The organism is Candidatus Centipeda massiliensis, assembly GCF_900290285.1.
GTDB lineage: Bacteria > Bacillota > Negativicutes > Selenomonadales > Selenomonadaceae > Centipeda > Centipeda massiliensis.
Genome location: NZ_LT985759.1, coordinates 1 through 42,404, shown reverse-complemented (window position 1 = coordinate 42,404; position 42,404 = coordinate 1). Strand labels below are relative to the sequence as shown.

The window sequence follows — 42,404 nt, the reverse complement described above, 5'->3', positions numbered from 1 at the left end:
AATTAACAAAACTTGGTTGGCTTCCTCATGCCGCAGAGGATGTTGCTATTGCATAATTTTTTTCATTCAAGATAGCTATGGGGGACTTTTGCGCTTTTTTATTCTTGTATAAACTTTTCATAACAAATATGAGAGAGGTAAAATATCATTCGAGCAACAATATCGTCTATTCATGCAAGTATCATGTCGTTTTTTGCCCCAAATATCGTAGAAAAGTACTGGTCAACGGCGTTGACACCAGACTGAAGGAGCTGGTCATGTCAATCTGTGAAGAAATCCATGTCGATGTCATCGAAATGGAAATCATGCCGGATCATGTACATCTTCTGCTTGAAGTACACCCACAGTTTGGGATCCATAAAGCCATAAAGACCATCAAAGGGAAAACGTCGCGTATTCTAAGGCAGGAATTTCCTTGGCTAAAGACAAAGCTCCCCACCCTTTGGACAAACAGCTATTTTTGCGCTGCGGTTGGCGGTGCGACGCTGAGCATTGTAAAGCAATACATCGAGAATCAGAAAACATCGCAAAGGAAGTGAGAATATGAAGACCTTCTGCTTTAAGTTGTACAAGGCAAAGAGAAACCGAAAGCTCCACCGACAAATCAATGCGGCAGGTCTCATTTATAATCACTGTATTGCCCTGCACAAACGGTATTATCGTCTATATCACAAATCGCTGAACGTCTATGCCCTGCAAAAACATCTCACGAAGCTCAAAAAGATCCCCCGGTTTTCCTACCTGAAAGAAATCGGTGCACAGGCGGTGCAGGACATCACGCAGCGGATTGACCGTGCCTACAAACTCTTTTTCCGAAACCTGAAACAAAAGGTGCGCACGGCGCCGCCCTCGTTCAAGAAGGTGAGAAAGTATAAATCCTATACCTTGAAGCAGGCAGGGTGGAAGCTCCTAGAAGGAAATGCCGTCCAAATCGGTACGCAAAAGTACCGCTATTTCAAAAGCCGTGCCATCGAGGGAACGGTCAAAATCGTCACCATCAAACGGGATGCACTTGGGGATCTCTATCTTTATTTCGTCTGTGAGACGGCAGAAAACGAAGTTTTGGCAAGAACGGGTAAAAGCGTCGGCTATGACTTCGGGCTCAGGCAGTTTCTCATAGCGTCGGATGGGAACGACAGGGAAGCCCCGCTCTTTTTCAAGGCGAATGCAGCAGCGATACGCAGGGCAGGGAAAGCACTTTCGCAGAAACAGAATGGGTCGAACCATCGAAAGAGGGCACGGCTCGCACTGGCACGGCTGCACAAGAAGACAGCGAATGAGCGCAAAGACTTTCATTTCAAGCTGGCACATGCGATCTGCGAGGAATACGCTCTTGTGTGCATTGAGGACTTGAATCTGAGGGGAATGCAGAAACGATGGGGACGAAAAATCTCGGATTATGGATTTGCAGCGTTTGTGGAAATCCTAAAGCATCAGGCGAGCAAAACAGGAACGACGATTCAAACGATTGATCGATATTATGCAAGCTCGCAGACCTGCCATATCTGCGGCGCGCAGAATCCGGAAACGAAAGATTTGCGCGTCCGAGAATGGACATGTCCGCATTGCGGAGCCATTCATGATCGGGACAGAAACGCCGCAAAGAACATCTTGAAGGTTGGGGCATCAACCTTCTTTGGAGAGGCATCGTAAGACCTGCATTTAAGCAGGCAAATGCCGTCTGTATCCAAGAATCCCCCGGCTTTAGCCGTGGGGAGTATGTCAAACTTTGTTTAACATTCCCCCGTATGATGTAACCATAGCAGTGATACACCAATATTGATGCCGCAAGGCAGAGGAGGAAATCATCATGGAAATGCAGAATGTCATAGACGACGATCTTTTTTGAAAGTGTATATGGCAGTGCACCGAAGGTATTTTCCCGAAATTCACCTTTTGTGAAAATTTCATTACGTGATTGACATGGATTATCTCAATGGGGTATAATGTGTTTGCATCATTTATCGGTGCGAAACTACTCCGCGCGTGGAGGGAGGGGAAATGCATGGCAAATGAAATCAAGGTCGGCAAAAATGAGTCGATCGACAGTGCTCTCCGCCGCTTTAAGCGTATGTCACAGAAGGCCGGCACACTTGCCGAGGTTCGTAAGCGTGAACATTACGAGAAACCGAGCGTTCGCCGTAAAAAGAAGTCTGAGGCAGCGCGTAAACGCAAATACAGGGGCTGATTGCAAAGAGGCATCCGTGGACGCAGTGCCACGGATGCTTTTCTATTATTTATGGAAGGATGAAGAGAAATGTCGTTGATGGAAAAATTGACAGCGGATATGAAGGAAGCCATGAAACAGGGCGAAAAGGAGCGTCTCTCCGTGATCCGACTCGTGCGCGGCGCCGTTCGTCAGGCTGAGATCGACGGAAAAAAGACGCTGAGTGACGATGAGATCATCAGCGTCATCACAAAGGAAGTGAAGATGCGCCGTGACTCCATTGAGGAGTTTGAACGCGGGGGACGCGCGGATCTGGTGGAAAAGACCGAGGGTGAGATTGCAATTCTCATGCCTTATCTGCCGGAACAGCTCAGTACCGATGAGGTAAAGAAGATCGTCGAGGCGGCTGTTGCCGAGGTTGGCGCGACCACGGCAAAGGATATGGGCAAGGTCATGGGCGTCCTCATGCCGCGCGTCAAGGGGCGTGCGGACGGAAAACTCGTGAATGAACTCGTCCGCTCGCTTCTCAAATAATTGTCCAAAGCGCAACACATCCCCGCACATTCTTTTTGACAAAGGCGCGGGGATTTTCGTATAATTGGAAAGAAAATTGAAGTTTGAAGGAGCGCATGATATGGCGGAAAAAGATAAAAAGGACAGCAAAAAAGATAAACCCATGACGCGTGAGGAGGCGCTCGAAAATGCCCTCAAGCAAATTGAGAAAGCGCATGGAAAGGGCGCAATCATGCGTCTTGGTGAAGCCAAGGCAAACATGAATATCGAGGTCATATCGACGGGTATTTTGCCGCTGGATATTGCACTCGGCGTTGGCGGCATCCCGCGCGGGCGCATCATTGAGGTCTATGGTCCCGAGTCCTCCGGCAAGACGACCGTGACCCTCCACATGATCGCCGAGGCTCAGAAGGCAGGGGGGCTTGCCGCATTCATCGATGCCGAGCACGCCCTTGACCCCGAATACGCGCGTAAGCTTGGCGTCAACACAGAGGATCTTCTGATCTCGCAGCCAGACACTGGTGAACAGGCGCTTGAGATCGTGGACGCGCTCGTACGCAGCAGCGCGATTGATATCATCGTGGTCGACTCTGTCGCGGCACTCGTGCCGAAATCCGAAATCGACGGCGACATGGGTGCCTCTGTCGTCGGACTTCAGGCACGCCTCATGAGTCAGGCGATGCGAAAGCTCACGGGCATCATCAGTAAGACACGTACAGTTGCCGTCTTCATCAATCAGCTGCGCGAAAAGATCGGCGTGACATACGGCAACCCTGAGACGACAACGGGAGGGCGTGCGCTGAAGTTCTACGCCTCCGTTCGTATTGATGTACGGCGTGCGGACTCCATCAAGCAGGGGACAGAGTCACTTGGCAACCGCACGCGTGCCAAGATCGTCAAGAACAAGGTCGCACCGCCCTTTAAGACGGCTGAGTTCGACATCATGTACGGCGAGGGAGTCTCGCGCCTCGGCAGCATCATCGACATGGCAGTAGATCTCGACATCGTGGACAAGAGCGGCGCATGGTATGCCTACGAGGGGACACGGCTCGGACAGGGCAAGGAAAATGCAAAGGCGACCCTTGAGGAAAAACCGGAGATGATCGCCGAGATCGAGGAAAAAATCCGCACGAAAATTCTTGTCGAAGGAGAAAAGCCGAAAAAGAAATCATCGAAAAAAGTCGCGGCGGCTGCGGAACAGGACGCCGCGGATGCTCCAGAGCAAGAAGTCCCCGAGCAGGATGTTTCGGAGCAGGATGCTATGCCGGAGACGGATGAATGAGCGCTTCTCCAGAGACCTCACCAAAACCACCGCGCAGATCCCATGAAAAGACCGCGCTCATGATGGCAGTTGACTATCTCGCACGGCAGGCGCACAGCGAAAAAAAACTGCATGAGAAACTGGCACGCAAGGGCTTTTCGGAGGAGGAGATCGACGACGCCATTGCGCGCCTCATTGAGCGGCATTATCTCGATGACACAAAGCTCTGTACGGAGCAGTTCATGTATCTCTATGACGAGGGGCGCAGCTCAGTCCGACAGATCTGTGCAAAACTCATGCAGCGCGGATTTGATCACGACCTGGTATGGAGTGTTGTGCCGGAGGATACCTATGACCGTGAGGTTGCCGCAGCCGAACGTGTCCTATCAATGAAGTTCAAACCGACGGACAAGCATCAAAAGATGATGACAAATCTCTATCAAAAGGGATTTTCCGTGGATGTGGCACATGCCGCTGTGCAGAATTTTACGGAAGACGCAGAAGAATAATTCCCTAGAGCGAGGAAGGAACGCCCATGATGAACAAAAACGATGTCGCGGAAATGATTTTGGTGCTTGACTTTGGCGGACAGTACAATCAGTTGATTGCACGCCGCGTACGGGAAAATCATGTCTATTGTGAAGTACATTCGCATACATTGTCCTTAGGTCGTATTCGTGAGCTGGCACCGCGCGGCATTATTCTGACGGGCGGACCGAACAGTGTTTATGGTGCGGAGGCGATCACGGCGCCAAAGGACCTCTTTTCGCTTGGTATCCCTGTGCTTGGTATCTGCTACGGCGCGCAGCTGATGGCACATCTTTGCGGCGGCACGGTTGAGACTGCGCCAACGAGCGAATATGGGAAGACGGAGGTGGACATCACAGATCGTTCGTCTCTGCTGTTCGACGGAATCCCTGAAAAAAATATCTGCTGGATGAGTCACACGGATTATATCAGCGAACTGCCTGCAAACTTCCATACAACAGCAAGCACACCGGTTTGCCCAATCGCTGCAATGGAGAATCCTGAGGCGCAGCTCTATGCCGTGCAGTTCCATCCAGAGGTTCTGCACACAGATCACGGGACGAAAATCCTGCGCAACTTTGTCTATCACGTCTGTAAATGTACGGGAACGTGGCGGATGGATTCCTTCGTGCAGAAGACCGTGGAGGAACTGCGCACAAAGATCGGCACGGGGCGTGCACTTTGCGCACTCTCAGGAGGCGTGGACTCCTCTGTCGCAGCAGTCCTGCTCTCCAAGGCGATTGGCAGCCAGCTCACCTGCGTCTTTGTCGATCATGGACTGTTGCGCAAGAATGAAGGTGATGAAGTCGAGGCAGTCTTTGGCGGCTCTGGCACATACGATGTCAATTTTATCCGCATCAATGCGCGTGACCGCTTCTATGCAAAACTCAAAGGAATCACCGACCCCGAGGCAAAGCGCAAGATCATCGGGGAGGAATTCATTCGCGTGTTCGAGGAGGCGGCACATGAGATCGGTGCGGTGGATTTCCTCGTGCAGGGGACGATCTATCCCGATGTCATCGAGAGCGGGCTTGGAAAATCTGCGGTCATCAAGTCACATCACAACGTCGGCGGACTTCCTGACCACGTAGACTTCAAGGAAATCGTCGAGCCGCTTCGGCTGCTCTTCAAAGATGAGGTGCGTGCCGCAGGACGTGAGCTTGGCATTCCGGACTACCTCGTTGATCGCCAGCCGTTCCCGGGACCTGGACTCGGTATCCGCATTATTGGAGAAGTCACAGCGGAGAAAGTTCACATCGTACAGGAGGCTGACGCCATCTACCGTGAGGAGATTGCAAAGGCAGGAATTCAGGGGAATATAGGTCAATATTTTGCCGCGCTGACCAATATGCGATCTGTCGGCGTCATGGGGGATGGACGAACATACGACTATGCCGTTGTGCTGCGTGCCGTTGAGACCAGCGACTTCATGACGGCGGAGGCGGCGCAGCTCCCGTGGGAAGTCCTGTCAAAGGTCACAACACGCATCGTCAATGAAGTCCGCGGCGTCAATCGCGTGCTCTATGACTGCACGGGCAAGCCACCGGCAACCATCGAACTGGAATAAATAAAAATAGCGCAGAGATCCTTATGTATCAAGGTTCTCTGCGCTTATTTATTTTCTGTGACCACCGTTTGACATCTTTCTTGCTGCAGGATCATCCACACATGGAGAGGAGAATTGACACACTTTTTGATGGTGTCAAAAGCCGTTTTTCCCGCCAATAATATGGTATAATGGCGTAAGATGATTAACCTGAGAGGTGTGTGTATGGACAAATACAGCGAGATTCTTTTCGCATGGCAAAATTTGAACATCCAAAACGCAGCTGAACTCGAAGCGGCACTCAATGGATATGTGATTCAATTTGCATATCATTCCGGGAAAATTGAAAACCCCAATATTACGTACAATGATACCCGTGAGATCTTTGATCGTGACGGTGTTACGAATTTTACGGGCGATGTCCGAACAATCTTCGAGATACGTAACGCCAAAGATGCCAGCAATATGCTTCTGGATGCCTTTGAACGCCATGAACCGCTGTCGCAGGACTTTATCCTACAGCTTCATTATGAGCTGACGAAAAACACCTATGATACGCGCAGATGGCAAGTTGGTGAGCGACCGGGGGTGTTCAAGAAACATGATTATGTCACCGGTCGATACGAGGTCGGAAGCGCACCGGAGGATGTAGAGAGGGAACTTGCTGCCTTACTTGAGGAAATCCATCAAGCTGCAATCCGCACGAACGATCATATCTTTACGGCTGCTGCATATTTCCATGCAAAGTTCGAGAACATACACCCCTTCTCTGATGGGAATGGGCGCACTGGGCGACTTGCCATGAACTACTTCCTGCTGCAGCACAATCATCCGCCGCTCGTCATTCATGCGGAGGATAAGAACCTCTATTATCAGTCGTTGGAAGCCTTTGATACGCAAGAAGAACTTGTGCCGCTCAAACTCTTTTTGAAGGCTGCACTGGTCAAAACATGGGATCATCCGCGCTTCCTGCGGCATGTTCATCGACGTTAACGTATTTTATATCCGACACATCAAGCACATTATCGGGGAGGGGATAAAGGATGCCGACAAGAGCCTACTCAGATCTCTATATCGTCGACGCTCAGGAGAATCTCGGGAATATGTTTGACTATGCCGTTAATACCTGCCATATCTCCATTGGGGAAACAGCGGCATACTTTATGGATTCCGGCGTTGCGGATCAATTCGGGAAGGGAAACCCGCGCTACGTTGCCGGGCGAACCGGCTGCGAGCTCCTGTGGGACTGCCTTTGGGCACTGAACATCGAGCAGCCTCCTCAACCGCCTGCCCTCTATGCAGAAAAATCCCCGGAGTATTGGGCAGGATGGGCACTTGCCTACTACCAATGGCTGAAGAATATCCCATTTGAGACCATACTCGAAGCCGTACCCATGGAAAAAATTGTGCGCAGCTATTATCCGCTGCATGAAGCCGACATTCGGAAATTCGTTGAAGTCATGGATGTTTGGATGGCTGAAAAGAATATCCATGCGCAGGAAACACAATAGTTTGAGGCTGCTGTACGTTTGTTTCGTGCAACAGCCCCTTATTTATTTTCTGTGACCTCCGTTTGACATCTTTCTTGTTACAGGATCGCTCTCGATGCTGTCAATGATCCTATCGCGGTCCTGCGGAAGCCGTCAAGGCAAGTGGCTGTGAACGCCGCAAGCCGCTCGGATTCGTACCATTTGAATAGGACGCTGTTGCCCCTCTTTCCCATTCGCTGTATAATTGGAACAGGAGGCGATGATGATGCAGCAGTATAAATATAATCCGGCGGACTATGAAGAGATGCTTTGCGAATATATGACAGCGTTCTATCGGGCGTATGAGGAGAAGAATCGCCCCTTCATGATTTCTGAGATGAGCCATCTCTTTTCCGAGACGAAATATGCCATGAAGGAAGGGGATATTTCAGCAACTGACCGAGAGGAAATGCTGGCGTATTTTGGAGGGTTGCTTTATGGTTGATCTGAGTGATGTAAAATGGATGCCGAACCGCTTCGGCGGTTCTGAGAGCAAATGGACAATGAAATACGAGGGGAAACTCTACATGGTGAAGTTCCCCGATCCCATTCGTGCACCCAAAAAAACGACACTAGGCTATATCAATAATCATTTTTCAGAGCACATCGGCTGCCATATCTTTCAGATGCTTGGAATCCCTGCGCAGAATACATTTTTGTGGCTTGCAACGCCCCCGAACAGCAAGAGAGAAAAAATTGCCGTTGCCTGTGAGGTGTTTTGTCAGGACACGCCCGGCTGCCTCATCGAATTCAGCAAGTTCTTTCTGCATGAAACAGACAGCCAGAAACGAAACAAGACTACGATTGAAGATGTTATGCACGTGATTGATGAGGATGTGATGATAAAAAACAGGGAACAGATGAAAAAGTTTTTTTGGGATATGTTTGTGGTAGATGCGTTCATCGGAAATGGTGACCGGCATTTGGATAATTGGGGCGTTATTGAAGCCTCTGACAGATCGCTTGCCCCTGCTCCCGTATATGATTGCGGGTCTGCTCTTACCCCATTATCTTCTGATGAAGAAAAGGCAACACTTTTAGAGAGTGAGGGGAGCTTCAAAGGTACAGAATATAATCTGTGCTCTGTCTATCGCTATCAAGGAAAACGCGTCTTTTATCACGAAATCTTCAAGAACCCGCCCGAGGACCTACGCCGTGCGATTCAGCGCATTGTGCCACGCATCAAGGAGGCGTCTGCCCGCATTGATGCGTTCATCGACTGCACGGAAGGGCTTTCGGACATCTCCAAAGAGTACATGAAAAAATCCCTTGCCCTGCGTAGTGATCAGATTCTCCTTCCGTCGCTTAAGAAGTGCAACGAAAAAGATCAGACGACTGCGCACGGCACGGGCAGATAACTCCATATACTTTTGACATTCGCCAACTTTATTTATACAACATCATATTCTGAAAGGCGTTTTGTATATGTAACTGTTTATTGCCGAAAAGCCAAGTTTAGGGAACCACTGATAAAACAGTCCCGCAGATTGGCGTAGATTTTTCGTCCGAACAAGGTGGAAAACCGGACGCAGAGTAGTGCTCTGTGGAGGATTTTCCGCCGAAGTGCGGGCAAAAAAGATGCGTCAAGAGGCACAAGCTGAATTTATCCGTGGTTCCCTTACGTTTTTTGGCACTCATTCATCGCCCGCACCTTGGCGCATTGCTCCGGTGTGAGGGCGAGCTTGCCGCGGTCGAGGGAGAGAAGTCCCTCTGCGCGGAGGCGGTCAACGCTGCGGTTGACCGTCTTTAAGCTCGTGCCGATGGCATCAGCAATGTCCTGTCGGCGCATGGGGAACCGCACGGCGACATCGCATGCGGGCAGTTTTTTTTGCAGGTAGGCGAGGAGGCGCGATTGAACCGTCATGTATTTGATCTGACCGTATTCGTCCGAAACAGGCCAAGATTTTCGTGCGATCATACAGGCAACGGCAAACGCTGCTCCCGCGTCGCGTTGGAGCCACGCGGCGAACGCATCGATGCTGACAGCAAGCAGATCGCACACCGTCTCCGCCTCACACGTTGCGGCATAGTACGGCGTACCTGCAAGTGCCTCGTACTCGCCGAGGAATGTGGGCGGGTCGGCGATGGCAAACACGTACCGATCACCGCTTGAGAACTCGTTGATGATGCGCACGCGCCCCGCGAGGAGGATGTAGACCGTGTCGGCATGCGTCCCCTTGCAGCGGATGATCTCGTCGGGCTGGAATGTGAGCGGCCGCACAACGCGCAGCAGATGTGGCGGTATCTCTGGGAACGACGGCAAACGCATGGTGACTCTCCTCTCAGTACAGTTTTTTCTATTTTAGCGAAAAAAACGCGCGCTGAAAAGTCACATGTCCTTTTTTTTCGTCTGGCGCGTTTGTTATAATCAAAAAAGAAAGGGGAATGCGGTATGAGTTCAGAGAACGTGCAGAGCAAACGCGTGGAAGTGATGGCAGGGCTGACATCGTTCTTTGCCATCTCGTACATCATCATCGTCAACCCGCTGATTCTCGCGGATGGCGGGATCCCGGCGGAGCTGAGCGTGTTCGCAACGATATTCGCCTCGGCGGTCGGCTGTCTGCTGATGGCACTCTGGGCGGATGCGCCGATCATCTTGACGCCCGGCATGGGGATCAATGCGTTCTTCACATATACCGTCGTGACGAACATGGGGTTCCGTTGGCAGGAGGCGCTTGCCATCTCGCTCGTCTCGGCGCTCATCTTCTTCGCGCTGGCGGTGACACGCGCGGGCAGGGTTCTGGCGGATGCTGTGCCGAAATCGCTGAAATACGCAGTGACGGCGGGCATCGGGTTGTTTCTCGTGGAGATTGGACTGGAAAAGGCGGAGCTGATCCGTGCCGGCGAGAACTCGATCCTCGCGCTCGGTGATCTACAAAATCCGTCTGCGCAGCTCGCACTCCTCGGTCTTGTGTTGAGCCTGCTGTTCTACCAGCAGCGGGTGAAGGGCGGTTTTTTCATCGCCATCCTCATTGTGACGGTCATCGCCAATGCGCTCGACCTCGTCCACGCGAATACGATTGAGATTGATATGACGCGGCTCGGCGAGTACGGTGCGCTGCTCTTTGCGGAGGATTTCTCCTCCGTGCTGACGATTTCGTTCTGGCTTGCGGTATTCTCGATGACGATGATCCTCGTCTTTGAGTCCATCGGGTTGCTCGAAGGATTGCTGCCTGATACGGAGAAGTTCCGCAACGCGTTCCGCGCCTCGTCGCTGACAGCGGTGCTGTCCTCGGTGCTCGGGACGAGTCCGACGGTTGCTGCCGCAGAGAGTGCGGCGGGCATCGTAGAGGGGGGACGGAGCGGACTGACGGCACTCGTCGGCGGCGCACTGTTCCTGCTCACGCTCGTATTCATCCCGCTGCTCGCCTACGTTCCGCAGGCGGCCGTTGCGCCGGTCATCATCATCACAGGTGCCCTGATGATGCAGCAGCTTGAAAATATCCACTTTCAGGATTTCTCAGAGTGGTTCCCTGCGTTTCTCATCATCGTGCTCATCCCGCTGACAAACAGCATCTCGACGGGCTTGGCGTTCGGCTTCGCCGCGCACCCGATGATGAAGGTGTTTACGGGGCGCCGGCGCGAGCTCGGCACGCTCTCCTACGTCCTCGGCGTACTGTTCCTCCTGCAGCTCATCTTTGAGGCGGTGCAGTGAGTGCACTTCACTAGGGTATAGGCCGCTATGTCGGTTTTCGATAAATGTTCTTCACTGTTATGAAAGAGAGGTACACATCATGCCAACCCCACACATTGCAGCTGCAAAGGGCGAAGTCGCCGAGCGCATTCTCCTGCCGGGGGATCCGCTTCGCGCCAAGTACATCGCCGAGAACTTCCTCGAAGGTGCGAAAGAGTACACGAACATCCGCAACATTCTCGGCTACACCGGCACGTACAAGGGGCATCCCATCTCCGTGCAGGGAACGGGCATGGGGATGCCGTCGATCTCCATCTATGTCAACGAGCTCATCCGCGAGTATGGCTGCAAGACGCTGATCCGCATCGGCAGCTGCGGCGCATGCCACAAGGACATCCACATCCGCGACGTCCTCATCGCGCAGGCGACGACGACCGACTCCTCCATGCCGCGCAACATCTTCGGCTCTGCGGTCAACTTTGCGCCAGTCGCGGACTTTGATCTGCTGCGCTCCGCATATCAGGCCGCCGTCGACAAAGGCATCGCCGTGCGCGTCGGAAACGTGATGTCGCAGGATCGCTTCTACGATGACGAACTCGACATTCAAAAGCTCGCGGGCTACGGTGTCCTCGGTCTGGAGATGGAGGCAGCGGCACTCTACCTCATCGCGGCGAAGTTCGGCGTGCGCGCGCTCGCACTCTTTACCGTCAGCGACCACCTCGTCAGCGACGAGCCCCCCTCCACGGCAGAGGAGCGTCAGACATCGTTCAGCGAGATGATCGAGATTGCACTGGAGGCGTCGATCGCCTAATTGTAGGAGGAGATAGCAATGGCTGGTATCAAACGCGTATTCCTCATCGTCCTCGACAGCTTCGGTATCGGGTGTGCACCGGACGCAGCCGACTTCGGCGACGGGCGCTGCAACACGCTTGCATCGCTGACGACATCGCCCGAGCTGCACGCGCCGAACCTCACGAAGCTCGGCCTCTTTAACATCGACGGCGTCGGCTGCGGCACGCCCGCAGACAGCCCCATCGGTACTTTTGCACGGCTGCGGGAGCTCTCGCGCGGCAAGGACACGACGATCGGACACTGGGAAATCGCAGGCATCGTCTCCGAGCAGCCCATGCCGACGTATCCGAACGGATTCCCGAAGGAGATCCTCGCGCGGCTCTCGGCGGCGTGCGACGGAAAGAAAATCCTCTGTAACAAGCCCTACTCCGGCACGCAGGTCATTCATGACTACGGACGCGAGCAGGAGGAGACGGGCGGGCTCATCGTCTACACGTCGGCGGACAGCGTGCTGCAGATCGCGGCGAACGAGGCCGATGTCCCCGTCGAGCGGCTCTATGACTACTGCCGTGCGGCACGCGAGATCATGCAGGGCGAGCACGGCGTCGGGCGCATCATTGCACGGCCGTACGTCGGCAGCTATCCGAACTACGAGCGCACAGCGCACCGTCACGACTTCTCCCTCGATCCCACGGGCGAGACGATGATGGACGCGCTCATGCGGCGGGGGCATGAGGTCATCGCCGTCGGCAAGATCAGCGACATCTTCGCGGGGCGCGGCGTCACGCGCAGCACGGGTGTCAACGAGAGCAACGCCGACGGCATGGAAAAGACACTGCGCATTCAGCAGGAGGACTTCACGGGGCTGTGCTTCGTCAACCTCGTCGATTTCGACATGACGTATGGGCACAGGCGCGACATCGCAGGCTATGCACGCGCGACAACGGAGTTCGACGTGCAGCTCGGCACATTCATGGAGCGTATGCGCGAGGACGATGTGCTGATGATTACGGCCGACCACGGCTGCGATCCCGGTGCCCCCGGCACGGATCACACGCGTGAGTACGTGCCGCTCCTCGTCTACGGCGCACCGATCCGTCAGGGGCTCAACCTCGGGACGTACCCAACCTTCGCCATGATCGGCGCAACGGTGGCGGATATGTTCGGTGCGGGGCTGACGACAAAGGGCGAGAGCCTGCTGCCGCGCATTCTTGCGCACTGAGGAGGACGTACCCATGCGCATGTATGACCTGATTACGAAGAAGAAGCATGGCGTCACTCTCACTGCCGAGGAGCTGCGCAGCATGGTCGAAGGCTATGTCGCGGGCGAGATTCCCGACTACCAGATGTCCGCCATGCTGATGGCAATCTGGTTCAGCGGCATGACGGCACAGGAGACGACGGATCTGACGATTGCAATGGCAGACTCGGGCGACCGCGTCGATCTCTCGGCGATTGCCGGCAAAAAGGTGGACAAGCACTCCACCGGCGGTGTCGGCGACAAGACGACACTCATCTGCGCCCCGATTGTCGCCGCCTGCGGCGGGCGCGTCGCGAAGATGAGCGGCCGCGGTCTCGGCCACACGGGCGGTACCGTGGACAAACTGGAGGCCATCCCCGGCTATGAGACGGCAATTTCGCAGGAAAAATTCTTCTCCATTGTGAACGAATGCGGCGTGTCCGTCATCGGGCAGTCGGGCAACCTCGCGCCGGCGGACAAGAAACTCTACGCGCTGCGTGACGTGACAGCGACGGTTGACTCGATCCCGCTGATCGCGTCCTCGATCATGAGCAAGAAGCTCGCCGCCGGCTCGGACTGCATCCTGCTCGATGTCAAGACAGGCTCGGGCGCGTTCATGAAGACGCTCGACGACGCCATCGCGCTCGCGCAGACGATGGTCGCCATCGGCGAGGGCGCAGGACGGCGCACCGTCGCGCTGATTACCGACATGGACACGCCGCTGGGGCTCGGCATTGGCAACAGCATCGAGGTTGCGGAGTCGATGGACGTGCTGCGCGGCAAGGGGCCGCATGACCTGACGGAGGTGTCGCTCCAACTCGCGGAGAACATGCTCTACCTCGTCGGCAAGGGCACGATCGAGGAGTGCCGCCGCATGGCGGAGCAGTCGATTGTCGACGGATCGGCATTTGAGACCTTCTGCACGATGGTGCGGCGGCAGGGTGGTGACGATGCCGTCCTCCGCGATGCCTCGAAGTTCCCACAGGCGTCCGTACAGGTGCAGATCCGCGCGAACGCGGACGGCTACATCACGGCTATGGACGCGGAGAAAATCGGCGAGGCAAGCGTCGTGCTCGGTGCGGGGCGTGAGACGAAGGACAGTCCGATCAATTTTGCCGCAGGGCTCGTCCTGCACAAGAAATACGGTGACGCAGTGAAGGCAGACGACGTCATCGCGACGCTCTACACGGACAGTGCACAGCGCGGCGACAGCGCGGCGCAGCTCTATCGCGAGGCGATTACCATCGGCGCAGAGATGCCGCCCGTCCGTCCGCTCGTCTATGCCCGCGTGGAGAAAGACAAGGTCGTTCGGTACTAACAAATGCGATGGGGGGATTTCGTATGTTTTTCTTCGTCAACTTGCTCGGCCTTGTTGTGTTCCTCGGAATCGGCGTGCTCGCCTCGCGGAACCGCAAGGAGATCCAGTGGCGTTCGGTCGCCTCTCTGCTCACGCTGAACCTCATGCTCGCGTGGTTCCTGACCTCGTTCGAGATCGGGCGCGAGATGATTACAGCCGCTGCGGCCGGATTCACGGAGCTGATAAACATCTCGTACGTCGGCATCGCGTTCGTGTTCCCCGACTGGGTCAACGTGCCGCAGATGAACTTCTTCGCTGCGGCACTGCTGCCGATCCTCTTCGTTGTGCCGCTTTTTGACATCCTTACGTATTTCGGCATTTTGCCGTTCGTCATTCGTTGGATTGGCAAGCTGCTCACATTCCTCACACGCGCGCCGAAGTTCGAGTCGTTCTTCGCCATCGAGATGATGTTTCTCGGCAACACGGAGGCACTCGCCGTGTCGAAACTCCAGCTCATGAAGATGAGCAAGGAACGCGTGCTGACCATCGGCCTCATGTCGATGAGCTGCGTGACGGCGGCACTCATCGCCGTCTACGTCAAGATGATGCCGGCGGAGTATGTCGTCACGGCAATCCCTCTGAATGTCATCAACGCGCTGCTCGTCTCCTCGCTCCTCCATCCCGTGAAGGTTGCGCCGGAGGAGGACACGATCGCAACAATCCACGAAGGAGGTGGGCGCGAACCGTTCTTCTCCTACCTTGCGGAGTCGATCATCGGCGCAGGACGCCTCGTGCTCATCATCTGCGCGAACGTCATTGCCATCGTTGCGCTGCTCAAGTGCGTTGACCTCCTTCTCGGCGTGCTGCACCCATCGCTTTCGCTTGAACTCATCCTCGGCGTTGTACTGTTCCCATTCGCGTGGCTGCTTGGTCTCGCGCCGGCAGAGGCTTTCCAGATTGCCCAGTACATGGGAACGAAGTTCATCACGAACGAGTTTGTTGTCATGCTGCAGATCCAGGATGTCGTCCGGACGTGGCCCGCACACATGCAGGCTGTGATGACCGTGTTCATTACGTCATTCGCCAACCTCGGGACAATCGGCATCATCCTCGGCTGCTTTAAGGGGCTCGTTGACAGCGAGCGCAACACGATTGTCGCACGCAACGTGTCCTACATGATTCTGTCCGGACTGCTGGTCTCCCTGCTGTCTGCCGCCATCTGCGGATTGTTTGTCTGGTAAGCGGGGCTTACGCTGCTGCACACAAAGATATTGACTTGGGGCTGTTGCACGAAGCTAGAAAACTTCGTGCAACAGCCCTTGTCTATGTCAGCGATATCGCTACAAGCGCCCCTTCCACCGCTTACGCGGTCCCCCTCCCCCGTGTCGCACGGGGGAGGCTAGGATTATGGCATCTTAGCTTCCCCCGTCGCAACGGGGGAAGTGGCGAGTGCAGCGAGCCGATAGGGGCGTTCGTGCAACACCCCCTTTTATGTCATTCTGTGTCTTCTGTTATGAGCGGATTCACCACAGAAAAAAAGCCCTAAATAAACAGTTTATGGAAAATAAGTTCTGTGATAAACCCCCTTGACGTAATGATATGGAGTAAGGTATCACACACGGTGCAGAGATAATTTCATTATCATTTGTATTGATAAAAGACAGTTTTTAGGAGGTGTCATGTATTGACATTGAGGGACGGGAAGACAGGAATGACGCTGAAGATTCTGCAAATCAGCGAATCGCCGCTCAAGCAGCGTCTTATGTCGATGGGGATGATTCCGGGGACGAAGGTGACTGTTCTGCGCTCGGCACCTATGGGGGATCCGATCGCGGTTGGCATTCGCTCGTATAATCTCGCCATGCGCCGCGAGGACGCAGCACTCATATCTGTCGAGCAGATCGGTTAAGGGGAGGGCGGAGATATGTCAGCATTGGCAGTTGCACTGACCGGAAACCCGAATACCGGCAAATCGACCATATTCAACGCACTGACGGGTGCGCGTCAGAAAATCGGAAACTGGCCGGGGGTCACGGTTGACAAGAAAATCGGTCACACGCATTACAAGGGGCGGGCGATTTCCATTGTCGACCTTCCGGGGACGTACAGCATCAATGCCCGCTCGCCGGAGGAACAAATCGTCATCGACTACTTGACGAGTACGAAGCTGGATCTCGTCCTGAATGTCGTGGACAGCTCGAACATCGAGCGCAATCTTTTCCTCACGGTGCAGCTTCTTGAGAAGGGGATTCCGCTCCTCATCGACCTCAATATGCAGGACGATGCACAGCGGCGCGGCATCAAGATCAACACGGCGAAGCTCGAAGAGGCGCTCGGCATGCCCACCGTCGAGACGACGGGGCGCAGCAGCAAGAGTACCAAGACGCTGCTCGATGTCTTTACGAGTACGGTCATGGCACGGTACCAGCCGAGCGACCTCGTCAAGGCACATATTGCGAAGGTTCATGAGATCGAGAGCAGTTCGCGTACAGAGGCAGAGAAGGAAGAGGCGATCATCGAGGCGCGCTATGCACTCATCGATCAAGTCGTGCAGTATGCCGTAACCGTGCAAAATGTCGGTGCGACGCGATCGGAGAAAATTGATCGTTTTCTCGCGAACGGTGCGCTTGCGCTGCCGATTTTCCTTTTGATTCTCTATGGCGTGTTTCAGATCACGTTTACATGGATTGGACAGCCCATTGCCGACGAACTCGAGGTGCTCATCAACGATCAGTTCCTGAACTTTGTCAAGGATTCGCTTGTAGCGGCGGGGGTCGCGGACTGGATGGTCTCGCTTGTCACGGACGGCATCATCGCGGGTGTCGGCTCGGTGCTGACATTCGTTCCGCTCATCTTCGTCCTGTTCTTTTGCCTCTCGTTCCTCGACGGCACGGGCTACATGGCGCGTATCGCGTTTATCACGGATCCGATCATGCGCCGCTGCGGGCTGACGGGTAAGGGGATCATGCCGCTGATGATGGGCTTCGGCTGCGCCGTTCCGTCCATCATGGGTGCGCGTGCGCTCGACTCGGAAAAGGATCGCATGATCTCGATCCTCGTCACACCGTTCCTGACGTGTGGTGCGAAGCTGCCGATCATGGCACTGTTTGCGGCGATGTTCTTTCCCAACAATGCAGCAAACGTTGTGTTCCTTATGTATATCATCGGTATGGTCATGGCTATTATCATGGCGAAGGTGCTCGGTTCGACGCTGTTCAAGGCACAGGGCTCGACCTTCCTGTTGGAGCTCCCGCCGTACCGTATGCCCGATATGAATTCGGTTCTCTTGGAGACGTGGGACAAGGGTAAGGGGTACCTCATCAAGGCAGGTACGATTATCTTTGCGGCATCGGTCATCCTTTGGTTTATGTCGAACTACAACTTCGGCGGTCCGTGCGAGATTGAGGACAGCATCCTCGCGACGCTCGGCGGCTGGATGTCTGTGCTCTTCACATTCCACGGCTTTGCAACGTGGGAGGCTGGCGCGGCTGTCCTTTCCGGCATCATGGCGAAGGAAACGGTCGTTGCGACAATCGGCATTCTCTATGGTGTTGCCGATGTCTCGACCGAGGCGGCGGATGCGGTCGATACGGCGTCCACGATGCTTCAGACAGGTATGGGCGCAGCGTTTACAAGCCTTTCTGCGCTTGCCTTCATGGTGTTTTCACAGCTCTACACGCCGTGTGTCACGTCACTCGGTACGCTTAGGAAAGAGACGGGCGCGTGGAAATGGGTCGGCTTCTCTGCCGTCTATATGTTCGCGATTGCTTGGTTTGTTTCGCTTCTTGTCTATCAGATTGGTCGGATGCTCGGCTTCTGATGGGAGGCTCTGAGGGGGAATTCTTATGGCGACCTATGTTGTCGGTGCATTTGTGGCGGCTGCGCTCTTTTTTGCCGTTCGCCATGTCTATCGGAACTTTTGTCTGGGCAGGGAGGACTGCTGCGGCAGCAGCTGCTCGTCATGCGACGAACCTCCTTCCTGTTGCCATTCATCGGAACAACCGAAAAAATAAAGGAATCGCTGATAAGCTGAAGTTATCAGTGTTTCCTAAAAAGGGGGCTGTTGCACGAAGTTTTTTAGCTTCGTGCAACAGCCTCTTTTTGCTGTCTACAAGAGATCATATTATGAAGTAATCGCTGACAAACCCGTCAAGCTTCTGTCCGGAGCAGATTCTATCATTCGTGGGTCTGTATCTTTCGGATGCGCTGCGCAATTAGAGCGAGTACCGGAAGCTCGATCAGCGGCCCAATGATGAGTGCAAGTATGGTCAGTGGGCGATCAGGGAATGCAGCGGCGGCAATCGCAAGGGCGAGAGGCGAGTTGCGTGCAAGCGTGGTGAAGCTGAGTGCCGTGAGGTCTGCCCGCCGAAAGCCAAGACGCATACCAAGCTGACGTACGAGCACATAGTTGACACTGAAGAAGATCAGCATGACGAGGAGCATATTGGCGAAGAGTTTCGAATGTGCAAACAGTACTGCACTTTCCGATGCAAACATAGCGAGAACAGCAGTCATGAGAAAGCCGAGCTGCAACGTGTCTCCCCATGTACGGAGACGAGCGATGCTGCGTGCCATAAGCGGGGAGATGCGTCCAAGTACATTGCTGCACGCCGCGAGTCCCAAGGGCAGGAGAAGCACGACCAGCGCACTGCGAACGACCTCCGCGTCGGTTATACGGATAGCATCCCCGTAGAACAGCGCCAGATCGACAGGCAGAAGCAGAATTTGCAGTGCGAGGTTCAGCGGCAGGATCGAGGCCCCGAGTACCGTGTTGCCGCGTGCCTGCGCCGTAAAGACGAGATACCAGTCCGTGCATGGTGTCACGAGGAGCATCATCAGCCCAAGCTGCATATCAATGTTCTCATGAAAGAAAAGAAGTCCCAGTCCATAGGAAAAAACGGGTGTCCACAGGAAATTGACTGCGGTGGCGGTCAGTGTGAAGCGGACATTCTGGAACGCCGCACGCAGCTCACTGCCGTCTGCGGAGAGAAAAACAATATAGAGGAGTGCCATGAGTGCCGGCGTAATGATATGCGAGGCGATCTCGCAGAATGATGTCATATATCCGAGGCCAATTCCTGCCAGCGCCGCTGCGATGATGAGCAGCGGCTGATATATTGCAGCTATATTCATACATATTCCTCAAGGAAACACTGATAAAACGGTAGATCAGCCTCCCCCCCCGCCGCTGCGGGGGAGGTGGCACGCGACGGCGTGACGGTAGGGGTGCCAGAAGCTTATGCGCATGGATACCGCGAAGGTTGATTGAGGAAGCACTGATAAATTCAGCCACGCCATCTTGACGCATCTTTTTTGTCCGCACTGTGTCGGCAAATCCTCCACATAGCCCTGCTATGCGTCCGGTTTGCCTCCTTGTTCGGACGAAAAAATCTACGTCAATCTGACGGACTTCATTTTATCAGCGATTCCTGAAAACGCAAGTGGATGAAATCTCACTTCCCTCGATAATGATACCATTTCCACTACTTCGGGAGTAGAGCTTCTTTGTTTTATCTGTGTTCCTCTGTATTTCGCTTCGAGAACTGCTCCGCGAGATTGTCCAGATATGCAGCAAGGCGTGCGCAGCTGCCCTCATGTGCGAGCTGCGCAATCATCGTCATGTGGTGTCTGAGATCGTGGCGCATACGGCGCGAGCTGCGCCAGAGGGCGAGCATCGTTTGATAACGCGCCTCCTCGGCACTGCGGATCATCTGCTCATGGAGCTGCCGCGTGTGGAGTGCATTGCCCTCCTCCGTATAGCGTGCGAGGAGGTTCGATACGCGCAGGTATTGGATGAGGGCGAGCGGGAGCAGCAGCCGCGCAGCGATGATCGTCGGCTGCACCGACGTCCCCGATGGATCTGCGGCGACGGCGAGCGCGACGAGAATCACCTCATAGCCGCAGAGATAGAGCAGGAGCCTACGATCATCAACGAACAGCATCGGCATGAGCAGGTGGCGGATCGTATGCAGCGCGGCAGGCAGGACGAGGAGGAACATCATGGGGACGAGCAGACATTTCCACAGCCCCGGCGGCAGTCCTGCGCCGAAGAAATATTCCGCCGCCGCACCGATCGTCCCCGCAAGCATCAGCAGCGGATAGACGAGCAGGGCGATCGAGAGCACGCGCAGCGGGCGGTCATGGATCGTCGCCATCATATAGAGTACGGCGAGCGGGCGGCACAGGAGGGCAGTCAGCGACATATCCAGCCCCGCCGTCATCTGAATGCCCTGCGTCAGTACGAGCAGGAGCAGATAGCCGACGAGGATACAGCCCCGCGCAAAACGCAGCCGCTCACGAAAGACATAGAAAACGAGCAGGTCAAAGGGCGGTGCACACACGAGCGTATGCAGCAGCCGAATCTCCGTGTCGGTCATGCTCCGTCGTCCTCCTCGCAGCCGCCTTCCTCACAGGCATCCGTCCGCGTGCCGTTTGCCGCACGCATCACTGTCGCTTGCAGCACAATCGAGACAGCAAAGAGCGCGCCCTCCGCCGCAATCTCCATTGTTCCGCCATAGTGCGCCAGACTCGCGCGTATGCTCTCCATACCGATGCCGCGTTCAGTATAGCCGCGCTTGGACGAGAGCAGCTGCTCCTCGGCATCGTAATGCAGCTCTCCGTCATAGCTGTTGTCCATCGTCAGAAAGAGCGTGTCCCCCTGATGGATGAGTGCAAGCTGCAGGATGCGCGGGGCATCGGGCGCGAGGCGTTCCATTGCCTCGGCGGCATTGCAGAGCAGATTGCCAAGGATTGCCGTCAGATCGAGCGGGTCAATCGGATTCTCCGCACCCACCTCAATGCGGTATGCCGTCTGTGCGCCGAGCCGTTCAAAGACCGGCTGCCAATAGCCGACGAGAATATTTACCGTCTCATTTGCACAGACGGGCGCGCAGCGCGTTTGGATCAGAGATGCAGCGTCGCCCATCAGCCGCTCGATGCCCGCCGTGTCCCCGCGTGCAAGCATCTCCTGCGCCGCAGCGACCATCTCCGTGAACTGCATGCGAAAAGCGCGTGTCGTGCGGTCATTTTCCTCCATCCGCGCTGCGTTTTGACGCGTGATTGCCGCCATCTCCGCCTCGCGTGCCACCCGTTCGCGCAGCACGCGCTGCCGCAGCCGCGCATTCATGGCATAGAGAGCCAGACCGATGCAGCAGAAACCGCCGACCGCCCCGCTCAGACGCACAAAGAGTGCCGTATGTGTCCGCAGATCATTGAACGGCGAGAGCAGGATCGTGAGCACGAGAATCAGCACACCCAGCCACGCGAGCGGCGTCCATACCGCATCAAAGGAATCATCCGCAAGCAGCGGAGCGGCGAACGTGCGTCCATAGTACAGAAAAAGCGGCACAGCGACGGGGAGGCAGACAATCGTGCAAAGCCCCGAGAGCAGGAACGGCACATCAAAGAGCGGGTAGGCATCCTCCACGGCATAGATCACCGTCTGCATGGCGAACCAGACCAGCCCCGGAGGGATGAGGATGCAGATCTGCTTGCCAATCGGCACGCGCGTCATCGCGAGCAGATAGAAGAAGATAAAAAAGAGAAACGGAAAGGCGATGCGCCGCGAAAACACCGTGACCGCCTCGATCCCCGTGAGCAGGAGCAGCCCCGCAATGATCGGCAGCGGAGCAAAACGCAGATAGCGGCGAAAGATATAGAGACGAACCAGATTGACGGGCAGAATGTGAACCGCCGTATACAGCAGCGTTACCAGTGGAACGGCAAGCGGATACGGCATGAGTTCGATCGCATGGAATGGGTGCATGAATCTTCTCCTATGACGAAAATCCTGCACGCATCTTCTGCAGCATATAGGCGTGGTAACTGCGCTCGACCTCACTGCTGCGGCGTGTCGCAATCGGCAGGCGTGTACCGTCCGAGAGCCAAATGCCGTCCGAAGTCAGCTGCTGTATATAGTCCATATTGACCAGCAGACTGCGGTGGCAGGCGAGGAACATCGGCATGGCATCGAGCAGCTCCCGTGCGCGGGCGAGCGTCATATAGGAGGAGCGTGTCGTGCCGTCCGTCAGATGAAACGAGCAGCGACGCCCGTCCGCATCGACATAGCGAATGGTTTCGATGGGGATGCGCTGCTCTGTGTAGTCAATCGTGAGCGTGATGGTAGGACAATCCTTTTTGAAGAACGGCGTGCGCGACAGTGCCTCGCGCACCCCTTCCTCCGTCACGGGCTTGATGAGGTAGTGCACCGCCGTCACATCGAACGCCTCCACCGCGTGCTCGCGGCTCGTCGTCACGAAGATGATCGCGCAGTTCGTATTGAATGAGCGCAGAATCTGCGCCGTACGGATGCCCGTACGCTCGCCCAGATAGATGTCGAGAAAGGCAATATCGGCACGCGCGGCGGACATGTGTGCAAGGAATTTCTTATCATCCGTGAACGCGCGAATCATAGGGCGCGGCATATACTCCGAACAGATCGTGTCGAGTGTTATGCAGAGCGTGTGCAGATCGCTCGGATTGTCATCGAGCACCGCAATCTTCATAGTATAGATGCCTCCTTTTCCATAAAACATTTTATGGAAATAAGAAAAGAATTGCAAGTATAATTTGACTGCTTTCGCGTTCATGACATACTTTCGTCGTTTATGACCAACTTTGTTGATTTTTTTCTCAGATGTGAGAAAATATTGATAGGATGTATAGTCCTTTCGTATCAGTAAAGAGGAGGAATGGAGTTTATTATGGGTGTACTGGAAAAAGCTCTTCATTGGAAGCATACGCAGAGGATCATCACCTTTGTCATCATCCTCAATGCAGCGGTGTTGGGCATATTGACGGATCGGACGCTGTCCGTCGAAGAGATTTCATTGTTGGAGATGATCGACAAAGCCTGTTTGGTGATTTTCACCGTCGAGTTGATCGCAAAACTGCTCGTTTATCGGCGAAGTTTTTGGTCAGAGGGCTGGAACATCTTCGACTTCGTCATCGTCCTCAGCTCCATCATCTTCATCTCCTCCAGTGTATCGGTCATCCGAGCCTTCCGTATCTTCCGACTGCTCAAGGCACTCGCGGAGTTCCCGGAGCTGCAGATCCTCGTATCGTCCATGCTCAAGGCGATTCCCAGTATGTCGTGGGCACTGCTCCTGCTCTTTATCATCTTCTATATCTTTGGGGTTTTCGGCAGTACCATGTATGGAGATACGTTCCCCGAGCTGTTCGGGGACATTGGCGGCTCCATGTTTACCCTGTTCCAGGTCATGACCTTTGAGTCGTGGGCGACCGCCGTGGCGCGGCCAATCATGGCAACGTATTCTTATGCATGGGTATACTTTTTGGTGTTCATTCTTCTTACCGCCATTACCCTGCTGAACGTCATGGTCGGCATCGTAGTCGAGGCGGTCGGCACCATCTCCGCAGCGGTCAAGGAGAGACAGGCGGCGGAGGCGGCGGAGAACGCACCGCCCGAGGTGCGAGCAGCCGATGAAATCGAAGCGGAAATCCGTCAGCACCTCGCACAAATCGAAGCGTTGTTAGAAGTAAGGAATCGCTGATAAAATGAAGTCCGTCAGATTGGCGTAGATTTTTTCGTCCGAACAAGGAGGCAAACCGGACGCATAGCCAAAGCTATGTGGAGGATTTGCCGACACAGTGCGGGCAAAAAAGATGCGTCAAGATGATGGTGCTGAATTTATCAGTGCTTCCGTAAGAAAGGTCGAAGCAAAATGAAAACATCATCGAAGAAGCAGCTGCGCCGCAAACTCCTCTGTGCGCTCTTTGCAGGCATCGTCGCCGCGCCCTTTGCCGCGCAGACCGCGTACGCGCTGCCCATTGAGGGCGCGAACGCCGCAACGAATGCGGGGGAGGCGAATATCTCCACGAGCGGCACAACTATGGACATCACGGGCAAGACCGAGCACAACGTGCTCCGATGGGAGGACTTCTCCATCGACTCGGGCGAGAAGGTACGCTTTGACGGCGGCAGCCAGACGCGCGACTATCTGAACCTCGTCACGGGCGAGGGCGCGTCGAATATCTACGGCACGATCGAGGGCGGCAGGAACGTCTACCTCGTCAATCCGCACGGCATTCTCTTCGCCGAGGGCTCGCAGGTCAATACGGGCGCACTCTACCTCTCGACGGCGAAGCCCGATGATATTGCCACAGCGACGAGCACATTCAAGACAAACGGCACAAGCCCGCTCTCCGCGACCTCGCAGACGGGCGACGTGCTGAACCTCGGCACGGTAAAGGCGAGCAAACTCTACATCGAGGGCAAGAACGTCAAAGTCCTCAACACGGATGCGGTCACGGACACAAACGGCACGGCACTCACGGGGGCGAACGTCACCATCCGCAGCGAAGAAACGCCGCATATCGGCTACGATGTCGGCAATAAAGTAGCGAGGAACTTTACATCAGGCTCGCAGCAGGTCTCCGACTATGCAAGCACGAATGCCGCGCATCATGCCGCATCTGCAACATCGCGCCACTGGGTCGTCCAGAACCTCAGCGGCACGGCGCATACGGACTATGACTATATGCGCGTGCATGATGTCTACGAGCTGCAGCACATGGACGCGAATCGGGTGAATGCAGCGGTTACCGGGTCGGATAAGAAGATTATCGGCAGATATATGCTCGCGAATGACATCAATGCAAGTGAGACAAAGGACTGGGATCGGGGCTTTCAGCCGATTGGCAGTTCTGATAATAGCATGGGGGCCTTTACGGGACGATTTGACGGTGTAGGGCACACGATCACGGGGCTTACCATTAAGCCACCGGCACCGAGCGATACTCCTGGGGAGTATTCTCGCGGGATGTTCGCATACATCAATCATGGTGCAGTCATCGAGAATGTCTCCCTGAAGGATGCCTCCGTGTCAGGAGCGGCAAGCGTCGGCGGCATTGTGGGAGCTGCAAACTATCGCTCTATCATACGGAACGTCTCCTTCAGCGGTAGGGTCTATGGAAGCGGTACTGTGGTCGGCGGCATTGTGGGAACGCTAGAACAAGGAGGAAGTAGGATTGAGAACGCCTACCATGAGGGCACGGTCGAAGGGCACAAGGCTGTCGGCGGCATTGTGGGATATGCGCATTCCGGCGTCACCGTTCAGAACGTCCGGAATGCGGGCAAGGTCATAGGAAATGAGATACTCGGCGGCATTGCGGGATCGGTAGAGGGGGGAAGCAGCGTTCAGAACGCCCTGCAGACGGGAACCGTGGAGCAAAGAGCGGGACAGACGGATTCGCAAGTCGGCGGCGTTGTGGGACTTTTGAACGGTGACACGCTCAGCCATGCCGTATGGAAGGAGGGCAGTGTAACGGATGGGAACGGCGCTCTGATCCGGAAGGGCGTCGGCAAAGAGATGGGAAATCCTACAGTGACCGATGTCAAAGAGCGCAGTCCGGACGATATGAAGAAGGCGGCGACATACGCGGGATGGGGCAGTGACGTTGCCACCGAGGGCGGCAAGAGGACGCCGTGGCGCATCTACGACGGCAAGACCATGCCGCTCCTCAAGGCATTCCTCCGGACGAAGCATCTTGCAAACCGCGAGCAGGTCTACGACGGCACGGCTCCGACGATTGCGGGCGGCGACCATATTTCCCTCGATGCAGAGAAAAACGTCGGCACATATCATGCCTACAGCGAGCAGTATGACATCATCGGCGGCGCATACACGGTCAAGCCGAAGGAGCTGACGCTCGACTTTAAGAGCGGCACGCGCTTTGACAAGACCTACGACGGGAGCGATACCGTCACGCAGTGGCTCACGAAGTGGCGGCACTATCGTCTCACGGGCTTTGTCGGCAGCGAGGACGAAGATAATATCGAACTGGCGGGTGGCGTCACGGGCAAGTATGCGGACAAGAACGCAGGCAAGGATAAGGAAGTGACGTTCCAAAATCTCGCGCTCACGGGCACGGGCGCGGGCAACTATACCGTCAAGGAGGCACGGGGTGTGGGGACAATCTATCCGAAAGAGCTGGATCTCACACTCACGAGCAGCGCACGCTTTGACAAGACCTATGACGGCAATGCAAACGTGACGCAGTCGCTCGCGAAGGGGACGCACTATACCCTCGATGGCTTTGTCGGCACGGAGGGCACGGGCATCGAACTCGCTCCCTCCACAGGCACATACAGCGACAAGAATGCCGCCGCAGACAAAACCGTCACGTTTAACGGGCTGACGCTCATGGGCACGGGCGCGGGCAACTACACGCTGGACAAGACTGCGCTCAGGGGCACAGGCACGATTGCGCGGCGTGCGCTGACGCTTGGCGCAGTTACGGCGCAGAGTAAGACCTACGACGGTACAACCGACGCAGACACGTCGAAGTTCGGCGCGGTACTGAACAATGTCGTTGCGGGCGAGGAGAACAGCGTGAAGGCAACTGCCACGGGTGCGGCGTACAACAGCAAGGATGTCGCGGCGGCAAGCACCATTGACTACACAGGTGTCGCCCTCGCAGGTGCGGAGGCGGGGAACTACACGCTCGCTGCGACCACGGCACAGGGCGCGGGCACAATCACGAAGCGTGCGCTGACCGTTGGCACCGTCGCGGCGCAGAGCAAGACCTACGACGGCACGACCGCCGCAGACACATCGAAATTCCAAGCGACGCTCGGCAATGTCGTCGCGGGCGAGGAGGACAGCGTGACGGCGACCGCTGCGGGCGCGACCTACAACAGCAAGGACGTCAGGGCGGCAAATACGGTGGGCTATACGGGTGTTCAGCTCACCGGCGCGGGCGCGGGGAACTACACGCTCGCCGCGACGACAGCGCAGGGTGCAGGTACGATTGCAAAGCGCACGCTGACCGTTGGCGCGGTCACGGCGCAGACAAAGACCTACGACGGTACAACCGCCGCAGACGCATCGCAGTTCCGTGCGACGCTGAATAACGTCGTCGCGGGCGAGGAAAACCTCGTATCGGCGACTGCTGCGGGCGCGTCGTACAACGATAAGAACGTCGTGGGGGCAAATCGCATTGACTATACAGGCATCGCCCTGACAGGCACAGGTGCGGCGAACTATGCTGTCGCCGATACGGCGCAGGGCGCAGGCACGATCACAAAGCGTGCGCTGACCCTTGGCACAGTTGCGCAGCAGAGCAAGACCTACGACGGCACAACCGCCGCAGACGCATCGAAGTTCCGTGCGGCACTGAACAATACCATCGCGGGGGATAATGTCACCGCCGCCGCCACGGGCGCGTCGTACAACGATAAGAACGTCGCTGCGGCGAACCGCATTGACTACACGGGCGTCGCCCTCGCGGGTGCGGATGCGGGCAACTACAGCCTCGCCGCGACGACGGCGCAGGGTACAGGTACGATTGCAAAGCGCACGCTGACCGTTGGCGCGGTCACGGCGCAGACAAAGACCTACGACGGCACGACCGCCGCAGACGCAGCAGCGTTCCGCGCAACACTCGGAAACGTTGTCGCGGGCGAGGAAAACCTTGTAGCGGCGACTGCTGCGGGCGCGGCGTACAACGACAAGAATGTTGCCAGGGCAAATGCCGTGGGCTATACGGGCGTTGCGCTCCAAGGCACAGGCGCGGCGAACTATGCCATCGCCACGACCGCAGAGGGCGCAGGTACAATCACGCAGCGTGCGCTGACACTCGGCACAGTCGCGGCGCAGACGAAGACCTACGACGGCACGACTGCGGCAGACGCATCGAAGTTCCGCGCGGCACTGAATAATGCCGTCGCGGGGGATAATGTCACAGCCGCCGCCGCAGGTGCGACGTATAACGATAAGAACGTTGCTGCAGCGAATCGCATTGACTACACGGGCGTCGCCCTCGCGGGAGCGGATGCGGGGAACTACACGCTCGCCGCCACCACGGCACAGGGGTCGGGCAGCATCACGCAGCGTGCGCTGACCGTTGATACCGTCGCGGCGCAGAGTAAGACCTACGACGGCAATACCTCCGCAGACACGTCGAAGTTCCACGCGACGCTCGGTAATTTCGTCGCGGGCGAGGAAGGCAGCGTAACGGCGACTGCTGCGGGCGCGGCGTACAACGACATGAACGTCGCCGGGGCAAATAAAGTGAGCTATACGGGCGTTGCGCTCCAAGGCACAGGCGCGGGGAACTATACCATCGCCAATACCACCGAGGGGCAGGGCAGCATCACGCCGAAGCAGCTGAATCTCGCACTCACGGGCGGCGCACGCTTTGACAAGACCTATGACGGCAATGCAAACGTGACGCAGTCCCTCACGAAGGGGACGAACTATACCCTCACGGGCTTCATCGGCACGGAGGGTGACCATCTCGCACTGGCATCTGCCACAGGCGCGTATACGGCGGGCAAAGATGCGGGGACAGACAAGGAAGTAACCTTCAAGAACCTCACGCTCATGGGAACGGGCGCGGGCAACTACACGCTCGACACGAATGCGCTCACGGGCATCGGTACGATTGCACGGCGCACGCTGACCGTTGATACCGTCGCGGCGCAGACGAAGACCTACGACGGTACGAGAGCCGCAGACGCATCGAAGTTCCATGTGACGCTCGGCAATACCATCGCGGGGGATAATGTCACAGCGACTGCCACAGGTGCGACATACAATGACAAGAACGTCGCTCGGGCAAATCGCATCGACTACACGGGCGTCGCCCTCCGTGGTGCGGATGCAGGAAACTACAGCATCGCCGATACCACCGCGCAGGGCGCGGGCAGTATCACGCACCGCGACCTCACGCTGACCGCCGACGCGGCGAGTGTCACGCAGGGCGAGGCGCTGCCCTCCTTTACGGGACGTGCAGACGGTTTTGCCGATGGTGAGGACGCATCTGTATTCGGTGCGGATGGCATCGCCTTTGGTACGGCGGCGGCGAATACCGACACGCCGGGCAGCTACGACATTACAGGGCGCATCGGCAGCGTCACAGGCGGTGTCCTCGGCAACTACCGTATCATGCAGGCAGCGGGCAACGCGACTGCGTTCACCGTCCACGCGGCTCTGCCGAGCGGCATCCTCGCCGCACTCGTGCAGGACTCCGCACCGCGATTTGACTTAGGATTTGGCAACACTGTCTACCTCTATGGTACACCGCGTCTCATCCGCGCCCTGACGCTCGGATTCTACCGCTTCGATGCGGAACGCGACCTCGAAATTCAGGGGTTGCATCTTTGATGCGCACACAGTGCTTCGTTTCTTGAATCTCTGCAAAAAGGAGTCCTTCCGTTGAAGATCAAAGCAAAACGCCCGCAAATCGTACTTACGCTGCCCCTTGCGGCGGCGCTTCTCCTGCCGAGCAGCGCCTTCGCTGCGACGAATTTGCCGCAGTCCGATGCGCATCTGCCCGAAAAACCGCAGGAAAACGCGCTTGAAAGCCACCTGCCGACCACAGGCGGCGGCAGTGCGGCGGCAGCCTTTCACCTCGCGCGCATCGACATCGAGCAGGACGGCACGCAGCTCTCCGCTGCTGCCCTCGACGAGAGGACGGCGCCGTACCTTCGCCGCACGCTCTCCGAAGCCGATGTCAACGCGCTTCTCGCAGAACTCACCAACGATGCACGCCGTCACGGCTATCCGGCGGCAGCCGCCTACCTGCCGCCACAGACGCACAGCGACGGCACGCTGACAATCCGCATTCTCGCCGGACGCTACGGCAAGATCCACATCGAAAACAGTGCCGCCGTCAGCGATGGACAGCTCAAACGCATGACGCATGCCCTGAGAGAAGGCGCAGCCATCGAAGGGAAATCGCTCGAAACCGCCCTCTACAATATCGCTGCTCTCGGCGGCATCGAAGCGGCAGGGCTGCTCTCGCCGGGCACAGCCTTTGGTACGAGCGATCTCACGATCCGTGTCAAGGACGGCAAGCGGCAGAGCTATGTCCTCTACAGCGAAAACTACGGCAGCGAAACCTCCGGCCGCTACCGCTACGGTCTGCAGGGAAGCTTTGAAAACCTCACAAAGAGCGGCGACCGCCTGAGCCTCGGCGTCACACGCTCCAACAAAGACCTGCACAACTACAGCGTCAGCTACAGCCACCCCGTCGGTGCCGACGGCACCGTCCTGGGGCTCGGCGTCAGCCGCATGGACTACGAGCTTTCGGGAGCTTTCCGCTCGCTCGGCGCCGAAGGCACAGCCGATACACTGAGTTTCTTCGGCACGACGCCGCTCCGGCACACGGCAGGAAGCTCACTTGCCGTCACCTATGGCTGGGACGGACGCAGGCTCAAGGACGAATACAAGAAGGTCGGCATGACGCTTGAAAAGCACAGCAGCACCTTCCATCTCGGCATCAAGGGTGAAGAGCGTCAACATCACACGTCATGGAGCTATGACCTCACGGGCTACTACGGGCATCTCGGCGCGGACTCCGATTGGGCGCGTCGGCAGATGGCGCGTGCGGGTACGGATGGAAAATTTGCGAAAGGTGTCCTCAACCTCAACCTGCGCCACAAGATCAGCGACCGCTGGAACATCGGCCTCAAGGCGCAGGCGCAGAAAGCCGGAACGAACCTCGACAGCTCCGAGGAGATCTACCTCGGCGGCGCCAGCGGCGTGCGTGCCTACCCGCAGGGCGAGGCCTCCGGCGACAACGGCTGCTTGGGCAGCATTGAGCTGTCCTATCGGACGGACGTGCCGAACCTCGTCCTCAGCACATACTTCGACCTGGGGCACGTCCAATACGCCAATGACGGAAAGGACGGCAGCGAAACGCTGAAGGGCTGGGGCATCGGCGTATCCTACAGCCGCCCCGGCGACTACTTCATGCGCCTCGACTGGGCGCGCCGCGTCGGACTGCCCGAGGGCGCAAGCGAAGCCGCCAAGGCAAAGAACCGCCTGTGGTTTATGCTCGGAAAGGTTTGGTAAAAAGGTTTGGTAAATAGGATTCTATTTCCGGAACAGAATATGTAACAGGGGCAGCGGCACGAGGTTTTGCACTTCGTACCGCTGCCCTTTTCTGTGCGCATATTGAAAAGAATGCCCTTTATTGCTATAATGATAACATAGACAGGGTTATTATGTTGGAGGTGGTCACTATGTTTCGTCCATTGCCGTTTAATCTGCGAGAAAATGCCGAAAAGGGTCAGGAAATGCTTGGAAAGGCACTTGACTCCGTGATGGAGCATTCGTTTAACCCGCTCGACAAGGTAGGCGGGATGCTCTTCCCGTTTCGTGTCGATGTTATCGACTGCGAGAACGCATACGAGTTGTTTGCGGAGCTTCCCGGATTAACGAAGGATGCCATTGAGGTTTCCTATACGGAGGACGGGCGCCTGAGGATCAAGGCGGAGCGCATTGTGCCGGAGGAGTCCGATACGAAGTACCTCTGCCATGAGCGCAAGGCGGGCGTATTCGAGCGATCCTTCCTCATTGACGATGTGGATGAGGCAGAGGTATCTGTCTCCTACGAGGCGGGGGTTCTTCATGTGATGCTGCCCAAACTTGAGGTAAAGAAATCCTGTCGTGTCTTTACGATTCAGTGAGACGGTGTTGTAAGGAAATGTGTTCGGGAGGGTAATATATGGCGGAAGATCGCGACTGGGAGCAGTTTAAGCAGAAACTGAAGGCAAAGACGGAGATCGATCTTGACCTCTATAAAGAACCGCAGATGAAACGGCGGATCAACAATCTGATCACGCGTGCGGGCTACAAGGGCTGTGTTGCATATTTCGATCATGTCTGTGAGAACAAGGACGACTTTGCTGCGTTCATCGAGTATCTGACGATCAACGTGTCAGAGTTCTTCCGCACGCCGGAGAAGTTCGGCAAGCTTGAGACGGATGTCATTCCTGATCTCTTGAAACGCTCCTCGAAGCTCAATATTTGGAGCGCAGGCTGCTCCATCGGGGCAGAACCGTATTCGCTCGCGATCATCATGAAGGAGATGACGCCGGGGACGCGGCACCGCATTCTCGCCTCCGATCTCGATATCGAGATTCTCGCGAAGGCGAAGCGTGGTGTCTATACGGCGGATGAGATCAAGAGTATGGCGCCGGAGCGCCGCCGCAAATATTTTGACGCGGACGGTGACCGTTTTGCCGTGAAGCAGGAAATCAAGAGTATGATCGAGTTCAAGCGCCACAATCTCCTGCAGGATAAGTTCGAGACGGGCTTTGACTTGATCCTCTGCCGCAATGTTGTCATCTACTTCACAGATGAGGCGAAGGATCAGCTCTATCGCCACTTCTTTGAGGCACTCAAACCCGGCGGTATTCTCTTCGTCGGCGCGACGGAGTCGATTCTGAACTTCCGCAAAATGGGCTATACAAGCTTTCAGCCGTTCTTCTATCAGCGGCCGCTTGAATCATGATGGGCTCTGCACTCGCCGAGGAGGAGCGGCTTTCGCTCCTCCTGCGGCAGCTTAAATGGGCAGAGGAAAAGACGGAGTTCTACCGCACGGCGTTTGAACGTGAGGGGATTCAAGCCGCATCTGTCACATCCTTTGCGGATATGGCGCGGCTGCCGTTTTGGGAGGGTGCAGAGGAAGAGGGGGCGGATGCCCCCTTTTTCATGCTTACACTGCCACTCTCGGGTGTCCTGCGCATGAGTATGCTGCGTGACACGGAGGAGCATGGAAAAATTCACTGCTATACGCAGGGGGATGTTGCGCGTCAGGTGCAGACTGTGGCAGATATGCTCACTGTGTGCGGGCTGAATCGTGCGAGCACGGCGCTGCTCGCAGGGGACTTTACCGACAGCCGTACGCTCGATCTGCAATATGCGCTTGACGGCATTGGTGCGACGGTATTGCCCTGTGCGGATGGTGTTGCTGCAACGCGTCTTCTGCGTGCAGCAGTACCGGATACGATCATCGTTTGGGAGGATGTACTGCCCGCCATCTTGGACAGTCTTGCAGATTTCCGCATACATCGACTGATTACGGTTGGCACACATATCATGCCACAGTCCTTTGCACGCGCGTTTGCGGAGCAGCAGGGCGCACGCCATGCGCACATATTTGCACGGGCGCAGATGGGGGCACTGATTGGATGCAGCTGCGCAGCAGGAGAGGGCATCCATCTTGAGGAGCGGCTGTTCTTTGCCGAGGTCATTGATGCAGGGGGGAATGCCTCGCGAGAGGATGGGGCGCATGGCGAACTCGTGCTCTCGACGCTCGCGGCAGAGGCAATGCCTGTCCTGCGGTATCGGACAGGCATGCAGGTGCGCCTTTCGCGGGAAAACTGTGGCTGCGGGGATGCGCATCTGCGCATCATAGAGGAGTGAAAACATGGCAGATGAACGGTTGATTGCGGCACTGGATGTGCCGACGCGCGCGGACGTAGAGCAGCTTGTCACACGCCTTGGCGACAGTGTCAGCTGCTACAAGGTGGGCATGGAACTCTTTTATGCGCTCGGTGGTAATATCGTAACGTGGCTGAAGGAGCGGGAGAAAAAGGTATTTCTCGATCTGAAGCTGCATGATATCCCGAATACGGTTGGAAATGGTCTGTGCTCACTGCTGCGGCTGCGTCCCGACATCCTGAACGTCCATACGGCGGGCGGTCTGCGGATGATGAAGGCGGCGGCTGAGGCGCTGCACCGTGCAGCAGCTGAGGCGGATATTTCCTGTCCGAAGCTGATCGGCGTGACGGTGCTCACGAGCATGGATGCAGAGGACTGGGCGGGGCTGGGTCATACGGGGACGATTGCGGATGCAGTTCTTCGCCGCGCAAAGCTCGCGCAGGAGGCAGGGCTGGACGGTGTGGTCGCCTCACCTGCGGAAACATCAGAAATTCGCCGTGTCTGCGGCAATGATTTTCTCATCGTGACGCCCGGTATCCGTCCTGCGGGTGTCGCACATGACGATCAGCGGCGCGTAATGACACCGGCGGGGGCGATCCGTGCGGGCGCATCGCAGATCGTTGTCGGTCGTGCGATCTATGCGGCGGAGGATCCGCGTGCGGCAGCAGAGGCTATTTTGAAGGAGATGGAGACGGTATGATGACGCAGGAGGAAGTACGGGCGCTGCTTGTGAAGACGGGCGCGATTATGGACGGGCATTTCCTATTGACATCGGGACTGCACAGCCCGCACTATGTGGAAAAGTTCAATGTGCTTCAACACCCTGCCTATACACAGCAGCTTTGTGAGGCAATGGCGGAGAAGTTCAAGGATGCGGAGATTGAGACGGTGGTCGGTCCCGTGACGGGCGGTATCCTGCTTGCACATGAGACGGGCAAGGCGCTCGGGACACGCGCGATCTTCACGGAGCGCGTGGACGGCGAGATGACGTTTCGACGTGGTTTCTCCCTGCATGAGGGGGAACGCGTGCTCATCGTTGAGGACATTGTGACGACGGGCGGTTCGATCAAGGAGGTCATTGAGGTCGTGAAGGAGGCGGGCGCTGTTCCCGTCGCGGTTTCGATGCTGGTCGACCGCAGCGGCGGCAAGGCGAATTTCGGCGATGTGCCCGCCACGGCACTCCTCACGATGGATGTGGAGACCTATGCGCCAGACACTTGCCCGCTCTGCGCAAAGGGGCTGCCGATGACGAAGCGCGGTCGCACGGGCAAGTAAGAGGTGCGTCTGATGTCGGAGGAATTTACAGAGAAAATTGATGCGGCACTTGCGGAATCGTCGGTGCTCGATGATCTTCCTGATGAAATCGACGGGTTTATTCTATCGAAAGAAAGACGGGTGGATGAGGCGCAGTATGATTTCTTCCGCTACGATCATGCAGCAGGGCATCGTGCCGTCATTGGATTTTATGATGCTCCGACGACTTCGTACAAGCTGCGCGTCGAGATCGGCGTTGTGAGCTTTGCCCTGCCATCCTTTATTCATGGGGCTTTGGCGACGTTTGGCAAGGAACTTCAGCGCTCGCTGCCGGGTGTGATGACAGAACTGCATGCAGACGCACTTCAAACGCAGGAACTCCTTCCTGTGCGTGAAAGCATTGCGGGCTGGGCGTATGGCGCACAGCTGCCGGAGGAATTGGAAGGGTTTGAGCTCTTTATCCGTCCGTCCGCGCCGGCACAGCTTACAAACGGTTCCTTTCTCATCATTGACTATATGGACTTTGCGCGGAAAAATGATGTTGGGATCTATTACAACTGCTATCGCAATGAATTTTTTGGTGAGTATCATGTGAATGGGATGCCGTATGTGAGCTATTCGTTTGATGCGGTGGATCTTGAGGACTTGGAGCAGCGCCTGAAGCTGCATCTCGTACGCTATCTGCGAACAGCGCGCGAGCAGTCGGATTTGGAAAGGAAGTAGGATTTGCAGAGGGACGAGTTAGCGGCACTGCGTGTGGAGGTCATGGAGCGTGCACGTAGGGCATTTGCACGCATGGATGAGGTCGCAGAGATCAATACGAGAAAAGTTCTTGACGCCATGCGGGAGTGCCGCGTCTCCGACGCGCACTTTGGTGTGAGTGCGGGCTATGCGTACAGCGATCTCGGGCGTGAGAAGCTGGACGAACTCTATGCGCGTGTCTTTGGTGCGGAGCGGGCGCTCGTGCGGACACAGTTCGTCTCCGGAACGCACGCGCTTGCAACGGTGCTCTTTGGCATCCTGCGCCCGGGCGATCAGCTCGTCTCGATTACGGGAGCGCCATACGATACGATGCAGACAGTCATCGGGTGGGCGCATGAGAGTATCGGCTCCCTCAAGGAGTTCGGCGTGCTCTATGATGAGCTGCCAATGCCGGATGGACACGTCGATTTGGATGGGATTGCACGCATTGTGACGGCGCGGACGAAGGTTGCACTCATTCAGCGTTCACGCGGCTACAGTGAGCGCGAGCCGCTCAGCATCGAGGACATCCGCACGGTCAGTGCACGCGTCAAGGCGGTGAATCCAAACTGCATCGTGTTCGTCGATAACTGCTATGGCGAGTTCGTGGATACGGTCGAACCGACGGAGCTGCCGAATGTGGACATCATGGCGGGATCACTCATCAAGAACCCAGGAGGCGGACTTGCCCCGACGGGCGGCTATATTGCGGGACGCAGCAATCTCGTAGAGATGGCGTCGTATCGGCTCACGGCACCTGGAATGGGGGATGAACTTGGGGCGAGCCTCATCTCGAACCGACTTCTCTTTCAGGGACTGTTCCTTGCACCGCACGTTGTGGCGCAGGCGCTCAAGGGGGCGGTGTTCGCCGCAGGGATCTTCGAGGGACTGGGGTGCCGCACGTTCCCTCAATTTACGGACACGCGCAGTGATATCATCCAGGCGATTGTGCTCGGGAGTGCCGATCGGATGAAGGCATTCGCGCGTGCAATTCAGGCGATGTCGCCTGTGGATGCGTTCGCCGCGCCCGAGCCGTGGGATATGCCGGGCTATGCTGACCAGATCATCATGGCAGCGGGGACATTCGTGCAGGGGGCATCGATTGAGCTGAGCGCGGATGGCCCCATGCGTGAGCCGTACTGTATCTATCTGCAGGGCGGGCTGACCTTTGAGCACGCGGCACTCGGCGTAATGGCGGCGGCAGAGGCGATTCTATAGGAATCGCTGATAAAATGAAGTCCGTCAGATTGGCGTAGATTTTTTCGTCCGAACAAGGAGGCAAACCGGACGCATAGCCAAAGCTATGTGGAGGATTTGCAGGCGTTGTGCGGGCAAAAAAGATACGTCAAGATGGCGGTGCTGAATTTATCAGTGCTTCCTATAAAAAAAGCGGGCAAACGGGGCAGGTGCATGAAGATCAAAAATCTTCGTGTACGTGCCCCGTTTCTTATTGACAATTAAAACGCTATATCGTAATATATAGATATATAGAAAAGGAGATGATATTATGAGCAAATATATCATTGTTGGAGGCGTGGCAGGTGGAGCAACGGCTGCAGCACGCCTGCGCCGTTTGGATGAACATGCGGAGATTGTTCTCTTTGAGCGTGGAGAGGATATATCCTTTGCAAACTGTGGGCTTCCATACTATGTGGGGGATGTCATCGCCGAGCGCGGGGATCTGCTGCTCCAGACCCCAGCGAAGTTTCGTGGGATGTATAACGTCGATGTGCGTGTATGCAGTGAGGTTGTGCGTGTGGATACGGTGCAGCATACGGTGGAGGTGCGCTCTGCTGACAGCGTCTACACGGAGCGTTATGATGCACTGTTGCTTTCGCCGGGAGCGAAGCCGCTGCGTCCGCCGATTCCCGGCATTGAACATCCGCGTATTGCGACGCTGCGCAGCGTGCAGGATGCGGATCGCTTCCGCGCGATGATGGAAATGGGGCGCAGCGTCGTCGTGGTTGGCGGCGGATTTATCGGCGTGGAGCTGGCGGAGAATTTCTGCGAGCGGGGGCTTTCTGTGACCTTGGTTGAGGCAATGCCGCATATTCTCCCCGTATTCGATGCAGACATGATTTCTCTACTTGAAGATGAATTGCGCAGACATGGTGTGGAACTGGCACTCGGGGACGGTGTCGCGGGATTTGAGGAGCAGTCGGACGGTGGCATCTGCGTGCGCCTCGGCAGCGGGCGTGAGGTGCATGGAGATTTTGTCGCACTTGCGATTGGCGTGCGCCCCGATACGTCCTTTCTAGAGGGGAGCGGTATTGCTCTCGGTGCGCGTGGTCATATCCTCGTTGATGAATACATGAGGACAAATGTGCCTGATGTGTATGCTGTGGGGGATGCCGTGCTAACACGTTCCGCGCAGACGGGAGAAGCAGCGGCACTTCCCTTGGCGGGACCCGCAAATCGGCAGGCGCGTCTGGCGGCGGACAGCATGGCGGGAGTGGGACGTGCGTATCGCGGCGTGATCGGAACGGCTGCGTTGAAGGTGTTTGGACGCACCGCTGCGGCGACGGGACAGAATGAGCGTGCTTTGCAGGCAGCGGGGCTGAAATATGGTGAGGACTATCGCTTTACGGTGATTTTTCCGCGCCATCACGTGACCTATTATCCGGGGGCGCAGGAAATTGCACTCAAGCTGATATTCCGTACATCGGACGGCGTGATATTGGGGGCACAGGCAATCGGGGCGGAGGGCGTGGACAAGCGTATCGACGTGATTGCCGCCGCGATTGGGCAGTCGCTTACGGTGGCAGATCTGCAGGAGTTCGAGCTGTCCTACGCGCCGCCGTATTCTGCGGCAAAAGACCCCGTCAATATGGCAGGCTATGCGGCGGAAAATATTCTGCAGGGCAGAAGTGTCCCGCTTCTCCCGCGTGAACTGGTAGCGGAAGTCGCAGCAGGAGCGATGCTCATTGATGTGCGTCCGCCGGAGGAATACCACACCGGTGAGATTGCGGGGGCGCAGCGGATTCCTCTGCCGCAGCTGCGTGAACGCCTGCATGAATTTGATCCGAAGACTCCAATCATCGTTTGCTGCAAGATGGGGCTGCGCGGCTATCTTGCCGAACAGATTCTGCGCGCACACGGATTCACAGCAAAGAATATGGTCGGTGGTTACTATTATTTGAGAATGCAGCACGAAGAGGAGATGTGAAATGGTGATTGAGGATCGGGAGCTACTTGAGGAGGCGGCGGATTTTTTGCGTGCATTGGCGCATCCCGTGCGCCTCTGTATTGTGCGACGGCTTCTGCGTGAGGGGAGCTGCAACGTTTCCTATATGCAGGATTGTCTGGATGCGCCGCAGTCCACCGTATCGCAGCATCTGAGCAAGCTGCGGCAGGCGGGTCTGATCCGTGGGGAGCGCAGCGGACTTGAGGTCACCTATCGGCTGAAAGATGAGCGCGTTGCACAGATTCTGCGTGCGCTTCTCCGTGCGGAAGGCAAGGAGGGAACATCTCATGGGGACGAAGAAGCGCCTGATTCCTGTTGTTGAGCGCGGCAGCTGTGTTGCCTGCGGAACGTGTCAGAATGTGTGCCCACGCGGTGCGATCACCATTCTGCGCGGACTCTATGCGGCGGTCGATCCCGCGCACTGCGTCGGCTGCGGTATGTGCAGCCGCGAGTGTCCGGCGGAGGTCATACGGATGGAGGTGCACACATGAGGGAGCGGCGGATGCGATGGTATCAATACTTTTGGATCTTCTCCATCGTGTATTTCTCTCTGGGCTTTGTCAATATTCTGTTTGCATGGCTCGGCATGATCTGTTTTCTTACGCCGCTCGGCTTTGCTCTGCTGGCGGGGAACAAGGCTTACTGCAATCACTACTGTGATCGCGGGCAGCTCTTTCAGCTGCTCGGCAGCCGTTTGCGTCTTTCCGCGCGGAAGGAACTGCCTGCGTGGCTGCGCACCCGCAGGTTCCGCTACGGTTTTCTGGCGTTTTTTCTGACCATGTTTGCCAATGTGATGGTTGTGAGCTATCATGCGGCGGCAGGCGCTCCTCTGCGGGAGGCGGTGACACTGTTCTGGCTCTTTGATGTGCCGTGGGGGTGGGCGTACAGCGGAGGCGGTGCGCCGTGGGCAGCACAGTTTGCCTTTGGCTTCTACAGCCTCATGCTGACCTCGGCAATCATCGGTATTCTGATGATGCTGCGCTATCGTCCACGCGCTTGGTGCGTCATCTGTCCCATGGGTACAATGACGCAGATGATCTGCCGTGCAAAAGCTCTAAGAAATGAAGTCCGTCAGATTGGCGTAGATTTTCTGTCCGATTGAGGAGGCAAACCGGACACATAGCCAAAGCTATGTGGAGGATTTGCAGGCATTGAGCGGGCAAAAAAGATACGCTAAGATGGCACGGCTGAATTTATCAGTGCTTCCTTAAGTGCTGCCTAATACGAATGTGAAATACGCACTGGAAGAAGGACGCGAGAAGGGGCTTGCGGAAGGACGAGAGAAAGGAATTGTCGAAGGATGAGTGGAAGGCAAAAATCGCTTGGCGCATCTCTTGCCCCTGCTCTATGAAAAAGGGCAGACGGAGGAGGAACGGTAGGCGGCAAAGGAGGGACGGTTCGCGGAGCTGGTGGAGGAGCACTTTGGCTGAGTGCTATCTCTTCGCCATAAAGGCGCGGTGGGTGCGCTCCATCTCCTTGCGCGTCTTGCTCGCCGGCCAAAGCTCGCCGAGTGCGCCCTCGCGCATCCCTGCAGCGAGGTGGTTGTAGAGGTTCGGATTATCCCTGCCGAGCGTTTCGATCAGTTCCTTGACGGTCTGGCGCGTGGTGTTGCCGTTGTGGGGGCAGGGGGAGGGGATCGGTGTGAAGCCGTGGTATTGGATCGCGTCGATGATTTCCTGCTCGCGAAAGTAGACGAGGGGGCGGATGACGGTGAGACCTGTCTTGTCGAGATAGGTTTTGGGGCGGAAGGTGTTCAGCTGCCCCGAGTAGAATAGGCTCATGAGAAAGGTCTCCACGGCATCATCATGGTGATGCGCGTAGGCGACCTTATTCATTTGGTGCGCTGCGGCGTAGCGGTTGACTGCGCCGCGCCGAAAGAACGCGCAGGTAAAGCACGGACTTTTGTCGTCCTGCTCCGCAATCGCACCAGCGATATCGACATCGACCACCTCGTAGGGGACATCGAGCTGCTTGCAGAATGCCGCAATCGCATCGGTATCAAACGGATCGTCAAACTGCGGATTGACGGTGAATGCCGCGATGGTAAAATTTCTTTTCAGACGCTCGCGCAAGATGGCGAGTGCGTAGGTGAGAAAGATGCTGTCCTTGCCGCCCGATACACCGATCAAGATGCGGTCGCCCTGCTCGATTAGCTCGAACTCTACGACGGCGCGCATGAGTTTGCTGAAATAGGTCTGTGGGATGTTGATATTCAATGAAAACTTCCTTTATTCTTTATGGCAGAGATAGACACCGAGAACGCCGCTCTTGATGGAGACGGTAAACGTGTTTTTTGTGTTTTCGCGTGCGAGCACGTTGCTGATTGCAAGTGATGCACGATTTGTGATGCACGCATCCCGCAATTCCCAATACAGACCATGCGTTGTTACGCCCGTACATTCCTCCGTAAAGGGGAGGAGCGAGATGGCACGCGGGGGCATGTCGCAGGTTATGGTGAGCGATTCGCCTGCATGGAGGTAGAAAAGTGTTTCGCGCTCGTCCGCAAGTACGCAGGGGATGGTGGCGTGCGCGGCGACGGCGGCAGTACTCATGAGGTGGTCGAGCCGCCCGCCGAATGCCGCCGTGAGTATGACAAGCGAGCACGGATCGTTTTGAGCGGCGATGTGGAGGGCAAGCTCCGTATCCGTGAAGTCCTTCTCGGGCGGGAAGGCATGAATCTCTGCACCCTGCCTCTTTGCCCACTCCCATGCACTGCCGTCTGCACTGTCGCCATCGCCAATCAGATGTGAGGGCGATAGTGCGAGAGCGTGGCAGATGTTCACGCCGCGATCAATCGCCCAGACAGGGCGGTTCGTGTAGTTTTTTTTGTATTGCACCAACAAGGACAGCCATTCCGGTGTAGGCGGACGTCCGCCACCAATACAGATAAGCTCTGCGCGTTGCGCATAGGGCAGTGCCGCTCGCAGCGTAGGGAGAATCAGATTGTGTGTGGAAGAGTGCATGGAATATCCCCTTCATTATATGATGCAACGATTATAGCACAGATATTTTCTTACGAACAGAAAAAAGTTGAAAAAGGGGGTTGACGAGGAGAAGGCCCCTGTGTTATATTATGACAGTCGCGCCGATGAGGGCGGCGGGAACGGCGAAAGCCCCCGAAACCAAGAGCGGCGCAGGATGTACCCTGAAAACTACACAATGCAAAACATGTTAGAACTAAGGAAGCACTGATAAATTCAGCACCGCCATCTTGGAGCATCCTTTTCGCCCTGCCTGTGTCAACAAATCCTCCACATAGCACAACGGCTATGCGTCCGGTTTGTTTCCTTGGCAGGACAAAAATTCTGCACCAATCTGACGGACTTCATTTTATCAGCGATTCCTACATCTAACAAGCCAGATGCAACATCGTTGTGAAGGTGGAAACACCTTCGGTCAACGAACACAATTCTTTTACAAGAATGAACTTTTGAGCCAACTCGGCTCTCACATAGACTACGGTCTTTCGCGGAGAGTTTGATCCTGGCTCAGGACGAACGCTGGCGGCGTGCTTAACACATG

At 56.3% G+C, this 42,404-nt stretch carries 40 protein-coding genes; 33 read left to right on the top strand and 7 right to left on the bottom strand.

Annotation, left to right across the window (positions count from 1 at the left end):
- Window positions 1–128: 128 nt before the first annotated feature.
- The 11 genes from tnpA to C8273_RS12305 all read left to right on the top strand — a co-directional run bounded on the left by tnpA (window position 129) and on the right by C8273_RS12305 (window position 8,902).
- Window positions 129–539, top strand: coding sequence for an IS200/IS605 family transposase (gene tnpA, locus C8273_RS12355; protein WP_106628000.1), 411 nt, complete (start codon window positions 129–131; stop codon window positions 537–539).
- A gap of 4 nt (window positions 540–543) precedes the next feature.
- Complete coding sequence (locus C8273_RS12350) at window positions 544–1,653, top strand: RNA-guided endonuclease InsQ/TnpB family protein (RefSeq protein WP_106627996.1); 1,110 nt, start codon at window positions 544–546, stop codon at window positions 1,651–1,653.
- Between the two features lie 352 nt (window positions 1,654–2,005).
- The gene (gene rpsU, locus C8273_RS12345; RefSeq protein WP_005841552.1) at window positions 2,006–2,188 is read left to right on the top strand and encodes a 30S ribosomal protein S21; all 183 of its coding nucleotides are present in this window, start codon (window positions 2,006–2,008) and stop codon (window positions 2,186–2,188) included.
- Window positions 2,189–2,257: 69 nt separating this feature from the next.
- Window positions 2,258–2,701, top strand: a complete 444-nt coding sequence (locus C8273_RS12340) for a GatB/YqeY domain-containing protein (RefSeq protein WP_106627995.1) — start codon at window positions 2,258–2,260, stop codon at window positions 2,699–2,701.
- Between the two features lie 100 nt (window positions 2,702–2,801).
- On the top strand, window positions 2,802–3,962 hold the full coding sequence (gene recA / locus C8273_RS12335) for a recombinase RecA (protein ID WP_106627994.1): 1,161 nt from the start codon (window positions 2,802–2,804) through the stop codon (window positions 3,960–3,962).
- The gene (locus C8273_RS12330) at window positions 3,959–4,450 is read left to right on the top strand and encodes a regulatory protein RecX (protein ID WP_106627993.1); all 492 of its coding nucleotides are present in this window, start codon (window positions 3,959–3,961) and stop codon (window positions 4,448–4,450) included. The genes recA and C8273_RS12330 overlap by 4 nt, the downstream gene beginning before the upstream one ends.
- Before the next feature lie 26 nt (window positions 4,451–4,476).
- A complete protein-coding gene (gene guaA, locus C8273_RS12325; protein ID WP_199821117.1) occupies window positions 4,477–6,036 on the top strand; it encodes a glutamine-hydrolyzing GMP synthase in 1,560 nt (519 codons plus the stop codon).
- A 243-nt stretch (window positions 6,037–6,279) separates the two neighbouring features.
- Window positions 6,280–7,008: a Fic family protein gene (locus tag C8273_RS12320; RefSeq protein ID WP_234344099.1), complete on the top strand. Its 729-nt coding sequence runs from the start codon at window positions 6,280–6,282 to the stop codon at window positions 7,006–7,008.
- A 50-nt stretch (window positions 7,009–7,058) separates the two neighbouring features.
- Window positions 7,059–7,526, top strand: coding sequence for a transcriptional regulator (locus tag C8273_RS12315; RefSeq protein WP_106627991.1), 468 nt, complete (start codon window positions 7,059–7,061; stop codon window positions 7,524–7,526).
- 241 nt (window positions 7,527–7,767) lie between these two features.
- Complete coding sequence (locus tag C8273_RS12310) at window positions 7,768–7,989, top strand: hypothetical protein (RefSeq protein WP_106627990.1); 222 nt, start codon at window positions 7,768–7,770, stop codon at window positions 7,987–7,989.
- The gene (locus C8273_RS12305; RefSeq protein ID WP_106627989.1) at window positions 7,982–8,902 is read left to right on the top strand and encodes a HipA domain-containing protein; all 921 of its coding nucleotides are present in this window, start codon (window positions 7,982–7,984) and stop codon (window positions 8,900–8,902) included. Before C8273_RS12310 ends, C8273_RS12305 begins: the two co-directional genes overlap by 8 nt.
- 260 nt (window positions 8,903–9,162) lie before the next feature.
- Here C8273_RS12305 and C8273_RS12295 read toward each other — a convergent pair whose 3' ends face one another.
- The gene (locus tag C8273_RS12295; protein ID WP_106627987.1) at window positions 9,163–9,813 is read right to left on the bottom strand and encodes a Crp/Fnr family transcriptional regulator; all 651 of its coding nucleotides are present in this window, start codon (window positions 9,811–9,813) and stop codon (window positions 9,163–9,165) included.
- 123 nt (window positions 9,814–9,936) lie between these two features.
- Here C8273_RS12295 and C8273_RS12290 point away from each other — a divergent pair, with 123 nt between their 5' ends.
- The 8 genes from C8273_RS12290 (at window position 9,937) to C8273_RS12255 (ending at window position 18,520) form a co-directional block, all read left to right on the top strand.
- A complete protein-coding gene (locus C8273_RS12290; RefSeq protein ID WP_106627986.1) occupies window positions 9,937–11,199 on the top strand; it encodes an NCS2 family permease in 1,263 nt (420 codons plus the stop codon).
- A 79-nt stretch (window positions 11,200–11,278) separates the two neighbouring features.
- The gene (deoD, locus tag C8273_RS12285; protein WP_106627985.1) at window positions 11,279–11,989 is read left to right on the top strand and encodes a purine-nucleoside phosphorylase; all 711 of its coding nucleotides are present in this window, start codon (window positions 11,279–11,281) and stop codon (window positions 11,987–11,989) included.
- Window positions 11,990–12,007: 18 nt separating this feature from the next.
- Window positions 12,008–13,192, top strand: coding sequence for a phosphopentomutase (locus tag C8273_RS12280; protein ID WP_199821114.1), 1,185 nt, complete (start codon window positions 12,008–12,010; stop codon window positions 13,190–13,192).
- Between the two features lie 13 nt (window positions 13,193–13,205).
- Window positions 13,206–14,528, top strand: coding sequence for a pyrimidine-nucleoside phosphorylase (locus tag C8273_RS12275; RefSeq protein ID WP_106627983.1), 1,323 nt, complete (start codon window positions 13,206–13,208; stop codon window positions 14,526–14,528).
- Between the two features lie 8 nt (window positions 14,529–14,536).
- On the top strand, window positions 14,537–15,748 hold the full coding sequence (locus C8273_RS12270) for a NupC/NupG family nucleoside CNT transporter (RefSeq protein WP_234344096.1): 1,212 nt from the start codon (window positions 14,537–14,539) through the stop codon (window positions 15,746–15,748).
- A gap of 443 nt (window positions 15,749–16,191) precedes the next feature.
- Window positions 16,192–16,416 (top strand): FeoA family protein, encoded by a 225-nt coding sequence (locus tag C8273_RS12265; RefSeq protein ID WP_106627981.1) that lies wholly within the window; start codon window positions 16,192–16,194, stop codon window positions 16,414–16,416.
- 15 nt (window positions 16,417–16,431) lie between these two features.
- Window positions 16,432–18,327, top strand: coding sequence for a ferrous iron transport protein B (gene feoB, locus C8273_RS12260; RefSeq protein WP_106627980.1), 1,896 nt, complete (start codon window positions 16,432–16,434; stop codon window positions 18,325–18,327).
- 25 nt (window positions 18,328–18,352) lie between these two features.
- Window positions 18,353–18,520: a FeoB-associated Cys-rich membrane protein gene (locus C8273_RS12255; protein WP_106627979.1), complete on the top strand. Its 168-nt coding sequence runs from the start codon at window positions 18,353–18,355 to the stop codon at window positions 18,518–18,520.
- 163 nt (window positions 18,521–18,683) lie between these two features.
- Here the strand turns inward: C8273_RS12255 and C8273_RS12250 are convergent, their stop codons facing one another.
- From C8273_RS12250 to C8273_RS12230, 4 genes are all read right to left on the bottom strand, one after another.
- Window positions 18,684–19,640, bottom strand: a complete 957-nt coding sequence (locus C8273_RS12250) for an arsenic resistance protein (RefSeq protein WP_106627978.1) — start codon at window positions 19,638–19,640, stop codon at window positions 18,684–18,686.
- A gap of 377 nt (window positions 19,641–20,017) precedes the next feature.
- Window positions 20,018–20,884 carry a beta-carotene 15,15'-monooxygenase gene (locus C8273_RS12240; protein ID WP_106627977.1) on the bottom strand — a complete coding sequence of 289 codons (867 nt, stop codon included), beginning with the start codon at window positions 20,882–20,884 and terminating at the stop codon, window positions 20,018–20,020.
- Window positions 20,881–22,272, bottom strand: a complete 1,392-nt coding sequence (locus C8273_RS12235) for a GHKL domain-containing protein (RefSeq protein ID WP_106627976.1) — start codon at window positions 22,270–22,272, stop codon at window positions 20,881–20,883. The genes C8273_RS12240 and C8273_RS12235 overlap by 4 nt, the downstream gene beginning before the upstream one ends.
- 10 nt (window positions 22,273–22,282) lie before the next feature.
- A complete protein-coding gene (locus tag C8273_RS12230; protein WP_106627975.1) occupies window positions 22,283–23,011 on the bottom strand; it encodes a LytR/AlgR family response regulator transcription factor in 729 nt (242 codons plus the stop codon).
- Between the two features lie 186 nt (window positions 23,012–23,197).
- Between C8273_RS12230 and C8273_RS12225 the strand changes: the two genes are divergently transcribed.
- From C8273_RS12225 to C8273_RS12150, 14 genes are all read left to right on the top strand, one after another.
- Window positions 23,198–24,019 (top strand): ion transporter, encoded by an 822-nt coding sequence (locus tag C8273_RS12225; RefSeq protein WP_199821112.1) that lies wholly within the window; start codon window positions 23,198–23,200, stop codon window positions 24,017–24,019.
- 171 nt (window positions 24,020–24,190) lie between these two features.
- Window positions 24,191–29,635 (top strand): YDG domain-containing protein, encoded by a 5,445-nt coding sequence (locus C8273_RS12215; RefSeq protein ID WP_159060773.1) that lies wholly within the window; start codon window positions 24,191–24,193, stop codon window positions 29,633–29,635.
- A 51-nt stretch (window positions 29,636–29,686) separates the two neighbouring features.
- A complete protein-coding gene (locus tag C8273_RS12210) occupies window positions 29,687–31,327 on the top strand; it encodes a ShlB/FhaC/HecB family hemolysin secretion/activation protein (protein WP_106627974.1) in 1,641 nt (546 codons plus the stop codon).
- 170 nt (window positions 31,328–31,497) lie between these two features.
- Window positions 31,498–31,944 carry an Hsp20 family protein gene (locus tag C8273_RS12205; RefSeq protein ID WP_106627973.1) on the top strand — a complete coding sequence of 149 codons (447 nt, stop codon included), beginning with the start codon at window positions 31,498–31,500 and terminating at the stop codon, window positions 31,942–31,944.
- Between the two features lie 38 nt (window positions 31,945–31,982).
- Window positions 31,983–32,771, top strand: a complete 789-nt coding sequence (locus C8273_RS12200; RefSeq protein ID WP_106627972.1) for a CheR family methyltransferase — start codon at window positions 31,983–31,985, stop codon at window positions 32,769–32,771.
- A complete protein-coding gene (locus C8273_RS12195) occupies window positions 32,768–33,685 on the top strand; it encodes a phenylacetate--CoA ligase family protein (protein ID WP_106627971.1) in 918 nt (305 codons plus the stop codon). Before C8273_RS12200 ends, C8273_RS12195 begins: the two co-directional genes overlap by 4 nt.
- Before the next feature lie 4 nt (window positions 33,686–33,689).
- The gene (gene pyrF, locus C8273_RS12190) at window positions 33,690–34,403 is read left to right on the top strand and encodes an orotidine-5'-phosphate decarboxylase (protein ID WP_106627970.1); all 714 of its coding nucleotides are present in this window, start codon (window positions 33,690–33,692) and stop codon (window positions 34,401–34,403) included.
- The gene (gene pyrE, locus C8273_RS12185) at window positions 34,403–34,978 is read left to right on the top strand and encodes an orotate phosphoribosyltransferase (RefSeq protein ID WP_106627997.1); all 576 of its coding nucleotides are present in this window, start codon (window positions 34,403–34,405) and stop codon (window positions 34,976–34,978) included. The genes pyrF and pyrE overlap by 1 nt, the downstream gene beginning before the upstream one ends.
- Window positions 34,979–34,990: 12 nt before the next feature.
- On the top strand, window positions 34,991–35,680 hold the full coding sequence (locus C8273_RS12180; RefSeq protein ID WP_106627969.1) for a type 2 periplasmic-binding domain-containing protein: 690 nt from the start codon (window positions 34,991–34,993) through the stop codon (window positions 35,678–35,680).
- Between the two features lie 3 nt (window positions 35,681–35,683).
- On the top strand, window positions 35,684–36,916 hold the full coding sequence (locus C8273_RS12175) for a methionine gamma-lyase family protein (RefSeq protein ID WP_106627968.1): 1,233 nt from the start codon (window positions 35,684–35,686) through the stop codon (window positions 36,914–36,916).
- Window positions 36,917–37,205: 289 nt separating this feature from the next.
- The gene (locus tag C8273_RS12165; protein WP_106627967.1) at window positions 37,206–38,864 is read left to right on the top strand and encodes an FAD-dependent oxidoreductase; all 1,659 of its coding nucleotides are present in this window, start codon (window positions 37,206–37,208) and stop codon (window positions 38,862–38,864) included.
- A gap of 1 nt (window position 38,865) precedes the next feature.
- Window positions 38,866–39,204, top strand: a complete 339-nt coding sequence (locus tag C8273_RS12160) for an ArsR/SmtB family transcription factor (protein ID WP_106627966.1) — start codon at window positions 38,866–38,868, stop codon at window positions 39,202–39,204.
- A complete protein-coding gene (locus C8273_RS12155; RefSeq protein ID WP_106627965.1) occupies window positions 39,170–39,373 on the top strand; it encodes a 4Fe-4S binding protein in 204 nt (67 codons plus the stop codon). Before C8273_RS12160 ends, C8273_RS12155 begins: the two co-directional genes overlap by 35 nt.
- Window positions 39,370–39,984 (top strand): 4Fe-4S binding protein, encoded by a 615-nt coding sequence (locus C8273_RS12150; RefSeq protein ID WP_106627964.1) that lies wholly within the window; start codon window positions 39,370–39,372, stop codon window positions 39,982–39,984. The genes C8273_RS12155 and C8273_RS12150 overlap by 4 nt, the downstream gene beginning before the upstream one ends.
- A 331-nt stretch (window positions 39,985–40,315) precedes the next feature.
- Here C8273_RS12150 and C8273_RS12145 read toward each other — a convergent pair whose 3' ends face one another.
- On the bottom strand, window positions 40,316–41,098 hold the full coding sequence (locus tag C8273_RS12145) for a tRNA 2-thiocytidine biosynthesis TtcA family protein (RefSeq protein WP_106627963.1): 783 nt from the start codon (window positions 41,096–41,098) through the stop codon (window positions 40,316–40,318).
- A 12-nt stretch (window positions 41,099–41,110) separates the two neighbouring features.
- Window positions 41,111–41,845 carry a thiamine diphosphokinase gene (locus C8273_RS12140; RefSeq protein WP_106627962.1) on the bottom strand — a complete coding sequence of 245 codons (735 nt, stop codon included), beginning with the start codon at window positions 41,843–41,845 and terminating at the stop codon, window positions 41,111–41,113.
- Between the last annotated feature and the right edge of the window lie 559 nt (window positions 41,846–42,404).

Excerpts from the sequence above, each read along its gene's own strand:
- C8273_RS12205 (WP_106627973.1), top strand. The coding sequence starts at position 31,498 with ATGTTTCGTCCATTGCCGTTTAATCTGCGAGAAAATGCCGAAAAGGGT.
- C8273_RS12295 (WP_106627987.1), bottom strand. The coding sequence starts at position 9,813 with ATGCGTTTGCCGTCGTTCCCAGAGATACCGCCACATCTGCTGCGCGTT.
- C8273_RS12305 (WP_106627989.1), top strand. The coding sequence starts at position 7,982 with ATGGTTGATCTGAGTGATGTAAAATGGATGCCGAACCGCTTCGGCGGT.
- C8273_RS12250 (WP_106627978.1), bottom strand. The coding sequence starts at position 19,640 with ATGAATATAGCTGCAATATATCAGCCGCTGCTCATCATCGCAGCGGCG.
- C8273_RS12270 (WP_234344096.1), top strand. The coding sequence starts at position 14,537 with ATGGGGGGATTTCGTATGTTTTTCTTCGTCAACTTGCTCGGCCTTGTT.
- C8273_RS12225 (WP_199821112.1), top strand. The coding sequence starts at position 23,198 with ATGGAGTTTATTATGGGTGTACTGGAAAAAGCTCTTCATTGGAAGCAT.
- C8273_RS12195 (WP_106627971.1), top strand. The coding sequence starts at position 32,768 with ATGATGGGCTCTGCACTCGCCGAGGAGGAGCGGCTTTCGCTCCTCCTG.
- recA (WP_106627994.1), top strand. The coding sequence starts at position 2,802 with ATGGCGGAAAAAGATAAAAAGGACAGCAAAAAAGATAAACCCATGACG.
- C8273_RS12155 (WP_106627965.1), top strand. The coding sequence starts at position 39,170 with ATGGGGACGAAGAAGCGCCTGATTCCTGTTGTTGAGCGCGGCAGCTGT.
- C8273_RS12340 (WP_106627995.1), top strand. The coding sequence starts at position 2,258 with ATGTCGTTGATGGAAAAATTGACAGCGGATATGAAGGAAGCCATGAAA.
- C8273_RS12310 (WP_106627990.1), top strand. The coding sequence starts at position 7,768 with ATGATGCAGCAGTATAAATATAATCCGGCGGACTATGAAGAGATGCTT.
- C8273_RS12255 (WP_106627979.1), top strand. The coding sequence starts at position 18,353 with ATGGCGACCTATGTTGTCGGTGCATTTGTGGCGGCTGCGCTCTTTTTT.
- guaA (WP_199821117.1), top strand. The coding sequence starts at position 4,477 with ATGATGAACAAAAACGATGTCGCGGAAATGATTTTGGTGCTTGACTTT.
- C8273_RS12330 (WP_106627993.1), top strand. The coding sequence starts at position 3,959 with ATGAGCGCTTCTCCAGAGACCTCACCAAAACCACCGCGCAGATCCCAT.
- tnpA (WP_106628000.1), top strand. The coding sequence starts at position 129 with ATGAGAGAGGTAAAATATCATTCGAGCAACAATATCGTCTATTCATGC.
- C8273_RS12290 (WP_106627986.1), top strand. The coding sequence starts at position 9,937 with ATGAGTTCAGAGAACGTGCAGAGCAAACGCGTGGAAGTGATGGCAGGG.
- C8273_RS12240 (WP_106627977.1), bottom strand. The coding sequence starts at position 20,884 with ATGACCGACACGGAGATTCGGCTGCTGCATACGCTCGTGTGTGCACCG.
- C8273_RS12150 (WP_106627964.1), top strand. The coding sequence starts at position 39,370 with ATGAGGGAGCGGCGGATGCGATGGTATCAATACTTTTGGATCTTCTCC.
- C8273_RS12235 (WP_106627976.1), bottom strand. The coding sequence starts at position 22,272 with ATGCACCCATTCCATGCGATCGAACTCATGCCGTATCCGCTTGCCGTT.
- C8273_RS12165 (WP_106627967.1), top strand. The coding sequence starts at position 37,206 with ATGAGCAAATATATCATTGTTGGAGGCGTGGCAGGTGGAGCAACGGCT.
- C8273_RS12275 (WP_106627983.1), top strand. The coding sequence starts at position 13,206 with ATGCGCATGTATGACCTGATTACGAAGAAGAAGCATGGCGTCACTCTC.
- C8273_RS12200 (WP_106627972.1), top strand. The coding sequence starts at position 31,983 with ATGGCGGAAGATCGCGACTGGGAGCAGTTTAAGCAGAAACTGAAGGCA.
- rpsU (WP_005841552.1), top strand. The coding sequence starts at position 2,006 with ATGGCAAATGAAATCAAGGTCGGCAAAAATGAGTCGATCGACAGTGCT.
- C8273_RS12140 (WP_106627962.1), bottom strand. The coding sequence starts at position 41,845 with ATGCACTCTTCCACACACAATCTGATTCTCCCTACGCTGCGAGCGGCA.
- C8273_RS12215 (WP_159060773.1), top strand. The coding sequence starts at position 24,191 with ATGAAAACATCATCGAAGAAGCAGCTGCGCCGCAAACTCCTCTGTGCG.
- C8273_RS12315 (WP_106627991.1), top strand. The coding sequence starts at position 7,059 with ATGCCGACAAGAGCCTACTCAGATCTCTATATCGTCGACGCTCAGGAG.
- feoB (WP_106627980.1), top strand. The coding sequence starts at position 16,432 with ATGTCAGCATTGGCAGTTGCACTGACCGGAAACCCGAATACCGGCAAA.
- C8273_RS12230 (WP_106627975.1), bottom strand. The coding sequence starts at position 23,011 with ATGAAGATTGCGGTGCTCGATGACAATCCGAGCGATCTGCACACGCTC.
- deoD (WP_106627985.1), top strand. The coding sequence starts at position 11,279 with ATGCCAACCCCACACATTGCAGCTGCAAAGGGCGAAGTCGCCGAGCGC.
- C8273_RS12180 (WP_106627969.1), top strand. The coding sequence starts at position 34,991 with ATGTCGGAGGAATTTACAGAGAAAATTGATGCGGCACTTGCGGAATCG.
- pyrE (WP_106627997.1), top strand. The coding sequence starts at position 34,403 with ATGACGCAGGAGGAAGTACGGGCGCTGCTTGTGAAGACGGGCGCGATT.
- C8273_RS12350 (WP_106627996.1), top strand. The coding sequence starts at position 544 with ATGAAGACCTTCTGCTTTAAGTTGTACAAGGCAAAGAGAAACCGAAAG.
- pyrF (WP_106627970.1), top strand. The coding sequence starts at position 33,690 with ATGGCAGATGAACGGTTGATTGCGGCACTGGATGTGCCGACGCGCGCG.
- C8273_RS12280 (WP_199821114.1), top strand. The coding sequence starts at position 12,008 with ATGGCTGGTATCAAACGCGTATTCCTCATCGTCCTCGACAGCTTCGGT.
- C8273_RS12160 (WP_106627966.1), top strand. The coding sequence starts at position 38,866 with ATGGTGATTGAGGATCGGGAGCTACTTGAGGAGGCGGCGGATTTTTTG.